Origin of the sequence: Arthrobacter sp. StoSoilA2 (assembly GCF_019977195.1) — a bacterium.
Taxonomy (GTDB): Bacteria; Actinomycetota; Actinomycetes; order Actinomycetales; family Micrococcaceae; genus Arthrobacter.
The window spans coordinates 453,601-511,271 of sequence record NZ_AP024643.1 but is presented as its reverse complement, the minus strand read 5'-3'; the positions used below and the strand labels follow the sequence as shown (position 1 = coordinate 511,271).

Sequence of the window (57,671 nt, the reverse complement as noted above, 5' to 3'; positions counted from 1 at the left end):
GTTCCACGCGGCCAATGTGATCGCCGCACCAATTCCGAGGACCAAACCACCCGCCAGGATCGCGCGGACTTTTGGAGCCTTGCCGGGACGCTGCCCTGATTCTGGTGACGCTTCTGTTGTTGCAACCACGTTTACCCCCGAGGTAGATGATGCGAATGATGCTCGATCGAAGACTCGTACCTGGCGTCGGAGGTTCCAGAATGGGTCCCCCAAAACCATTAGCCCCAACCCATCATCTGTGCAGGTCAAAGTCAACGACCCTGACCTGCACAGATGGGTTAATGTTCAAGCTCGACAACGCCCCGGAATCCGCCTCCCGTCGTCGAGACGTTCGCCACGCTGCCGGGCAACACGCCGCGTCTCATTTGGGGGCGCGCCGAAACGGGGTGCTCCCGCGCTCATAGTCCGGTAAGGTTAGTTAGCCCCCAACAGCACCCTTTGAGGTTCGGCAGCGGCATGCCCGCGGCCCCTTGGAAAGGTGCGCGCAGTAACACCTAGGAGACCAAACCCCTGATGCAAGACCTGGCGACTGAATCACCCGAAGAACTCCTCTGGAACCGCCGCTACGAACCCCACATCGCCGAGGTCAACGGTCTGTGCGATTCCCTGAAGGAACAGAAGCCAGGCAGCGAGGTCCTCTACATCGACCCCGCCCACAGCATGGATGACTGCCGCATCGTCAGCCTTTTCTCCAACCAGCGCACCAACACCGGCGAGGGTTTCATCACCCCCGGTGACGAAGAAGCAACCACCCGGATGCTCGGCATGCAGTGGCAGTTGGGTCTCCGCCCCGAACTCATGATGCCGTGGAACGCGTACCCCTGGATCGAGCCCAACGAGGAACCGGGCAAGCTGACGCCGGCCAACATCACCGAAGGCCTCAAGCCACTCCTTCGCTTGCTCGCCATCCTGCCGCGCACTTCAGCCCTTGTGGCACACGGCAATGAGGCACACCGCCTTGCCGACCAACTGATGAAGGCCGCCCCTGCCAGCATCGCCCGCCGCGGCTTCAAGACCTTCAAGGTCCGTTCCCTTGGTGGCCGCTCCTTCGCAGGCACACCCGCCCGCCAGCAGGAATACCTTGACGCCATCCATGGCGCCTACGCCGAGGCCATGGCGCGCACGGGCATCCCGCGCAAGGCTTAGTCTCCCCCTTCGTTGCGGGCCCGCTCTGCGCCTTGGGGACACGCCCAGGCACGCAAAGCAGGCCCCACTACGCACTAACGACGGCGGCCCCCACCTTTTGGTGAGGGCCGCCGTCGTCGTTGGGGTGCTTGTGTTGGGAAGGTGAAGTCGTTAGCCGACCAGCATGCTGCGCAGGTCCCCGTCACGCACACGCCGCTGGTGGTTCCTCTGGGCCGCCCGCGCTTCGCACCCAACTGAGTCGCATTTGTGCGCGTTTAGAGAGCTGTAAACGCGCACAAATGCGACTTACTTGGGTGGGGTAACGACGACGGCGACCCTCACCTTTTTGGTGAGGGCCGCCGTCGTCGTTTGCTTAAGTAGCGCAGGCGTTAGCTGGCCTCGATCGCTGCCTTGGCCTTCGGGTCTGAGTCGTTCAGGAACTTCTCGATCCGCTCCGGCTCTTCGGCCTCACCAATTGCAGCTGCGGCACGACCCAGTGCGTAGAGCGCCCGCAGGAAGCCCTGGTTGGGCTCGTGCTCCCACGGGATCGGTCCGACGCCGCGCCAACCGTTGCGGCGCAGCGAGTCCAGTCCCCGGTGATAGCCCACGCGGGCGTAAGCGTAGGAGTCGATGGTGCGGCCCTCAGCCCAGGCTTCCTCAGCGAGGATTGCCCACAGAAGAGACGACGTGGGGTTTTTCTCCACGAGGTCCAGCGCTTCCTTGCCGAGAGCCAGGTGCTGGTAAATCTCGGTTTCGGCGGGCAGGAGCGTGGGCTCCGGCCCCATCAGGTTCTTCCGGAATTCGTCGGACATTAGAAAGTCTTGCCGACCGATCCGAGCTGCTGGGCTGCTTCAACGATGCGCGCGGCCATGCCGGCTTCGGCGGAAGCGCCCCAGACGCGGGGGTCGTAGGTCTTCTTGTTGCCCATTTCGCCGTCGACCTTCAGGACGCCGTCGTAGTTGGAGAACATGTGGCCGGCAACCGGGCGGGTGAACGCGTACTGGGTGTCGGTGTCGATGTTCATCTTGATCACACCGTAGGAAACGGCGTCGGCAATTTCCTGCTCGGTGGAGCCCGAGCCGCCGTGGAACACGAGGTCGAACGGGTTGTCCTTGCCGATCTTGGCGCCAACTTCGGACTGGATCTGCTTGAGCAGCTCGGGGCGGAGCTTGACGTTGCCCGGCTTGTACACGCCGTGCACGTTGCCGAAGGTCAGGGCGGTCAGGTAACGGCCGTTTTCGCCGGCACCCAGGGCCTCGATGGTAGCGAGAGCGTCTTCGGTGGTGGTGTAGAGCTTCTCATTGATTTCGTTCTCAACGCCGTCTTCTTCGCCACCGACGGTGCCGATTTCGACCTCGAGGATGATCTTCGCGGCAGCTGCGCGCTCAAGCAGTTCGCGGCCGATGCGCAGGTTCTCGGAGAGGGTCTCGTGCGAGCCGTCCCACATGTGCGAGTTGAAGATGGGGTCCTTGCCGGCCTTGACGGCTTCCTCGGAAGCCGAGAGCAGCGGAAGAACGAAGTCTGCGAGCTTGTCCTGCGGGCAGTGGTCCGTGTGCAGGGCGATGTTGACGTTGTAGTTCTTGGCAACTTCGCGGGCGAACGCGGCGAAACCGAGGGAACCGGCAACCATGTCCTTGACCGAAGCGCCGGACCAGTAGGCTGCGCCACCGGTGGAAACCTGGATGATGCCGTCGGATTCGGCCTCGGCGAAACCGCGGATCGCAGCGTTCAGAGTCTGCGACGACGTCACGTTGACCGCGGGGAAAGCGAATCCGCCAGCCTTTGCGCGGTCGATCATCTCGGAGTAAATCTCTGGGGTTGCAATGGGCATGGTGACTCCTATGCTGAATTCGTCTGTGGGTTGGTAACCCTGGAGTAGACCGCTTACGGCTAGCTCCCATCCTAGCGATATCCGCCGGGACGCCGTGTTTCGGGTCACTGGGGCTCTTAACACTTCCGCCGAGTTGGCATTTATTGACAATCCTGCGCGCTGACATTGGCATTAAGTGTCATCTCGCGCGCCAGCCACGGCTCTCCAATGCACGGCGTACCTTATGCACGACGGCGGGTCTGTCGCCTTGGAGGTCGTGCTTGGAGATCCGGACCTCCAGCCAGCCATGCGCGAGGGACCTTTCCTGGCGCTCGATGTCCCTAAGGTGCTGGTCCGCGCCGCCATGATGTTGGCCGTCGTATTGAAGGGAGACCTTGAACTCGCGGTAGGCGGCATCCGGCCACAGCACTGGCCGGCCAAGGGCATCGCGGACAACGTGGTTGAGTGTGGGTTCCGGCAGGTTCGCATTGACCAAGCGCAGGCGCATCAGCGTCTCCGGGGCAGAATCCGCCCCCACCCGGATGAGTTCCAGTGCTGCGCGGGCCGTCCGTACGCCACGCATGCCTGGATGGCGGCGGACGATCTCCGTCAGATCCTCGATGCTGCACAACGCTTCCTTGGGCACCGGGAAATCGGGGCCATGCGAACACACAAGGTGGTCACCGGCCACAACCAGGTCCTCCAAGGGCAGCAGCGCGGCCAAGTCCAACCACGTCCGCGCCGGCGAGGTGAGCCTGACGCCGTCGTACTCGACCACTTCTTCCGGAAGAAGCGTGAGGAGGTGTCCGGCCACGTTGACCCGCCGCGGAAAACTGAACCCCCTCCGCCGGGCCAGATGAATGCGCCAATCCCCGCTGCGGTTGCCTGGCAGGGGGACACCCCAAATCCGGGCGGCGGACAAGGAAACCAGGATTGAGGAATCGTCCAGGTCCGTGTAAGCCCTCAAGGCGGATGACCCGGAAGCGGCGGACACGGCCGGCATACGGACTCCCCGGGAAACCACCAATAAGTCCTTGGCACGTGTCCGGGACCGCGTAACGCCGGCTTTGTCCGATGCACGCACAGAGAAGGAACCCGTGGTCAGATGTTCCGGAAGTGTCGCCCTGCGCATGCCCCATTTTGGCTCCCCGGCGCGGCCTCCGGGAGGTTATCCACAGGCTGGCCACCCACGCGCTCCGCGAGATGGCATTTGATGACAATCCGCGGCGCTTGGATTGTCATCAAATGCCATCTCGGCGGGAGGCTACGAGACCGGCTGCTGGAACACGTGCCGGCGAACCCACGCGTGCATCGCGATCGCCGCAGCCGATGCAGCATTCATGGAACGCGTGGAGCCGAACTGCTCAATGGACAACGTAGCAACAGCGGCCTCATGGACCTCGGGTGTGAGGCCCGGGCCTTCCTGGCCAAACACAAGGACGCACTTCTCCGGGAGGTCGTAGGTCTCCAGCGGCACGGAATCCGGGAAGATATCGATGCCGATCACGGCAAGCCCCTCCCCCTGCGCCCATTGGACAAAGTCCTCGACAGTGGGGTGGTGGCGGACGTGCTGGTAGCGGTCGGTGACCATGGCCCCGCGACGGTTCCACCGGCGTCGACCAATGATGTGGACCTCTTTGGCGAGGAACGCGTTGGCTGTGCGCACAACCGTTCCGATATTGAGGTCGTGCTGCCAGTTCTCGATCGCGATGTGGAATTCGTGCCGCTTGGAATCCAGGTCCGCGACGATCGCCTCGTGCTTCCAGTACCTGTATTGATCCACCACGTTGCGGCGGTCACCATCCCTCAACAGGTCCGGATCCCAGTGCTCGCCAACCGGCCACTCGCCTTCCCACGGCCCGACGCCGACCTCCGGTTTCGCTTCAGCCTCGCCGTCCGCTGCGGGAACCTCGGAAGTGGGCAGGGCCGTGTTGGGGGGATGGTCAGTCACCCCTCAACTTTAGCCCTGCCCGTTCGGTGCCTCTTTGCCCGGCGCCTCTTTGCCTCTTCGCCTCTTTGGCCCGGCGCCTAGACCATCTTCCACTTGTTGATGCGGTACGAGTTGGCCAGCTGCTCCATCAGACCAGGGTGGGCATCCCAGTAGGTCTTGTGCCCGCTAACGCCCAGCATCTGCGGAGTTCCCCACGGTGTTACCGAGAATAGGTTGACTGCCTGGATTTCTTCCCCACGCGCATTGGTGCAGGTGAAGCCTATGACCACGGCGGCGCCACGACGGAATTCGCGGATCTCGGGCATCGAGGTCTTGAAGTCCGAGGTGCACTTGTGGCCCACCAGGTTCTGGGGCAGCTCTGTGGCCGTCATGCCCTTGTAGCGGGCCTCAATATCTTCGATCGCAGCCTTGATCTCTTTCGGATCCTTGCCGAACTTGCCTTCGTCGGACTCGGCGAAGAACGCGTAAGCGAGGGCAATGCCGTCGCCGTCCGCCTCCACCGTGCCTTGGGCCTTCTTCTGGATCTCCTCACCGGTGGTGGGGTCCTTGGTGATCCCGAAGGATTCGTCGTGGGTCCACTCGGCCAGGTACTGGAAGGACGATTCGCCCGTGACCCACTTGCTGAACAGCGGGTCGCCGTCGGCGGGGACATTGGTTGGGCCGGCGAAGTCTTCCCACACGCTGGGCAGCGGGATGGCACCCTCCGGAATCTCCGAGGAGGCGGTTGCGTCGGCTGAAGGCTCGTTGGACGGCTCGGCCGCTGCGTCGGACGCTTCGTCCGAGGCGCTGGTGGAAGGCACGGGCGTCTCCACGGCCACAGGTTTGGTCACCGAAGGAATCAACCATGCGAACACGACCACCAGCGCAATAATCACGACGACGGCGATCCCGCCGAGGATCAGGAACAGAGCCTTCTTGTTGTGGTCGCCCGGGCCCTGGCTGGGTCCGCTGGGCTGACCAGGGTAGCCGGGCTGACCGGGGTAGCTGGGCTGACCGGGGTAGCCAGGCTGGCCGCTGGCTTGCTGGTCCGGGTATCCGGGCTGGCCAGGGTAGCCACTGCCCGGCGGCGGGAAACCGGTCTGACCCTGCTGCGTCTGTGGGTAGCGGTGCACCGTTTCGGCGAACTCGCCGTCAGGGTGGCCCTGCTCGGTTGGGAATTGCTGCGCGGGGAAAACCTGGGTCACTGCAGGTTGTGTGGGGAGAGCCTGGGTCTGGCCGTCCTGCCCAGGCGCCACGGACTGAGCCGAAGGCGGCTCCTGTGCTTCCGGCCGATACATCGGCTGGGTCTGGCCCGGCTGATACTGCCGATACTGCTCCTGGCCGGTTTCGTAGCGCGGCTGCGGCACGCCGTCGGGATTGTACGGAGGCTGCGGCACTCCATTGTTGTTGCTCATGACAGGCCCTTTCAAACGTGTTGAGTACCGGCGTATCCGGGGATATCCGGTTGTCGATCCAATGCTGGGGACCTGCTGACGTGCGGCGACACAAAAAATCCACCATGTCGATCCCCCGACCCACGGTGGTGGCACGCCTGTACCGGAACAAGCGTAGTTCAGTCCGTCGAGTAGCAGGCGAGTCACGGCGGTTTTCCCCATGGGTAGAACTACCCACATAGAGGAATGCCTGGGATGTTTAGCTGCTCGAATAATGAAAGACTGGGAGGCAGTGCATGACCAACCCCAGCCGGAGGCAAATATGGCAGAAGAATCCACGCCCCACCAGTCCGCATCGGTGTACCGGAACGGCCACGAAATCGAATGCTGGCTCACGGACATGGACGGCGTGCTGGTTCACGAAAACCAGGCAATTCCCGGTGCAGCCGAGCTCATCCAGCGATGGGTGGATACGTCCAAGCGCTTCCTTGTCCTGACCAACAATTCCATCTTCACCCCGCGCGACCTCGCAGCCCGCCTCCGCGCCTCCGGGCTGGAAGTTCCGGAGGAGAACATCTGGACGTCGGCGCTGGCCACGGCCCAGTTCCTCAAGGACCAGGTCCAGTCTTCTGATTCCGGCAACCGCGCCTACACCATCGGCGAGGCAGGCCTCACTACCGCCCTGCACGAAGCCGGGTTCATCCTCACGGACACGGAACCTGACTTCGTGGTGCTCGGCGAAACCCGCACCTACTCCTTCGAAGCGATCACCATGGCTGTCCGCCACATCCTGGCCGGCGCGCGTTTCATCGCAACCAACCCCGATGCCACGGGCCCTTCCAAGGACGGCCCCATGCCGGCAACGGGCGCAATCGCTGCAATGATCACCAAGGCAACGGGCCGCGAACCGTACATCGTGGGCAAGCCGAATCCCATGATGTTCCGTTCGGCCATGAACCAGATCGACGCCCACTCGGAGACCACGGCCATGATCGGCGACCGCATGGACACCGATATCGTGGCAGGAATGGAAGCCGGGCTTCACACCGTCCTGGTGCTCAGTGGCATTACCCAACGCGAAGAAATCGTGTCCTTCCCGTTCCGGCCCAACCAGATCCTGAGCTCCGTGGCCGACCTCAAGAGCCAGATCTAAAGCCAAAGGAGTCCCGTCATGGCTGTGCTCAACCTCCGTCCTCTGGCCGGTGGCCGGATACTGAGGGGGAGCCAGCCGTTTGGCCTGGATGCTGCCGCGACATCGGGGTTCCTGGCGGAGCACGGCATCCAGGCCATCATGGACCTGCGCAGCGAGCTTGAGCGTTCCTTGGTTCCGTGGTTGGTTCCGAACGGATCCTCTCCTTCGAACGCGACCAAGCCCGACGGCGGTGGCGGGTGGACTGACGACGGTCGCCGCAAGGAAACTGTCCTGAAAGTCGAGCTCATCCATAATCCGCTGGACCCGAACGCCGTGGCGGGATCTCTGCAGGCAGTGGAGACTCCCGAGGATCTGGGGAATCTGTATCTGGGCTGGATCCGCGTCCGGCCGGAGTGGGTTGCCGATGCCCTGCGTCCTGTCGCGGAAGGCAAGCGCACGCTGGTTCATTGTTCGCTGGGCAAGGACCGGACCGGAGTGGTGTCGGCGATCGCGCTCATGGCCGCGGGCGAATCGGACGAGGCTGTGGTGAAGGATTACACGGCCACCACGCGCAACCTTCCCAACCTGCTGCAGGTCATGGCCGAGACGTGGCGGCTCCACGTCCCCTCCACACCCGCGCAATATTTCAGCCCTGACCTCATGATCCTGCAGAGCCCGGAGGCGGCAATCCGGCATTTCCTGGTCGGCTTCGCACGGGAGTTCGGGGACGCCCGCGGCTTCCTGCGCGAGGCGGGCCTCACTGCCGTCGAGGTTGAAGCGCTGCGGGGTTGAATGAGAGCCGGGTTGAATGAGAGCCGGAGGCCAGCAGGAAAATTCCGAGCAAAAACCTAGACCGGCCGGATAACCCGTCCGTTGGGCTCCTGGTACGACGGCTCGTCAGGTGCAGGCGGCAGCGGCTCCAGCTCATTCTGGACACGCTCCAACAGGGGCCGGTAAACGTCGGCGCTCCATTGAGGGCTGGCGTGCGCTGGCCGGGCCCCCTCCGTGCTGAGCACCGGGAGCTTCATGTTCGCCGCGAAGACCTTGCTCCACCCCGCCCGCGCGGACTCGTAATTGACCGTGTTGTCCTTGGCGTTGCCGAGGAATGCCATTTTGGCCGGGCCGATTTTGCCGGCTAAACGCAAGCCATCGAAGTGGTAGATATACGCGGACTCCGTCTGGATCAGCACGCTGGACGGGGCGATCGGCGAAAGCTGCTCCAGGCTTTGGTCCAGGATCTGCCGCCAGGTGCGTTCGTCCTTGTGCGCCACCCGCTCCCCCAGTTCATAGCCGCCGCGCAGGACTGAAGGGATGCGGAAGCCATTCTCATAAAGGAACACCACGCCGTCGAACCAGCTCTTATCCAGCACGTCAGCGCGGCTGAAGGGACTGGAATCGAGGACTATCAGCTGGGTCTGGACACCATGCAGCTCCAGCAGACGGGCGGCAACTTGCGTGGCGAGCATCCCACCGAAGCTGTGGCCATAGAAATACAGCTTCTCCAGCCCCAGCTCGCGCACGTGGAGAATGAGTTCGCGGACGATCTCATCAACGTCCAGGCCAAGGTTGGAATACCCGACGGCGGCAAGGCGGCCGCGCTGGTGAAGGGCAGGGCGCAGTGAGTTCAGGATCCACTGTGCCTCTTCCCAGCTGGTTTTGTATCCGGGAAAAAGGATCCAACTGGCCTTGGGAAAGTAGAGATCCGAGTAGGAATCCGGGACGCGGAGGATCTTTGTGGCCCGCCGCTCGGCCTGCACGCGACGGGTAAACAGCATGTCTCCCGCCAACGCCAGCGAAACCCCTGCAGTGATGAGGAAGTTACGGCGCGATGTTCGCTTTATCCGGGAAACGTGGGGCAGGATCCGGGCCCAGGCAGCGGGATCGGCAGCGTCTTCTGGCCCGGATCCGGGCATGGCAGGGCCCCGGCCCGGGAGGTTTTCGTTCACCTCCGGCGGAGCCTGGAGCTTCCCTACTTGAACGTCCACGCAGCTAGCATAGGCTTCGCGGGCACTGCCTTACAGCCCCGTAGTTCGTGCACGGTTGTTGCCCCTAAAATACGCTTTTAGGGGCATCCCCCGTACACAAACTCCCTAGTTGAGGCCCAGTTCGTCCTTGCCGAAGGCAAAGAGGTAAGGCACGCCGGTTTCGGCTTCGATCTTCTCTTTGGCGCCGGTGTCACGGTCCACGATGACGGCGACGGCAACCACATTGCCGCCGGCCTTACGGACGCCCTCGACGGCGGTCAGTGCGGAGCCGCCGGTGGTGGACGTGTCCTCGAGGACAACCACGTTGCGGCCCTCAACCGAGGGACCTTCCACCTGGCGACCCATGCCATACGACTTCTGGGCCTTGCGGACAACGAAAGCGTCCACGGCACGGCCGGCGTCTGCAGCGGCGTGCATGACAGCGGTACCTACGGGGTCGGCACCCATGGTGAGTCCGCCAGCGCACTCAACCGGGATCCCGGCGTCGTCGATCATCGCCAACATGACCTGGCCCACCAGCTTGGAGGCCTCGTGGTGCAGGGTGATGCGGCGGAGGTCGATGTAGTAGTCAGCTTCCTTGCCGCTGGAGAGGATCACTTTTCCGCGGACCACCGCCAATTCTTTGATGAGTTCAAGAAGGCGGGCACGGGCAGTTGCAGTGTCTGCAGCGGGGGTACTGGTGGAAGTCATGGCTTCTATTCTACGTAAGGCACCGGGCCCGGCATTTCAGGCGGGAATCCGGCATTTCAGGCGGGAATCCGGTCCGTCTGGCTGGAAGGCGCCGGGACCAGGGCGGGGCTACCGTCGACGTTGCCTGCGTACAGCCAGTCGTTGTACTGGAAGTCGTTGTCCTTGCGGCTCTTGAACAGCAGGTTCCGCAGTACGCGGGCCACTCCGGACACGTGCCAGGATTCTCCCCAGATCCGTGCCGTGCGCTGGACCCGGGCGGTTCGGGCGGCCCGGACCGAGTTGAAGGAGCGAATGGCCTCGTCCCACGCATCCGGGTTGACGCCGTCGGCGGTGAAGACCGTACCGTTGCTGACGTCCTGCAGCACCGCCGCATCTTCGAGGGCTTGGCAGGCGCCCTGGGCGAGGTACTGGAGCATGGGGTGCGCTGCGTCGCCCATCAGGACCATGCGTCCGGCAACCCAGTTTTCTATCGGTTCGCGATCGTACATGGGCCAGCGGATGCCCGTGCCGAGGTTGGCGAGCGCTGCTTGCACGGCGGGGACGCAGTCCTTGTAGGCGGCCTGGAGTTCGTCCACTCCCCCGTACTGTTCTTCACCGCGCTCAAACGACGGCGACTTGAAGACGGCCACGGTATTGAGCAGTTCGCCCTTGCGCAGGGGGTACTGCACCAGGTGGCAGTCCGGGCCGAGGTAGACAACCACGTCCTCCAGGTCCGTGGCGGGGGTTTCCGCGGTGATGGGCACCGTGCCGCGGTAGGCAACGTAGGCGGAGGAAACGGGCTGGTCTGCTGCTACGAGCGGCCGCAGCGTTGACTTGAGCCCATCGGCCCCGATCACCACGTCTGCTTCATAGTCCACACCAGCCGCGGTGTGGACAACACCGCGTCCGTTTACGGTTTCAACGCTGTCCACCATGACATCGTTGACCAGCTTCACGCCCGCCGCTTCACATCCTTCGAGGAGCACGCGGTGAAGGTCGCTTCGGTGGATCACCACGTATGGGGCGCCGTAGCGCTCCTCAAACCCGCCCCTCAGGCTCTGGCGCGTTAGTTCCTCGCCCGTGACTGCGTCGCGGAACACCAGGTGCTTGGGCTGGACTCCGATCTCCAGCGCCTTCTCCAGCAAACCCCAGCGTTTCAGGACGCGGGAGGCATTGGGGGCCATCTGCAAGCCCGCGCCTACCTCACCGAACTCCGGCGCCCGTTCCACGAGCGTGACGTTGGCACCGTTTTCACGCAGGGCCAGTGCTCCGGCCAGCCCGGCCATACCCCCTCCCACAACCAGGACATCGGTGGACGTGGTGTATTCAGACATTGCTTGCTCCTTGGGAGATTTTGGTTTTGATGGTGAATCTGACGGCGGCCAACAGGACCGCTGCAATGGCGGCGGCACCGGCGAACGCGAGGAAGTTGGAGTTGACGCCAAGACCGGCGGCCAACAGGAGGCCACCCACCTGCGGCGCAACGACTGCGCCAATGCGCCCGGTGCCGAGGGCCCAGCCAAGTGCTGTCCCCCGCAAGTGGTCCGGATAGTGGCTCGCCACCGCAGCGATAATGAGGCACTGCGTGCCATGGGTTCCGACGCCGGCAAGCACCAAAGCGAGGTACACCACCGTGACCGGCGGGCCGGCCAGTAGTACCGAAAGCCCGACGGCGGCTACTGCGGCTGCCGCTATCGCCGTCGGAATTGGACCGAAGCGTGTGCCCGCCCAGGCGGTGATGACCGAGCCGGCGACTGCGCCGAGGTTCAGCGCTAGGGCGAAGGTCAGCGCCGACCCCAGGTTGTAGCCAGCCAACTGCATGAGGTTGGGCAACCACGTACCCAACCCGTACCAGGCGAACAACGTGGCGATGGTAGCCAAGGCGAAGAGCATGCTGACACCCAGATAGGGTGCGCGGAGCAGGGAGCCGAAGCCGGCGGGCTCTTGAGAGTCCTTGCTGCCAGTTCCGGTGGATACGAGCGTCTCCGGAAGGTACCTCAGCCCGAGCGGCACCACGATCACCAAGGCCACCACAGCCACGAGGAACATGGACTGCCACCCGAAGGCAGGAATCATGGGAATGCCCACCAACGCAGCGATGGATCCACCGATCGGGACGCCGGACATCATCAGTGTGGCAATGGTGGAGCGCCATTTGGCCGGGACCAGTTCAGCCACCAACGCGTTGGCGGACGGGACCAGCCCGCCGAGACCGATGCCGGCGAGGAGTCGCAATGTTCCGAAGACAGCCGCGTTGGGTGCCAAGGCGCAGAGGACGGTGAACACCGAGAAGGCGATCGCACAGCCGAGGATGGTCTTGCGCCTGCCCCACGAATCGGCCATGCGGCCCGCGAAGATGGCGCCGATCATCATGCCAAGGAACGCCATGGAACCGATGGTCCCTGCTGTTGCCTTGGTGAGGCCCCAGCCGGTTTCGGAAATCAGGGAGGACTGCACGGTGCCGTAGACGATGAGGTCGTAGCCGTCGAAGACCACCAGCAGCCAGCAGACCAGCACGGCGAGTGCCGGGCCTCTGGAGAAGCGCGGGGCCATGCGGCCAAGGTCGGCAGTAGGCCGTTGCGACGCTGCAGCGGGAAGTGTGTGATTCATCCCACCACTGTCAGGTGAACAGCAACCGAAGCACCATAGAATTCTGTTGTGCAGAACAAGCCCCCCACCCAGTCCAGCCGGAAGCCCGTGCAGAAGCGGCCCACGTATTCCATTGAGGCGGTAGACAACGCCCTGCAACTCCTCCAGCTTCTCCGCGACGGCGGCGCGCTCCGCCTCAAGGACGCAGCAGCAGAGCTCGGGGTGGCTCCCTCAACTGCCCACCGGCTCCTTGCAATGCTCGTTTACCGGGGCTTCGCGGTGCAGGACGAGAACCGGCGCTATGTCCCGGGACCAGCCATGGGCGTCGGCCCCGCCGGCCTCAGCTGGACCAGGCTGCTGAGGGATTTGGCCCTGCCCCATATGGAACTGCTGTCCGCACGGCTCGATGAGACGGTCAACCTGATGGTCCGTGTTGGCACCAAGGTCCGCTTCCTCGCAACGGTGGAGGGCAGCAACGTCCTGCGTATCGGAGACCGTCAGGGGACGGTCATGCCGGCGGACAAGACCTCCGGCGGGAAAGCGATGCTCGCCGAACTGGAACCCCCGATGATCGAACAACTCTTCCGCAGCCAGAATGCCGAAATAGGCGGCGACACCATCCCGGACGCAGAGTATGCCGCCTTTATCCGCGAACTGGACAGCATCCGGAACAACGGTTTCGCGGCCAATTTCGAGGGCACGGAGGAAGGAGTCAGCGCCCTCGGCATGGCACTCCACAACCGGCGCGGGCAGGTAGTCGGGGCACTAACCGTCGCCACGCCTGCCACCCGGTTCCGCAAAGTGTTCGACGCCGGTTTGGTCGCCGCCCTGCGGGAAACCTGCCGACAGCTGGAGATCGACATCGCAGCCAACCCGGCAGAACCAGGATAACGAATTCTGCAGAACAGAATATCCTCGGGATCACTGGCGGTAATCCGTAGGGTCGAACTACGCCAAAACTGTTCGACCCTATCGAGGAGGCCTACGTGTCCATCAGCGCCGAGAACACGACTCATGAATCTGTGGCCGCCAGCCACGCCCTGCCGGAGCCGACCCCCGAGGAACAGGCGCAGCTGGAGCAGCTGTACAAGGACTTCGAGTCGGAGAACCTGATCCCGTTGTGGACGGAGATCGGTGACCTGATGCCGATGGTCCCAACCCCGAAGGCCGTCCCGCATGTGTGGCGTTGGAATGATCTGTACCCCCTCGCTGCGCGTGCCGGGGACCTGGTGCCCGTTGGCCGCGGCGGGGAACGCCGCGCCATTGCCCTGGCCAACCCGGGCCTGGCCGGCACGCCGTACGCGACGCCGACACTGTGGGCCGCGATCCAGTACCTGGGCGGCGGCGAGACCGCCCCGGAGCACCGGCATTCGCAGAACGCCTTCCGGTTCGTCGTCGAAGGTGAAGGCGTCTGGACGGTCGTAAATGGCGATCCTGTGGCGATGCGCCGCGGCGACTTCCTGCTGACCCCGGGCTGGAACTTCCACGGCCACCACAACGACACCGACCAGCCGATGGCATGGATCGATGGGCTGGACATCCCCTTCGTCCATTACGCGGACGCCGGGTTCTTCGAGTTCGGCACCGAACGCGTCACGGACGAAGCCACGCCGGACATCTCGCGCTCTGAACGTCTCTGGGCCCACCCAGGCCTCCGTCCGCTCTCCGGTCTGCAGGACACCACCAACTCCCCCATCGCCGCGTACCGCTGGGAACACACCGACGCAGCCCTCCGTGAGCAGTTGTTGTTGGAGGACGAGGGCCACCCGGCCACCGTCTCCCAGGGCCACGCCGCCATCCGGTACTCAAACCCCACCACCGGCGGGGATGTCATGCCCACCATCCGCGCCGAATTCCACCGCCTCCGCGCCGGCGCCACCACCGAGCCGCTTCGTGAGGTTGGTTCCAGTGTGTGGCAGGTCTTTGAGGGCACCGGCACCGTTGTCCTGAATGGCGAGACCAAGCAGCTGGCCAAGGGTGACCTGTTCGTGGTCCCGTCCTGGCAGGAATGGTCGCTGCAGGCCGACGCTGTTTCACAAACTTCGTTTGATCTTTTCCGGTTCAGTGACGCCCCCATCTTCGAACGACTGAACTTCAACCGCAGCTACACTGAAGGACGCAAGTAATGAGACTCCTCACCCTCCGCACCGCTGAAGGCACCAAAGCTGTCCGCCAGGACGGCGACACCCTCACCGAGATTCCCGGCTTCGCCGACGTCGGCGCGTTGCTGGCCGACCCCGCATGGGAAACCATTGCGAAGGCGGCCAACGGCGCAACGCACGCGCTCGACGGCGCCGACCTCGCCGCCGTCGTGCCTGCACCGGGGAAGATCATCTGTGTGGGCCACAACTACCGGAACCACATCAAGGAAATGGGCCGGGAAATCCCCGAGTACCCCACCCTGTTCGCGAAGTACCAGGAATCCTTGATCGGCCCGAACGATGACCTGGCGTTGCCGCAGGAATCGGACACCGTGGACTGGGAAGCCGAGCTCGCGGTGATCATCGGCAAGAAGGGCCGGCGCATCACCGAGGCGGACGCAGCCGACCACATTGCCGGGTACGCGGTCCTGAACGACATCAGCATGCGCGATTACCAGTTCCGCACCATCCAGTGGCTCCAGGGCAAGACGTGGGAGGACTCCACTCCGTTCGGCCCTGCCCTCGTCACCAAGGACGAATTCACCGCCGGCCCGCTCATGACTTCCGCCGTGGATGGCGAGATCCAGCAAAGCACTCCCACCGGCGACCTCGTGTTCACCCCCGAATTCCTGGTTTCCTACATCTCTACGATCATCACGCTGAACCCGGGCGACGTGATCGCCACCGGGACCCCCGGCGGCGTCGGGCACGCCCAGAACCCCAAGCGGTACCTGCAGGAAGGCCAGCTGCTGGTCACCACCATCGAGGGCCTCGGCCAGCTAAGCAACCGCGTGGTCAAGGAAGCCTGATGGTCGCCCGCCACGATCTCGCCACCGATCCGCGCCTGCAGGAAGAACTCCTGCAGGCGCGGCGGGGAACCGCCTTCTTTGCCCGGAAACTCAACGAACTTACCGACTCAGAGCTCGACGGCGCGTCACTGCTGGCCGGCTGGTCCCGCCGCCACGTTGTAGCACATGTGGGCTACAACGCCCGTGCGATCGCCCGGCTCGTGGAATGGGCAGCCATCAGTGTGGAAACACCGATGTATGCCTCGCCCGAGGCCCGCAACCAGGAAATAAACTTCGGCGCCACGCTTTCCCCGATCGCGTTGCGGAACCTCTTCGACCACTCCGCAGTGCACTTGTCCGTCGAATGGCGCGACCTCCCGGACGCGAACTGGGCCCACGAAGTCCGCACCGCCCAAGGCCGCACCGTGCCAGCATCCGAAACAGCGTGGATGCGCACCCGCGAAGTATGGGTCCACGCCGTGGACCTGGACAACGGCGCCACCTTCAACGACATCCCCACTTCGGTCCTCGAACGTCTACTCGGCGACATCACCGGTGCGTGGAAAATCCGCGGCACCGACACCGGACTTCTCATCAAGGTCAACGACACTGCCGGGAACGGCACGGGCCTTACGTTCGGCGACACCACCGCTGAAGACCCGACGATCATCACCGGCCCGCTTCCCGCCGTCGTCGCGTGGGCTGCAGGCCGCGGCAACAGCGGCATCACAGCCGCCGGACCTGGCGCCCCAACGCGGGAAGTGCCGGCCGCGCCGGCATGGATCTAGCTACGACGCAGCAGGTGGAGTTGGCGGCGCCGTAGTCGAGCGGATCACCAGGCGGGGATTCACGATCTGGTCCTCGTTGCCTGCTTCACTTTCCAACTGCTGGAGCAGCGCGGACATGCAACGGCGGCCGAGTTCTTCAAAGTCCTGCTTGATGGTGGTCAGCGGAGGCAGGAAGAACGCAGCTTCAGGTTGATCGTCATAACCCACCACACTGATGTCTTCAGGGACCCGCAACCCGGCTTCCTGGAGGGCGCGAAGGACTCCCACAGCCATTTGGTCGTTCGCGATAAAGACAGCAGTGACAGTTGGCTGATCCTCGAGCTTGCGCTGTTCGATGAGCGCCAGGCCTGCTTCATATCCCGAGGCGGCATCCCATCCCCCTTGGAGAAGAACGTGGGCCTCCAAGCCGGCGTTGCCGAGTGCCTCCTGCCATCCCTTGATGCGCTCAGCCGCGTCAATCCAGTGCGTCGGACCGGAAATGTGTCCGATGTGGCGGTGTCCGAGCCCGATGAGATGTTCCACCGCCAACCGCGCTCCCAAACGCTGGTTCAGTGAAGCACCCATCAGTTCGTTCCCTGTTCCGGCGCCCACGGCCACCATGGGAAACGGGACGATGACGTCACGGAGGGCGGCCAGGACATCCGGATGGGGTACGAGGATGACCACGCCCTCCACTGACTCGTTGCGAAAATGGGCGATGGCGTCGTTGATGCTGTCGCCTGTTACTTCGCGGAGGTTGGCGATACTGACGAAGTAGCCCGCTTCCCGGCCCGCCTGTTCAACTCCCAGCAAAGTATTGGCAGGTCCGTACTGGCCGGTTTCGCAGGCGAGCACGCCTATGGTCCGGGACCGCCGCGTCACCAAGCTGCGTGCGGCCGTGTTGCGCCTGTATCCAAGGCTGGCGATAGCCGATTCCACGCGTTCCTTGGTCTTGCTGCTGACATTGGGGTGGTTGTTCAGGACGCGGGAAACAGTCTGGTGCGAGACCCCGGCCAACTTGGCTACATCCCCCATGACGGGTGGCCTGCTCGGTGTTGCCCCGGGAGACATCCGCACCTCACTTTATGGATTCGTATGGGGGGCTTGGACAGGATTGGCCCGCATCCGGCTCTTCACTCTGAGCAGGACAGCTCAGCTCGGAGCAGGATGCAGGCCAATCCCAGGGATTCTTGCTACTTGGCGTCTACCCGCACAGGTTCAGTCTTGGCAGGTTTGGTAGCTTCGGTTGCCGGAGGCGTGGTCTTCCACTTGAAGCGGCGGCTGATTGAGGATCCTCCACCAGCACCTGTCCGGTTCTTGTTGAAGATGTCGAAGCCGACCGCAAGGAGGAGAACCAGGCCCTTGATGAGCTGCTGGTAATCGGTTCCCAGACCAAGGATGGACATACCGTTGTTCAGGACGCCCATGATGAGGCCACCGATCATTGCTCCCGCAACGGTACCGATGCCGCCTTGGACGGCCGCGCCACCGATGAAGGCGGCAGCAATGGAGTCCAGTTCAAAGCCGGTACCGCCAGCAGGCTGGGCAGAGTTCAGTCGGGCTGTGAACACCAAACCAGCCAACGCGGCGAGGACGCCCATGTTGACGAACAACCGGAAGGTTACCTTCTTGGTCTTGATGCCGGAGAGCTCTGCTGCATGCAGGTTGCCACCAATGGCGTAGGTGTGGCGCCCGAAGATGCTGTTGTTCATCAATGCCGAGTACAGGATCACCAGGACTGCCAGCACGATCAGCACAATCGGCGTTCCACGGTAGCTGGCCAGCAGGAAGGTGATGATGAGCATCAGCACGGCAATGAAGCCGTTCTTGACGGCAAACCATGCCATCGGCTCGTTCTCAAGGTTGAACTTGCGCCGGACCCGGCGCTCCTTGATGGCTTGGAAGAGAATGGCTGCGGTGCCGCCAACGCCCAGGATGACGGTCAGCCATTCCAGTACGGAGGTGCCTCCGGAGATATCGGGGAGGAAGCCTCCACCGAGCGCCCGCAACTCGTTGGGGAACGGGGTGATCTGCTGGTTCTTCAGGGTGATGAGCGTCAGGCCGCGGAAGATGAGCATGCCGGCCAGGGTGACGATGAAGGCTGGAATGCCCACATAGGCAATCCAGTAGCCCTGCCATGCACCCACCAAGGCACCTACCAGGAGGCAAGCCGGGATGGCCAGCCACCACGCCCAGCCCCAGTGCACGATCATCACGCCGGCAACGGCACCGATGAACCCGGCGATGGATCCGACAGAGAGGTCGATGTGCCCGGCGATGATGACCATCACCATGCCAATGGCGAGGATCAGGATGTAGCTGTTCTGGACCACCAGGTTGCTGACGTTCTGCGGTTCAAGCAGGATGCCGTTGGTCAGGACCTGGAAGAGGATAACGATCAGGATCAGGGCGACGAAGATGCCAACCTGGCGGAGGCGGCTTGTGAGGAAGCCAAGGGATTCTCGTAGGGCGGACATGTTGGCTATTCCTTCTCTTGAGTCATGAAGTGCATGAGGGTTTCCTGGGTGGCCTCGGCGATGGGGACCTCGCCGGTGATGTGCCCTGCGGACAGCGTGTAGATCCTGTCGCAAATGCCCAGGAGCTCAGGCAGCTCCGAGGAGATCACGATCACGGCTTTCCCGGCGGCTGCGAGCTCATTGATGATCGTGTAGATCTCGAACTTGGCGCCGACGTCGATGCCCCGGGTTGGTTCGTCCAGGATCAGCACGTCCGGATCCGAGAACATCCACTTGCTCAGCACCACTTTCTGCTGGTTACCGCCGGAGAGCTTGCCGGTGATGGCTGCCACGGACGGCGCCTTGATGTTCATGCTCTTGCGGTAATGGTTGGCGACGGTGGTCTCTTTGTTGCCATCAACCCAGCCACGTTTAGCCAGCTTGTTCAGCGCCGCCATGGAGATATTCCGCTTGATGTCCTCGATCAGGTTCAGGCCATAATGCTTGCGGTCCTCGGTGGCGTAGGCAATGCCATGATCGATCGCGTCGGAAACCGTGGAAGTGTTGATCTCTTCGCCGTACTTGTAGACCTTGCCCGAAACGGCGCGTCCGTACGTCCGGCCGAAAACGCTCATGGCCAACTCGGTGCGGCCCGCGCCCATAAGGCCTGCCAAGCCCACCACTTCGCCCTTGCGGACATTCAGGTTGGCGTTGTGCACCACGATGCGGCTGTGGTCCTGGGGATGCTGAACCGTCCAGTCTTCAATGCGGAGGACTTCCTCGCCGATATTCGGAGTCCGGTCCGGATAGAGGCTTTCAAGGTCACGTCCCACCATGCCGCGGATGATGCGTTCCTGGGTGATCTGGCCCTGGTCCAGGCGCAGCGTCTCAATGGACTTGCCGTCACGGATGATAGTGACGGCGTCAGCCACCTTGCGGATCTCGTTGAGTTTGTGGCTGATGATGATGCTGGTGACGCCCTGGCCCTTGAGGTGCAGGATGAGGTCCAGCAGGTGGTCCGAGTCTTCATCGTTCAGTGCAGCCGTGGGCTCATCCAGGATGAGCAGCTTCACCTCTTTGGAGAGCGCCTTGGCAATCTCCACGAGCTGCTGCTTGCCAACACTGATGTGCTGGATGGGTGTGACGGGGTTTTCGCTCAGACCTACACGGGCAAGCAGCTTGGCGGCTTCGAGGTTGGTTTTCCGCCAATCCACCCAGCCGTTGTTTGCCAACTCGTTGCCGAGGTAAATGTTCTCAGCGATGGAAAGGTACGGGCTAAGAGCCAGCTCCTGGTGGATGATCACGATCCCGCGCTTCTCACTGTCCGAGATACTGTTGAATTCGCAGGGTTCGTTCTCAAAAAGGATGTCGCCGTCAAAGGAGTTGTGCGGGTAGACCCCGGACAACACCTTCATCAGGGTGGATTTCCCGGCGCCGTTCTCTCCACAGATGGCGTGGACTTCGCCGCGGTTTACATCCAGGGTGACATCCTGAAGGGCCTTGACCCCGGGGAAGGTCTTGGTTATTCCTCGCATTTGAAGAATGGGTACGTTCATCGTCAATTCCCACTGACTGGTTGGAACTTGGCCTGGCCGGGGATTCGGCCGGCTCATGGTGGGTTGTGGCCCCGCCCCGCTTGGCAGCGCTCTGGTGGCGCTTTAGCAGCGCTTGGCAGCGCTCTGGCAGCGGGACCACAACCCGAAGGAAGTGCTTACTTGACGTCGGATTCCTTGTAGTAGCCCGAGTCGATGAGTTCCTTCTTGTAGTTGTCCTTGGTGATGATGACGGACTTCAGGAGGAAGGCCGGAACAACCTTGACCTTGTTGTTGTAGGTCTTGGTGTCGTTCGTTTCCGGCTCGTTGCCCTTGAGCACGGCGTCAACCATCTTCACGGCCTGAGCTCCGAGCTGGCGGGTGTCCTTGAAGATCGTGGAGTACTGCTCGCCGGCGATGATGGACTTCACGGAGCCCTTTTCGGCATCCTGGCCGGTAACTACCGGCAGCTTTCCAGTGGAGTAGCCACCCGTGCTGGTCAGGGCCGAGATGATGCCGATGGACAGGCCGTCATACGGGGAGAGCACACCGTCCAGCTTGGTGCCGGAGCTGTAAGCCGAGGTCAGGATGTCTTCCATGCGCTTCTGGGCAACGGGTGCCTGCCAGCGCAGGATGGCTGCCTGCTCGAACTTGGTCTGGCCGCTGGGAACCTTCAAGGTGCCTGCATCCAGGTACGGCTTGAGGGTGTCCATGGCGCCAGTCCAGAAGAAGTTGGCGTTGTTGTCATCCGGGCTTCCGGCGAAGAGCTCCACGTTGAACGGGCCCTTGCCTTCAACCTTCTTGCCACTTGCGTCCACCAGGCCAAGGCCGGTGAGCAGTGACGTAGCCTGCTGGACACCTACGGTGTAGTTGTCGAAGGTGGTGTAGTAGTCAACGTTCGGTGTTCCGTTGATGAGGCGGTCGTAGGCGATGACCTTAACGTTCTGTTCCTTGGCCTTGGCCAGGACGTCGGTCAGCGTGGTGCCGTCAATTGCTGCGATGATCAGTGCCTTGGCGCCCTTGGTCAGCATGTTCTCGATCTGGGAGACCTGCGTAGGGATGTCATCGTTGGCGAACTGCAGGTCAGTCTTGTAACCAAGGTCCTTCAAGGATTTCTCAACGTTGGCGCCATCGGCAATCCAACGCTCGGACGTCTGGGTCGGCATCGAAATGCCTACCAGCGAATCGCTGGGCTTGGCGGTGCTGCTGGATTCTGCAGCTCCTCCGCGGCTCCCGCAGCCCGTGGCTCCCACGGTCAAGGTAAGGACAACCGCTACGGCGCCCAGGAGTTTCTTTAATCTCACGATGCTCTCCTTCCGCGGCAGCTTTGCCGCGAACTCTGATGCAGCCGGAGCATCTGCGCGTCCGGCACGGTGAAGCTGGGTTGGCCTGTGTGCTGGGGGCGGCACATGCCACTTCAAGGTGATACGACTGCCATTGTGAACGCTAACAATACCGTCGGTCAAGTGGATTGGATCACAATTTGGTTATAACGCTACTCGGCAGTAATCCGTGCGGGAAATTCTTGACTGAATCGTTGTTAGCGTTCACAATTGGCGCGCGTTCGCGTTCCCTGGGAAAGGAAGAGCCCGGCACCGCCTTGTGGGCAGTGCCGGGCTTCCAGGCTCCACCGTGATGGCGTGGAGGAGCACGACCCCGCCGAAAGTGGGGAGCTAGAGCCGGGTGTCGAACGAATCGCAGAAGACGTTCTCGTTGAACGTCCCCTGGAACTCGGACTTACCTTGGATTTTCAGGATGGTGGCACGGATGGCCTCGCGCGTTCCTGCGTGAGCGTGAATGGCGGTCTTGACCATGGGTACATCGATCAGATGGTTCGGCTGGTTCAGGGAAACAAAGACAGTGGGAACTTCCGTGGCGTACCAAGGAATTTCAGCAGCCATGGGCGAGGACCACTTGATCCGTATTGCGGCCTCCTGCGCGAAGCCCTTGACGTTGGCAAACACGAATGCGGCGTCGTACTTCTCCGCGTAGTCGCCCGTTGCTTCCTCGGCGAGCACCCTCATGAAGTTCATGCCGGGCTCCCCCGCAGCTTCACGCTGCTCCGCTGTTTTGAAGATATGCACTTCAAAACCCGCGGATTCCAGTTCCTCCTTGACCGTGTCCAAATATGCCAGCGGATCTGCGCGGGTAAAGTCGGCCCCGCCCGAAATGCCATAGAGCCGGATGCGTTTGTGCGTCTCAGGCGTGATGGGCAGGTTCCGGGCTGTGTCCTTGACAAGCGTGACGGTCTTGTCCGCAACGTCTGCGGCAATTGCACGGTGCGCGTCGCTGCCGATGACGGCCAATGCTTCTGCGGACGGCACCAGATCGTCACGCTCAATCCGGTGCAATCCCAGCGTTGCCTTCAACCCCAGGATCCTGCGCAACGCATCGTGGAGACGGGCCTCCGTGATGACGCCGGATTTGTAGCCGTCCACCATGTATTGGAAGTCCTCGTCGGGATCGCGGAAGAAGAGGAACATGTCGCAGCCGGCCGCGATGGTGGCAGGCACCAAATCGCGCCGCTTCATTGCCTGCGTCAAACCGACCATGAGCGAAGCGTCCGTGAGCACCAGCCCGTTGAAGCCGAGCTCGCCTCGCAGCAGGTCCTGCAACAGTTCAGGAGCGAGTGTCGCCGGCAACACCTCGGAGTCCGACAGCCCGGGACGGAAGTGCCTGGACACCTCGGGTGCACCGATGTGCCCTACCATGATCGACTGCACGCCGTGCCCGATCATTTCGCGGTACACGTGCCCGTACGTCTCGTTCCACTGGTCATAGTCGAGCGTGTTGTAGGACGTGACTACATGCTGGTCGCGTTCATCAATACCGTCGCCCGGGAAATGCTTCACGGCGCAAACAGTTGGTGACTCGCTGATTCCGTCGAAGTACTCCTTGGCACGCTCCACCACAATCTCCGGCGTATTGCCGAACGCCCGGGTGGAGATGACCGTGTTCCGCCAGTTGTAGTGGATGTCCACGATCGGCGCGAACGCCCAGTTACAGCCCAGCGCAGCCGTTTCGACGCCGGCAACCTGGCCCATTTGCCGGGCGATTGCCTTGTCCGGGTGTGAACCAGCCTGCAGGTGCGTGGCCACGAACGTGCCGTCGTCGCAACTGCCCGCGCCACCCATCTCCGGGTTGGAAGCGATGAGCAGCGGGATGCGGGTTTTGGACTGCGCGTAACGGATGTGTTCCTGGACAGCCGTCGAGGGACCCGGCCGGTAGCGCATGCCGCCCACATGGAATTTCTCCAGCACGCCGTCGAGGTACTCCGGGGAGTAATCGTTGTTGTGGTTGATGAACAGCTGCCCGACCTTCTCCTCGAGGGTCATTGAGCCGATCGTGTTCTCCACCCATGCGACAGCTGCGTCGTCAAGATGGAAGGGAGCAGCTTTGAGGTCCACCAGGAATGGCCTGGACGGCGCTTCAGCATGTCCACTCAAAGCCAGGGTCACTTCATCGACGATCTCCTCCACGGATAAGGCGATATCCAGGACTATTCCCGCTTCGTCGTCCTGCAAGGGCTCCAAAGTAGCTAATTGTGAATCAAGGAGCGAGGCTGGCATGAAGTGGCCGGGTCGGGCGTTCATGCGCTCATTCAGCAACTCACGCGTGCCATACAGGTGCACGAACACCACGGATGGATCGCCGCTGCGGATGATGTCCCGGTAGGAGCGCTTGAGGGCGCTGCAGGCAATAACAAGAGCAGAGTTCGACGCCGTGAAGCGCCTGCCGATTTCGGCCAACCAGGGTGCCCGGTCGTCGTCGTTCAGCGGAGTACCCGAGGCCATCTTGTCGATGTTTGATTGCGGGTGCAGCGAATCGCCGTCGAGGAATTCAGCTCCGAGGCGTTCAGCGAGGGCGGCGCCCACGGTGCTCTTGCCGCAGCCGGCCACGCCCATCACCACGATGTGGTGCCGGGCGTCGCCTGCCGAAGGAACCGGCCTACCAGTCATGGACCGTGCCGTCCACGAGGCGGTTGTACGGCAGGTATGCCTGCTGGTACGGGAACGCAGCGGCCGCTTCCTCGTTGAACTCGACGCCGATGCCGGGCTCGTCCCCGGGGTGCAGGTAACCGTCCTTGAAGGTCATGGACTGCTGGAAGACTTCGTTGGTCTTGTCCGAGTGCTGCATGTATTCCTGGATGCCGTAGTTGTGGATGGCCAGGCCAACGTGCAACTGGGCGGCGAAGCCCACCGGGGAGATGTCCGTGGGGCCGTGGAAGCCGGACTTGATCTGGTACTGGGCGGCGAAGTCCATGACCTTCTTCAGCGGGGAGATACCGCCAAAGTGTGTGGAGGCCGCGCGGACGTAGTCGATCAGTTGTTCCTTGATGAGGGTCTGGTAGTCCCACACGGTATTGAAGATTTCGCCGATGGCCAGCGGCGTTGTGGTGTGCTGGCGGACCAGGCGCAGGCCTTCCTGGTTCTCGGCCGGTGTGCAGTCCTCCAACCAGAACAGGTCGTACGGTTCCAGTGCCTTGCCAAGCTTGGCCGCCTGGATGGGCGTCATGCGGTGGTGGCCATCGTGGAGCAACGGAATTTCCGGGCCGAACTCATTCCGGACGGCTTCGAAAACCGTGGGCAAGTGGCGCAGGTACGCGCGGGTGTCCCAATCCTCCTCCAACGGGAAGTTCCCGCGGCCTGCGGGCTCGTAGTCGTACCGCTCGCCAGACGCCTGGGCCTGGGCGGCAACCCCGTACACAGCCTTGATGCCCGGGACCGCGGTCTGGATTCGGATGGACTTGTAGCCGAGTTCCAGATGCTCACGGACCGAGTCAAAAAGCGAGGGAATGTCCGAACCCGAGGCATGCCCGTAGGCGCGCAGCCCGTTCCGGGATGCGCCACCCAGCAACTGGTAGACGGGCATGCCGGCCACCTTGCCCTTGATGTCCCACAACGCCATGTCCACGGCAGCGATCGCGGCCATGGTCACCGGGCCCCGGCGCCAGTACGAGCTGCGGTACAGGAACTGCCACGTGTCCTCGATCCGGTGCGGATCCTTCCCGATCAACAGCTGCGCAACATGCTCCTTGAGATAGGCGGCGACGGCGAGTTCCCGGCCGTTCAGCGTCGCGTCACCAATGCCCGTCACCCCGTCTTCGGTGGTGATGCGCAGAGTGACGAAGTTCCGGGAGGGGCTGGTCACGAAGACTTCAGCGGCAATGATTTTCACAGCTTTTCCTTTCGGGATTGGGCTGGGTTGAAGGGTTCCTTCTCGCCTCAATGCGATATTCACCACAAATACTGAATACGAGTCTAGAATTGTTTGCCATTTTTGGCAATCGGTTGCCAGTGCGACAACCGCGCGAGCCTCGGAAAAGGGAAGCCTAGGCTGCAGTTCCTGTCCCGGCACGGTGAGTGGCCCAAACCGGGGTCAGCTCCTGGATCAGCTCCACGACTCCTGGCTCACCGGCAAGGTCTGGATCCAAAAGCCGCAGCAACGCCGCAACCCGGGCACCTTCGGAGAGTTCATTCGCAGCCGCAATGCCTGAAGCCCTGGGATCCTGAAGCTCAGGATTCACCGCGATGTAGGCAGACCACACCGCGATCATTCTCGCCGCAGCAGTGCCGCTTCGCCCGGCGGCGCGCTCCGCACGGAGAACCGGCAGTGCACGCATCCGGAGCTTGGTGCTGCCGTCCATGGCAATCTGGGCCAGATGATGTGCGATCCGGGAGTTTCCAAAACGTTCAAGCAATGCAGCCCGGTATTCAGGGATATGGAGTTCCCCGCCGGAAAGGTGCCTGGCGGCTTCGTCCCAGAATTCCTCTACCACCTCACGGCATACCGCATCGCCCAGGGCCTGGGCCACTGTGGTGTGGCCGCGCAACTGCCCTGCGTAAGCCAGGATGGAATGCGCGCCATTGAGGAGCCAAAGTTTGCGGTTTTCGTAGGGTTCGATGTCATCCACGAAGACCGCTCCAGCGTCTTCCCAACGTGGACGCCCGAGGGGGAAATGGCCGCTCAGCACCCAGTTGCGGAAAGGTTCAGTGACCACCGGGGCTTCGTCCCGGTACCCGCACTGCTCACCGACCAGCGCTACATCGTCAGCCGTAGTGCGGGGCGTGATGCGGTCCACCGATGTGCTGACAAAGCTGACGTTGTTGTCGATCCAGGCGGCGAGTCCGGGGTCCAAGCCCAGGGCGATTTCCGCTACGCCCGCACGGGCCACGTTTCCATTGTCAGAGAGGTTGTCGCAGGAAACCACAGCGAGGGGTCCGGCGTCGGCCTCCCTGCGGGCGGCGAGGCCAAGGACCAAGCGGCCCAACGGCGTCGTGGGTTGCTCCCCCGCGACCAACCGCGGCAGGTCATCCGCGCCGTGTGCGTAGGCTGCTTCCGTGATGGTCAGTGTTATCACCGCTGTTTGCGGTGCCGAGACCAGTTCAACCAATCGTTCAATGTTGGCGCCGTCGATGGCTTCTACAACGCTGCCTATAACCTCAAAGGAATCCCCTGCATCGGATCGTTCCACCAACGTAAAGAGGCCGTCCTGTTCCGCAAGGACCTTGGCGGCATCCGGACGACGCCCTGTGAACGAGGCGATGCCCCAGTCCCCTGCGTCACCGGCATGCTGCGTGTACCAGGCCTGGTGCGAACGGTGAAAGGCCCCGAGTCCCAGGTGCACAATGCGCACGGGAGCCTTTTCAACCGCCTTGACCGCACGGTTCAATCGCCTGAGCCCATCGACGCTCATAGTTTGAACACCCTGCGTGGCGAGGAATCGACGACGTCGAGAATCAGCTCGTGGGCGCGGGCTTCAGTCACGCGGTGCTCGGCTACAAGGCGCGCGAGGAAGGAAGCTTCAATCCTGCGGGAGGCGTCGTGCCGTGCGGGAATTGAGCAGAACGCGCGGGTGTCATCGATGAAGCCCGAGGACCGCGAGAAACCGGCGGTTTCCGTAACTGCGGAACGGAAGCGCAACATGGCATCCGGAGCATCGAGGAACCACCACGGCGCACCGATGAAAACAGACGGATAGAAACCGGCCAACGGCGCGAGTTCACGGGAAAAAACGGTCTCATCGAGTGTGAAGAGCACCAAGTGGAAATCCTTGGCCGTGCCAAAGTCCTGCAGCAACGGACGGATGGCCTCGGTGTAGTTAACCGCGAACGGAATATCGTGGCCGGTGTCCGCACCAAAGGACTCGAACGTGGGGCCATGGTGATTCCGGTACGAGCCAGGGTGGATGGTCATGACCAATCCGTCGGCCACTGACATGCGTGCCATCTGGTACATCATGTGGGCCTCGAACGCGTCACGATCCTGGGCTGTAGCCTTGCCGGCACGGGCACGTTCAAAGAGTGCTTCAGCTTCTGCGCTTTGCAGTTTGAGCGTGGCAGGCGTGCGCACGCCGTGATCCGCCGAAACTGCGCCATGCTCTACAAAGTAGCGACGCCGGTTTTCCAGGGCCGCGATGTAGCCTGCATAGCCCGTTGCGCCGTCGGCGGCAGTTTCGATCAGACGATCAACGTTGGCGTTCCAGCTGGGATGCGCCACGTTCAGATAAGCATCCGGGCGGAACGTTGGAAGCACCCGGCCGTTGAAGCTGGGGTCATTGGTGAGGGCCTTGTGGCTGGCAAGGTTGTCCAGAGGATCATCCGTGGTGGCCAGGACCTCAATGTTGAAGTCCTTGAAGAGCTGGCGAGGACGGAAGTCCGGCTCTACCAGCTTCGCCGCGATCGCTTCATAGCTGGCGTCAGCCGGCATCTCACTGAGATCTGCGCCGAGTTTGAACACTTCGTGGAATTGGGTGCGCAGCCAGTACCCGGAGGCAGTGCCCTCAAACAGCGGCCAGGCCTGGACGAACTGCCTCCAAATCTCCCGCGAATCAGGCGCGGACGCTGTACCTGTGAGCAACTGATCCATCGGAACACCGTTGGCGTGGATCAGGCGGGTGACGTAGTGGTCCGGGCTGACCAGGAGCGCTGCAGGGTCAGGGAAGGGCGTGTTCTGTTCAAGGACAGCGGCGTCAACGTGGCCGTGCGGAGAAATGATGGGCAGGTCCTGGACGCGCTCCAGCAAGGAGCGCGCGATGCTGCGCGTGCCGGGATCTGCGGGCAGGAGCCTGTCAGGGTGTGCTGCGATGGACTGTGACATAGGTCAATCTTGCGGTTCACCTTGCCATCTTGTCAACCGGTTGCCAAAAATTGCCAACTCGTTGCAACAATCATTTGCCTAAACACTGCGGACTAGCTCAGCAGCCTTCCACTGGAGCCCCGCACAACGAGCTCGGTCTCCACGCTCACAGCTTCGCTGGGGGCATCGTGGCCTTGCAGCATGTCCAACAGGATGGTCACGGCACGCGTGCCGCATTCCCCCAAGGGTGAACGCACGGTCGTCAGTGCGGGAGTGGTGAAGTCTGCGCCGAAAATGTCATCGAAGCCAACGATGCTGATTTGGTCCGGAACGCGCATGCCGCCGGCCTGCAATTCCTGCATCAAGCCGATGGCCAAAAGGTCGTTGTAGGTGATGACGGCAGTAGCTCCGCTTTCCAGGACGTCGCGCGCAACTTGCCTGCCGCCGTCGACGGTTGGTTTGGACGATTCCAAACGGAGGGCGCCCAGCTTGGACCACTCGCAGGCAGCTTTGACGCCCTCCCACCGGCGGCCCGTCATCCAGGACTGGGCAGGCCCGGCGACGTAGGCAAGATTGGTGTGCCCATTGGCTGCCAAGCTGCGCACGGCCTCGCTGATGCCCTTGTTCACATCCGGAACGACGCACGGGACGCCGTCGATCTTGCGGTTAATGACCACCACAGGCTTGTCCGCTGAAAGGTCCCGGATGTGGTCGTCGTCCATGCGGGGACTCGCCAGGATCAGTCCGTCGACCGTGCTCAACAGGCGGCGCGCCGCGGTGACTTCAGTCTCTGGCGACTCAGCGGATTCCGCCAGGACCAGCGTGTAATCGCGGGCCGATCCGGTGGTTTCGGCACCGCGGATGATGTCGAAAAAGGTGGGATTGGTAATGTCCGCGACAATCAAACCGATGGTCTGCGTGCGGCCAGTGGGGAGCGCGCGGGCGAACGGGTTCACCTGGTAGTTCAGCTGCGCAGCCGCGTCCTCGATAATTTTCTGCGTCTTGGCACTGACCCTACCCGGCTTGCTGAGGGCACGCGACACCGTCGACGGGTTCACGCCCGCGAGCTTGGCGATGTCGTAGATCGTGGCGGAGGACTTTTCCCCCCGGCCACGCTTAGTGGGTGCAGTTGCTGCTCCGGTGCTCGTCACGTCAGTCACCGCTTCATCCTAGACCGCTTGGCAACAAAAACGGCCGGTTGCCATCGAGGAATGCCAAAAACCCGGTGGGATGTGAGAGAGGAACGCTAAAAAGCCGGTGGGATGTGAGAGAGGAACGCTAAAAAGCCAGTGGGATGTGAGAGAGGAACGCTAAGAACCCAGTGGGATGTGAGAGAGGAACGCCAAAAAGCCGTCGGGATGTGAGAGAGAAACGGTCTGTCCGGATACTCCCTCACATCCCGGCGAGCCTCTAGCGGCGCTCGGGGAACTTGCCCTCTTCCGCGATGCGCTTGTTGAGCTCCTGCAGGAATTCATCCTCGTCGAAGTCCAGCGAAACTTCCTTGCCGGTCCAGCTGGAGAGGTGGATGGCGTTGGCCAGGCGGACGCCGTTGATACCGTCCGAGCCCGGAGCAAGCAGAGGAGTCCCGTCAAGGATGTTGGCCGCAAAGTTCTCCAAGACACCGGCGTGCTGGCCGCCCCACGCAGACTCGAACTCGATGACCTCGCTGCTGTACAACTCGTCGCGGTTCAACTGGCCCATAAAGAGCTTGCGGACGCCCTCCGTATCCATCGAATCACTGATTTCCCGCTCCGGCTTGACCAGCCGGGTGACTGTGGCCACCTTGCTGTCCTCCACCACGATCTTGCCCTGGTCACCGAGGATTTCGAATCTGTCGGTTCCCACGATGTCGTGGGTGGCCGTCACGAAAACGCCCGTGGCGCCGTCGCCATAGTCCACAACAGCGGTGACTTCATCCTCGACCGCGATATCGCGGCGGAAGCCATACGCCACCTTGGAGTAGACAGACTGGGGGACGCCACAGATCCACTGCCAGAGGTCCAGCTGGTGCGGTGCCTGGTTAACCAGAACGCCACCACCTTCGCCGCCCCAGGTGGCCCGCCATTCGCTGGAGTTGTAATAGCCCTGCGGCCGCCACCAGTTGGTGATGATCCAGTTGGTGCGGCGGATCTTGCCGATCTCGCCGCCGTCGACGATTTCCTTCAGCTTCTTGTAGAGCGGGTTGTTGCGCTGGTTGAACATGATGCCGAAGGTCAGTTCGGGCTTGGAAGCGGCGAACTCGTTCAGCTCCTTGACCTGCTTGGTGTAGACCCCGGCTGGCTTCTCCACCAGCGCATGAATGTCGCGCTTGAGTGATTCGATGCCCATCTCGGGGTGCAGGAAGTGCGGCACGCAGGTGATGACAGCATCAACGGCACCGCTTTCCAGCAGCGCAATGTAGTCGTCATAGAACGGGACGTCCGGGTATTGGGAGGCAGCAAGCTCCTTCTTGGCAGGATCGACATCGCAAATGGCGCCGATCTCCATGTTCGGGACCAAGCCGTCCGTGATGAACTTGGCGTAGGCGCCGCCTTGCTGGCCCAGGCCGATGATGCCGAGGCGTACTTTCTTGCTCATAAATGCAATCTCCTGTGTTGAAATCTAGAAAAGGTCGGCGTGGCCCATGGCCACCAGGTTGTCGTGCGAGGTCTGGAGTGCGTCCCAGACGGTCCGGCCGTACAGTTCGTCCTGCTCCACAAGCAGATATTGGGCACCAGCGGCCAGGGCGGCAGGAATGATGGATGGGAAGTCCAGGTTGCCTTCGCCCACTTCAGCGAACTGCACCACATTCCGGAATTCCGCCATGAATCCGGGAAAGTCGCCCTTCTCCAGGAGCCCGAAGGACGATTCCGGCATCTGACCGATCCTGTAGTCCTTGAGGTGCACCATGGCAGTCTTGCCGGCGTACTTTTGGAGGGTGCGGACCGGGTCCAGGCCGCCGCGCTGCACCCAGTGGACGTCAATCTCCATACCCATGGCAGGGGAGTTCCCGGCGATGATGTCCAGCATGTACCTGCCATCAAACTTGGCGAATTCGATGTGGTGGTTGTGGTAGTACAGGCCGATGCCGTGCTCCTGCAGCCGCTCTGCGTAGCCATTGGCTTGCTTGGCGAATTCCACCACCGAATCCAGGGACTTCATCGCCCCGAACGGAAGCATGCCGATGCGCAGCAGCGAGGTATCCAGACGCTTGGCATCGTCCACGATCTTGTCGAAGTTCTCTGCCAGTGACTCCACCGGCATGCCCTTGCGGCCTTCAATATTGACTGAAAGCGCGGCGATATCCATACCCAGCTCCGTGCGGGACCGGTCCAGCTCGCCCACATTCTCCGGAGTCATCGGGATCTGGGAAATCTCGACGGCGTTATAGCCGATCGCACTGACCTTGCGGAGCGTTTCGAATGCTCCCACGTCAGCAAAACTGTCCTTCAGCATCATGGCTTGGACGCCTATTGTGGCCACTTTTTCCTCCGGGGTTTCCGGGCCCTTCCGGACCCTGGATGTGTCATGGGATGCCGGGCTGTTCAGGCCACGGCACCTTGCTGTTCGATTTGGCTAAGTTGGTTTGCGAGCAGCCGGTGGCGGTCTGCCCGGCGCTGTTCCTGGCGGTCAGGATCCGGCACGGGCGAGGCGAGCAACAGTCGCTGGGTGTAGGGGTGTTCAGGATCGCGGGTGACCACCTCGGCGGGGCCTTGCTCCACGATTTCACCGTGGTACATGACGGCCACGCGGTGGCTGATGTGCCGCACGACGTCGAGGTCGTGGGACACGAACAGGTACGAAACCCCGGTGTCCCTTTGGATCTGCAGGAAGAGGTCCAGCACCCGGGCCTGGGTGGAGAGGTCCAATGCGCTGACCGGTTCGTCGCAGACAATGAGTTTGGGTGACAGTGCCAACGCCCGCGCAATTGCAACACGCTGGCGCTGACCGCCGCTGAACTCACGCGGTAGCCGGTGGATCGCGTCCGAGGGCAGGCCCACCTGGTCCAGCAGTTCCTTTACGCGCTTCTTGGCCGCTGCAGGTTCCATGCCCTGCACGCCCAGCGGTTCAGCCAGGATGTCTCCAATTTCCAGCGCCGGGTTCAGCGAAGTGTAGGGGTCCTGGAACACCACCTGAAGGTCCCGGCTCAGCGTCCGGCGTTCCTTGCGCGAGGCGTTGCTGATGTCATTGCCTTCGAAAATCACCTTTCCGGACGTGACGGGTGCCAGGCCCAGAACAGCCCTGCCCAAGGTGGTCTTGCCCGATCCGGACTCCCCCACCAGGCCAAGGGTCTCGCCTTGGCCAATGCTGATGTTTATGTCCGTAAGGGCCCGGAAGGGCTTGGCCCTGAACCGCTTGCTGGGGTACTCCACCACGAGGTTGTCCACGGATAGTAGCGGGGAGCTTTGTGCGGGGCTCATGCGACGGGCTCCTTGTCCTGTGATACAAGCATCGTCATGGGGGTCTTTCCTTCGAGCATGGATCCAAGAAGGGTCTGGGTGTATGGCTCTTTCGGGTTTCGGAGGATATCCCGGACGGTTCCCTCTTCAACAAGCCGCCCGTTCTGCATGACAACAACACGGTCGCAGAGGTCGGCGACGACGCCGAAGTTGTGGGTCACAAGGATCACACCGATGTTCAGACGCTGCTGCAATTCGCGAAGCAGGTCCAGCACATCGGCCTGGACGGTGACGTCCAGCGCCGTAGTGGGTTCGTCAGCGATGACCAGGTCCGGTTCGCAGCTGATGGCACCGGCGATGAGCACGCGCTGGGCCATGCCACCGGAAACCTCGTGCGGGTAGGCGTTGAAGGTCAGTTCCGGGTTGGCAATGCCGACGTCTGTGAGCAGTTTGAGGGCACGCTGGCGGGCTTCTGACTTCGAGATTCCCAAGACACGGACCATGGGGGTGACCAGCTGGTAGCCAATGGTGAAGGCCGGGTCCAGGTTGCTCATCGGTTCCTGCGGAATGTAGGAAATCCTCCTGCCGCGCAGCTTGGACAACCGCTCCTGGCTGACGCGGTCCTCGCCCGGCGCCACGGTGTAGCTGCCGTCGAACTGAATGGAGCCGCCCACAATCCTGGCGTTGTCCGGGAGCAGGCCCAGGATGGAGAACGCGGTCTGGGACTTGCCCGAACCCGATTCGCCCACAATGCCCAGGATCTCGCCGCGGTCCACGTGGAACGAGACGTCGTCCACCACCTTCTTGATGGAACCATCAGCCTGCGGATATCCGACGCCGAGGTTGGTCACCTTGACCAGGTGATGCTCGGTTCCAAGCTCGACGGCGGCCACGGATTTGCGTGACTGGCGCGCCTTGGCGGGTTCCGCCGTCGTGCGTTCTGCAGCGTTGCGTTCGGCTTTGGCGACCTTCTTCTTGCGGTGCTTGATCTTTTCGCCGTCTTCCAGGGCATCGCGGATAGCGTTGCCAAGCAGGACGAGTCCACCAATGGTGAGTGCCATGGCAAGTGCCGGCCAGAGAAGCAGGGTTGGCGTGAGATAGACGTTCTTGAAGCCCTCCGAGAGCATGACGCCCCACGTTGCTTTGGTGGGATCACCAAGGCCCAGGAATTCAAGGCCGGACTGGATGGCGATGGCCACGCCCGCGATTGCTGCGGTCTGGATGATGATCGGTGCGCGGACCACGGAGAAGATATGGCGCGCGATGATGCTCAGGTCCGAAAGGCCGGAGACACGTGCGGCATCCACGTAGAGCTCGTTGCGGACCGACTGGACCGCGGTGCGTGTCAACCGGAAGTAGGACGGGCTGATGAGGACACCGAAGGCGATCATGGAAATCCACACCGATGGACCGAACGCCGCGCGGATGGTGAGCAGAACGATCAGGCCGGGCAGGCTCATGAGGATGCTGACCACCCAGTTGGAGACCGCTTCGAACTTGCCCGCGTAGTAGCCGGCGATCAGGCCTGCGGGAAGTCCGATGGCGATCGCCACGCCTGCGCACAGCAGGGCGGACAAGAGGGTGAGCTGGGCGCCGAAGAGCAGGCGGCTCCAGGTATCGCGGCCTGCACTGTCAGTCCCCAGGATGTTCACGGAGTCCGCCGGTGCCAAGGTCTTGGTGATGTTCGCGAAGTTCTCCTCAAACGGAGCCAAAACCGGGGCGAAAATAGCCAGCAACGCGATGCTTCCCAGGATCACCAGCGAGGCGATACCCAGGGGGTTCCTGAGGAGGCGGCGCATCATTCCGGAACGCACCACGGTACCGCTTTGTCCATCGGGGGCCTTCGCTGCCACACCCATGGAGTCGGGACTTGCGGAAATTGCCGCTGAATCTACGGAATCGCTCATGACACACGTACTTTCGGGTTGAGCCAACCATTGAGAATGTCCACCAGGAGGTTCACCACGATGACCACCACCACGGTGTACATCACCACTCCCATGACAACAGGAAGATCGGACTGGCCTGTTGCGGTAACTGCGAGGGGACCCATTCCTGGAAGGGCGAAGATCTGCTCGATGATCACCACGCCTCCCAGCATGCCGATGAGTTGCAGGCTCAATACTGTGAGGCCTGCCGGAGCGGCGCTACGGAGCACGTGCTTGAACAGGATTTCACGTTCTCCAATGCCCCGGCTGCGCAAAGTCCGCACGTAGTCACGCTCGAGCTGCTTGATCACGGCACTGCGGATTTGCTGTGCCCCGCCGGTCACTCCATTGATGAGCAGGGCGATGACCGGAAGGGTCATCGAGTACACCCAGGCCTCGGGTCCCACCTCGGGAGAGATAGTGCTGGTAGCCGGGAAGAGGCCCAGCTGGATGGCAAGGATGGTCACAAGGAACACGCCGATCACGTATCCGGGGATGGAGTCGCCGATGATGGCGCCAACCTGGACTGCCCTGTCCACCCAGCCGCGCTTCACCGCTGCAGCAACGCCGATCAGGGCTGCGCAGATGGCGATCAGGATCATTGCGGCGAAAACCATGGTCATGGTTACCGGGATCCGGGTGGCCAGGGAGTTGGCCACCGGCTCCGAGGTGAACCAGGAGGCTCCAAGGTTTCCGCTCAAGGCATCGCCCAACCAGGCGAAATAGCGCGTTGCAAGTGGCTGGTCGAGACCGAGCTCCTGTTCCTTCATGGCCACCTGTTCAGGTGTGGCTTGGTCACCCAGGATATTTTGGGCGATGCTTCCGCTGGAGGTGTACAGCAGGATGAAGGTGAGCGCCGAGACTACGAACAACACCACCAGACCGCTGCCCAGCCTTTTCGCAATGAACTTGATCATGGGTTCCTACTTGGCGGGCGAGTAGTTATAGATGGACGGAACGGCCTGCTGTACTTGCGGGGTGACGTTCACTTTGTCGTTGTGGTAGTACATCTGGTTCACGCGGAAGAGCGGGGCGAACCATGCCTGTTCCACAACGTACTTGTTGACTTCCTGGGCCAGCTTGCCGGCCTCTTCGCCACCGGTGCGCACAGCCTGGATCTTCGCCTCGAGTTCAGGTGTGGTGGTCTTGAAGGGGTTGTACAACGCCTTGGTGGAGACGATCTGGTCGATCGCAACGGTAGGTTCACCCTGGAAGAGGTTGAAGAAGAGCGCCTGGTACTTCTGTGCCGCGACATCAGCGGTGAACGTGTTGGTGATGGCAGCGCCCGGTTTCAGGGTGATTCCAACGTCCGCGAGCTGTTGCTGCATGACAGAGATAAGGGTTTCAGCTCCGGGCAGAGTGGGAACGTCAAGGGTTACCTTGCCCTCGAAGCCGGAGTCCTTCAACAGTTGCTTGGCCTTGGCGGGATCGTAGCTGTAGTAGTTCTCCAGCTCCTCCGTCCAGGCGCCGCTTTCCTTGCCGAACGGCTGCGAAGTAGGCGTGCCTTGGCCCAGCATTACCTGTTCCAGAATGGTCTTGCGGTCGAATGCATAGTTGATGGCCTGGCGGACCTTGACGTTGGCAAGTGCGGGGTTCTTTGTGCCGTCCCGGTCCAGAAGAAGCAAACCGGACCAGTCAACCTGGTTGGTTTCGAGTTTCATCTTGGCACCCTCTGCCTGCTTGCCGTTCTTGGGATCCAGGAGCGTGGCATCGATCTGGCCGGAAACCAGGGCGTTGGTGCGGGCCGTGGGATCGGTGAGGATCTTCAGGGTCAGCTTCTTGTACTTCTGCAGGTCCTTGTTCCAGTATCCCTCGCGGGCGGTGAAGACCGTCTGGGAATCTTTCACCGAGGCCGCTTTGTCCATCACGTACGGTCCTGAACCAACCGGTACGGTCTTGATCGCATCAGTGCCGAGCGCTGCGGGGCTGCCCATCAGGCCGGCGGCTTGGCTCAGGAAGTACTCCAATGCCGGCTCTGGAGCGCTGAGGTTGATGTCGATGGTGTCCTCGTCCACCACGGCGATGTCCGATACCGATCCGAGCTGGGCCATCTGCGGGCCGTTGGCCTTCTTGAAGTGGTCCAGGTTGGCCTTGGCTGCTGTGGCGTCGAACTTGGCGCCATCGCTGAACGTGACGTCCTTCCGGAGGTCCACGGTGAGCTTGGTATTGGTGTCGTTGTACTTCCAGGCGGTGGCCAGCATGGGGCTGAGCTTGCCGTCCGGTTCGCGCAGGATCAGGGAGTCATAGGCTGCCTGGTACGGCTGTAGTGCGTGGCCGACGTGAGCCTGGGCAGGATCCCACGAAGTGATGTCACGGAGCGTGCCCAGCGTCAAGGCCGTGATGGATTTTCCGCCACCGGCGTTTGAACCAGCTCCGGCTCCTCCGCCACCACATGCGGTGAGCGCCAGGGAGGCGCTGAGTACGAGGGCGGCTGCTGCCGCCTTTGGACCTAACTTCATTGTCGGCTCCTAATGAGTCTTTGGCCTGACGCGAATCAGAACGAAGGTTGTGGCGTGGACCACATTTTTATCGGTGTGGGACTTACATTACGGAAGGAATCCCGGCTTGGCAACCGATTGTCAAAAGTTTCTGAAAATGTTGCCAAGTTGCCAGGATGTTGGACTCGGTTCCCTGAATTGGAGGCGAAAATGGCCGGAAACTTCGGGCCGGAATCGTCGGCAGACCCGGCTGCGGTTCAGCTCACCAGCTCCAACTGGTCCGGATAGCTCTGCGCATAGATGTCCTTGACGATCCGGAGCGACTTGGCCGCCTCTGCCGGACTTATCCAGAAAGGCCCCTCATCCTCGAGCCCGGTGTAAAAGTCCTTGATCAGCAACTCATGCGAGACGCCCCAATAGGACCTGCCGCCCGTTTCCGCCACCCGCTCCGGGATGACATCCACGGTGCCGTCGTCGTAAGTCACCGTGAGGTCGCCGCGCAGGCTGAGCGTCGCCTTTTCGGTCACGATGTCCAACGAGACCGGCGCATTGACCGCATTGGCCAAAGTTGCATAGAAGACACTCCGCGCGCCGTTTACGTGCTCGGCAACAAACTCCGCGGTGTCTTCCACCTCAATCACGCCAGCCAGGGAGCGCGTCGACGCCCGGCCTTCCACCTTGGCAACATCACCAACCAGCCATTGAAGCAAATCGACAGTATGGATTGCCTGGTTCATCATCAGGCCACCCCCACCCTCCAGCCAGGTGCCGCGCCAAGGCCGGTCGCGGTAGTAGTCGCCGTTCCGGTGCCACATGACAGTGGCCGATGCGCCGATTACCCTACCCAGCCCACCGCCGTCGAGCATTTTCCGCATTGCCTGGGACGTCGCGTTGTAGCGGTTCTGGAAGCAAACGGCGATCTTGGCCTGGCTCCGTTCAGCCGCAAGAATGAGCCGCTTCCCCTCTTCAAGCGTGTGCGCGAGAGGCTTCTCGACGATCACATTGACGCCGCGCTCCAGGCAATCGGCTGCCAGCGAGGCATGGAGGTGGTGCGGGGTACAAAGATGCACGACGTCGGGACGCGCCTTCTCCAGCATGTCCAGATAGTCCGTGTACCCCGGCACGTTGTGGGCGCCTGCTGCCCCTTGCAACCGCCCGGGATCGGTATCGCAGACACCGACCAACTGGACATCGTCCATGGTTGAGATCGCCGAAAAGTGGATCGTTGAGATGTCACCGCAACCGATGACTGCCGCTGTAGGCATTTCCTGCTCCTTTGAAGGATGGTGCTGGTGCGTTGCGGCCGAGCCGGCTGTCAGGCCAGTTCGACGCCATTCCTGGCCGCCAGGCTCGCGAAAGCCCTCGCAGCAATGCCGAAGGCTACGGGTCCGGAGTACCCACCCAGCTCGTGGGCGTTGGCGAGGTGCGGCTCCAAGGAGGCGAAGCCTGTGAAGCCGTCGGCCTTGAGTGCGGCAATGGTGGCATCCAGTTCGCCGTCACCCTGCCCGGCAGGAACCACCTCACCCGTATCGGCCAAGGCATCCTTTACCTGCAAGTACTCAAGGTACGGACGCAGCATCGCATAGCCCTCGGTGTAAGGCTTGACGCCTACCTGTACGAAATTGGCGTTATCCCACGCCACCCGGAGCGCCGGGGACGCCACAGTCTCCATGATGTCCAGCACCCTCTCGGGCGTATCGCCGTAGATGCCCTTTTCGTTTTCGTGGAGCAGGACGATTCCACTGGCTTCGGCCTCGGCAGCCAATGCCCTCATGTGTTCCATGACGGCATCCCGGATTTCTTCCTGGCTCTGGCCTTCGGCGCGGTAGAAGGAGAAGATCCGGACGTACTTGGTGTCAAGGCCCTTGGCCGCTGAGATGATCTGGCGGAGCCGATTGACCTCATGCTCCACGGGAAGGCTGACATCCACCTTGCCTATGGGGCTGGCAACGGCAGAGACTTTGAGGCCTCTTTCGTCAAAAATCCCCTTGAGCCGCTCCACTGCTTCCTTTTCCAGCTCGGACACGTTCACGTCCCAGGCGCTGCGGACTTCGATATGGCTGGCGCCGAGGGCCAGGAGTGCAGCGGCCTGGATTGCGGGATCGGGGTCTATCTCATCGCCGAAACCGGACAGGCTCCACACGGCATTGGGTTGAGTCACGAAATCTCCTAGATAGTGCCTGTGGCGGCTGGTTCCTCGCGGCGCCGCAAGGGTGCGGTGACACAGTTCACAGGCGGTGCTGTTCCCTGAGTTTAGCCAACTTGGCATCCTCATGACAACCGATTGCCACAATCTGCCATGCTGTGGCATTCTTGATAAACGGTGTGGCAGCAATCACAGCCGGATGACCCGTTGTTCAGAGAGGAACACCCATGGCGACACAACCCGTGGCATCAGACCGGCCCGCCACCATCCATGACATTGCCGCCCTGTGCGGAGTCGCGGCATCTACTGTGTCCCGGGCGCTCACCAACCCGGACCGCGTCAATATCCGCACCCGACAGCGGATCCAAGCTGCCGCCGTCGAACTTAACTACACCCCGAACTCCCAAGCAAAGGCACTGAGCTCCGGCCGGACCGGAGCAGTTGGGGTGCTGGTGCCGGATATCACCAACCCGTTCTACTTCGACCTCATCCGCGGAACGCAGCTGCAACTCAAGGCTGCAGGGTACACACAGTTACTCGTGGACACCGAGGAATCCGATGAAGTTGAGGCCAGCACCCTGGAGCAGCTGCGCAAGAGCGCTGACGGCGTGATCGTTGCAGCCTCCCGCTTGAATGACGAGTCCCTCGCCGCTGCTGCCGCCAAGATGCCCATGGTCACAGTGAACCGGGACGTCGTCGGCGTTCCTGCAGTCATCATCGATACTCCATCCGCCATGCCGCAGGCGCTGGACCACCTTATTTCCCTGGGGCACACATCCGTGGCCTACGTAGCCGGGCCGGTAGTCTCGCAGTCGAGCGCCCGGCGCTGGGCCTCGCTGTCCGCAGCAGCCGAGGACCGTGGGGTGGACGTTCGTAGCCTCGGCCCTTTTGCTCCAAAGACGCAGTCCGGCGCTGCCGCTGCCGATGCCGCTGTCCACAGTGGAGTGACTGCCTGCATTGTCTTCAACGACCTCATAGCCATCGGCATGTTGCAGCGGCTTCGCGAACGCGGCCTGCGCGTGCCCGAAGATATGAGCATCGTGGGTTGCGACGACATCTTTGGTGCCGGCTTCTGCAACCCACCTCTGACGACCATGAGCTCACCCATCGAGCAAGCCGGCCGGGTGGCCGTGTCCATGCTGCTGGCCCAACTGAACCCCTTGGCTGGAGGTGGCAACCGCAGCCGCTCCGTCATGCCCACCCATCTCACCGTCCGCGGCTCCACAGGTCCGGTCTCTTCCGGCTAGGTCGGAGGTTTTAGGGAACGTTCTCTCACATCCTGCCGCCCCACAGGCAACGTTCTCTCACATCCTGCCGCCCCACAGGCAACGTTCTCTCACATCCTGCCGCCCCACAGGCAACGTTCTCTCACATCCTGCCGCCCCACAGGCAACGTTCTCTCACATCCTGCCGCCCCACAGGCAACGTTCTCTCACATCCTGCCGCCCCACAGGCAACGTTCTCTCACATCCTGCCGCCCCACAGGCAACGTTCTCTCACATCCTGCACGTCGGGACTCAACGCGTTTGTCCCACGTCGGGCGGTGCGGCCGTAAAGTTTTCCTGGGACTACGTGATGGGAGCTCCGCGTCGAAGCCCGGTGCTATGTGCGAGCGCATCGGCCAAAAGCACGTTTGATGTGAGAGAACGACCGCCAAAAACCTATTGGATATGCGAGAGGAAATGCGGGGCTATTTCCACCACGTGTCGAAGATGGTGACCGGCACTGTGCGCTTGTGGCGTGTGCGGAGGTACTTCTGCTCAATGATTTCCGCAACGCCGTCGGGAACTTCGCGGCCTTCAAGGTAGTCGTCGATTTGGTCGTACGTGACTCCGAGCTCGTCTTCATCGGTACGGCCCGGCTTGTCGTCCAGCAGGTCAGCCGTGGGCACCTTCTGCCAAAGTCGCGCGGAAGCGCCCAACTCGGCCAGGAGTTCGCGGTTCTGGCGTTTGTTCAGACCGAACAGCGGCAGGATGTCCGCACCGCCGTCGCCATATTTAGTGAAGAAGCCCGTGACGGACTCGGCGCCGTGGTCTGTGCCGATCACCAGGTAGTTGTGTTCGCCGGCGATTGCGTACTGGGCAACCATGCGTGCGCGGGCCTTGGTGTTGCCTTTGTGAAAGTCGGAGATTTCAGCGCCAGTGGTTTTCTCGAACTCTTCCTCGAATCCGTCCACGGCGCGGGAGATGTTGAAGGTCCGTTCGGTTTTGGCCTTGATGAAGTCCAACGCGGCTTGGGCATCGTCTTCGTCGTGCTGAATACCGTAGGGGAGCCTGACCGCGACAAAGTTCGCGTTAACGCCTTCAGCTTCCAATTCCTCGACTGCCAGCTGTGCCAAGCGACCGGCAAGAGTGGAATCAAGCCCCCCGGAGATGCCCAGCACAAAGCCGTTTGTGCCCGTGGCTTTCACGTATTCCTTCAGGAACGTGACCCGTTTGCGGACCTCCTCTTGGGGGTTGATCCGGGGCTGGACGCCCATTTCCTCGATGATCTTGGCCTGGAGTTCGCGCATGTGTCCAACACTAGTCAGCCGCATGACAAAGGCTCAACCATATTGCGACGCGATTCGACGTCCTTTGATTCGACCTGGGCGGCCTCGGATGTGAGAGAACGTCCAGTGAAAAGTCGCACGATGTGAGAGAACGATCACTGAAAAGCCGCACGACGTGAGAGAACGACCGCCAAAAAGCCGCAGGACGTGAGAGAACGACCGCCAAAAAGCCGCAGGATGTGAGCGAGGATCAGGCGAGGAAGCCGCGCAGCAGTGAAGCCGTTCCTTCCAGGTGTTCGATGGTGGCCCGCTCGGCGGCGGGGGCATCGCCGCGCAGGATCGCTTCGGCGATCTCGGTGTGTTGTTCGTTGGCATGCTCCAGGTTGGTGCTGAGCAAGGGGATCCGGTCCAGGAGTTCGTTGAGCCGGGACCGTGTTTCGGCCACGGCGCCTACCAGGCTTGCGGAGCCGGACAATTCGGCAATCGCGATGTGAAACCGGGCGTCGCGCGGACGGTAGCCCACGGCAGGGGAAGCGCTGACTTCAGAGAGGCAGACCTGTAGGTGCCGGCGGGCAGCTGCGGAGAGGTCCGCTTTGGCGGCCAAACCAGCGGCGGCAGGCTCGATGATGGACCTGAAGAGCAGGACGTCCTCCACTTCGGCGGGGTCGAGCGGCCCTTGGTCCGGCTGGCGCTGGACTGCCGTTGTGGAAACGTATGTTCCGCCGTACCGGCCGCGCTGGACTTCCAGATAGCCGGCGCTTTGCAACTCCCCCAAGGCGTCGCGAAGGGTGGCGCGGGAGACTCCCAATTGTTCGGCCAGTTCGCGTTCGGGCGGCAGTTTCTCGGCCGGAGCGAAGATCCCCAGCTTGATGGTCTGCAGGATGTGTTCGATGGTCTCTTCGAACGCGTTGCCGCCCCTGACTGGGCGCAGCATCGAGAACGACGGGCCAAACGGTGAGTCCGGCACGGCATCTCCTTCCACGGAATGCGGGCTGCGCCAACCAATGAGGCCATTCATAGGGCGCTGCTGCCTCCATGCTACCCACGCCGAGCAATAAAGGTCATCAAAGAAACCATTGAACACGCCTCGAATTGTGATCCAAGTCATCAGGTTTTTCAGAAAAGTCTTGACTCGTGGCGAATCACGCTCCAGACTTTGAAGCACACTTTGGACTGAAAACAGTCCTTTAGGATCTGATTGATCCCCCCGCTCGACTTTTCCCAGAAGCATTCCTCAGACGATAGGAACACGCATGGAAACAGTGCACCAGCCGCCCGGCGGCGAGGATGAGTATTTGAAGCACCGGCGCCTCAAACGGGGTGCCGCCGGATGGGTTCTCCTCGCGGGACTTGGAGTGGCCTACGTGATCTCCGGCGATTTCGCCGGCTGGAACCTGGGCCTGGCACAAGGAGGCTGGGGCGGCCTGCTGATCGCTTTCCTTCTCATGGCCGTGATGTACACCTGCATGGTTTTCGGGCTCGCTGAGCTCTCATCAACGCTCCCGACGGCGGGGGCCGGCTATGCGTTCGCCCGCCGGGCCCTGGGACCACTGGGTGGATTCGCCACCGGCATGGCGGTCCTGATCGAATACGCGGTGGCACCGGCAGCTATTGCCACCTTCATCGGCGGCTATGTGGAGGCGCTCGGCCTGTTCGGCCTCACCAACTCGTGGCCGGTCTACCTGGTCACGTACGTCATCTTCATCGGCATCCACATCCGCGGAGTCGGCGAAGCCCTCAAGATCATGTTCGCCATCACCGCGGTGGCCACCATCGCCCTGGCCGCCGCCGTCGTCGGCCTGCTTCCAAAGTTCGATTCGGCCCGGCTGTTCGATATTGTTCCCGATGGATCCGCAGGCTCCAGCGCGTTCCTGCCCATGGGTATCAGCGGCATCCTGGCTGCGCTGGTCTACGGAATCTGGTTCTTCCTTGCGGTGGAGGGCGTTCCCCTCGCGGCTGAGGAAACGTCGAATCCAAAGCGGGACATGCCCCGGGGAATCATTGTGGCCGTCATCATCCTGGTCATTTTCGGCGCGCTAATGCTGGTTTTGGTACCCGGTGCAGCTGGCTCCCAGGCCATGAGCGAATCCGACAACCCGCTGCCTGAAGCCCTACGCATCGCCTACGGTGGCAACACTTTCCTGGCTGAGTTCATTAATTACGCCGGACTGGCTGGTCTGGTGGCGAGCTTCTTCTCCATCATTTATGCCTATTCACGCCAGCTGTTTGCCCTCTCGCGGGCAGGCTACCTCCCCCGCTGGCTCTCCCTCACCGGCAAACGGCGCACCCCGTACTGGGCATTGATTGTTCCGGGCACCATTGGATTCCTCCTCGCGGCCATCACCCAGGATGGTGCCTTGCTCATCAACATCGCAGTCTTCGGCGCGACGGTTTCCTACGTCCTGCTGAACCTCTCGCACATCGTCCTTCGCAAGAAGGAACCCAACCTGGAACGCGGTTACAGAACGCCGGGTGGAATCGTCACGACGTCGATTGCCCTGGTCCTGTCCGCGGTGGCAGTCGTGGCGACGTTCGTCGTCGACGTCTTTGCCGCTTCCATTACGGCAGCGATTTTTGCCGCTGCCCTCCTTTACTACTGGCTCTACAGCCGGCACCGGATCGTGGCTGGCGCACCCGAAGAAGAGTTCGCCCAACTCGCCATGGCCGAGGCCGAGCTGAAGTAGCAGCCAGCAGAACCTGACATCCACTCACAGAACCACACTGCGGAGACATCATGAATTCCCACATCCAAGAGTCCAGCCGGAACCGGCAGCTCACCGTCGACGAACTGCGCGAAGCCGTGGCAATCGGCGAGATCGATACTGTCATTGTCGCCATCACCGATGCGCTGGGTCGCCTCCAAGGCAAGCGCTGCGGCGCACGTTCCTTCCTTGAAGACGTTCTGGATCACGGCGCGGAGGGCTGTAACTACCTGCTCGCCGTGGATGTTGAAATGCAAACCGTGGACGGCTACGCGATGTCGTCTTGGGAGACCGGCTACGGGGACATGGTGATGCTGCCGGACGTTTCAACACTCCGGAAGGTTCCTTGGCTCGAAGGCACAGCCATCGTGCAATGCGATGTCCTGTGGACGGACCGGACGCCCGTGGCAGCATCACCACGGCAGATCCTGAAAGCGCAGATCGAACGGCTCGAAAAGCTGGGCTACCGGGCCCACGTTGGCACCGAGCTTGAGTTCCTGATGTTCGATGACTCATACAACCAGGCCTGGCAGAAGAACTACACGGGCCTTGCGCCGTCGACGCAATACAACGTGGACTACTCGCTCCTTGCCACAGCCCGGTTGGAACCAGTGATCCGCTCCATCCGCAACAACATGGAAGCCGCGGGCCTGGTGGTCGAGTCGTCCAAGGGCGAATGCAACCTGGGCCAGCAGGAAATCACGTTCCGCTTCGACGAAGCCCTCGCCGCCTGCGATAAGCACACGTTCTACAAGAACGGCGCCAAGGAAATCGCCGACCAGCACGGCAAGAGCATCACGTTCATGTCCAAGTTCAACGAGCGTGAAGGCAACTCCTGCCACATCCACTTCAGCCTCACCGACCTGGACGGCAACCCGGTACTGGCGGGCGACGGCGAACACGGCTTCAGCCCGCTGATGGAACGCTTCGTTGCGGGTCAACTCGCGGCGCTGCGGGAACTCGCCTACTTCCTGGCACCCAACATCAATTCCTACAAGAGATTCGTGGAAGGCAGCTTCGCCCCGACGGCGATCGCCTGGGGCCTGGACAACCGCAGCTGCGCTCTCCGCGTGGTGGGTCACGGCCGCGGCCTCCGCACCGAGAACCGCGTGGGCGGCGGCGACGTGAACCCCTACCTCGCCGTGGCTGCAATGATCGCCGCAGTCGTCCATGGCATCGAGAACGATCTCCAGTTGCCGGCAATCACCAAGGGCAACGCTTACGAATCCGATGCGGAACGGCTGCCCACTACATTGCGGGACGCGCGGGACCTCCTGGCCGAGAGCAGCATTGCCCGCAAGGCTTTCGGCGACGACGTGGTGGACCACTACGTCCACGCCGCCAACGTTGAGCTCACCGCTTACGACAGCGCCATCACAGATTGGGAGCGGGTCCGTGGCTTCGAACGTCTCTGAAACTTACGGGCAACCGTACAAGCCCAGGATCGCGCTCACCAGTTACCTTCAGGAGGCCTCCTGGGGAGTGTGGAATACGACGGCGGCAATCCTCCCGGGAACGTACGTGGAGGCAGTGGTCGCAGCCGGAGCAACACCAATCCTGCTCCCTCCGCTGGGCACCGACGAATCCGTGCTGGACCTGGTGGACGGCTTGATCGTGGTGGGAGGTCCCGACGTCGATCCTTCCCTCTACGGCGAGCCGCCGCACCCAGCCACCAAGCCACAGCCGCTGCGGGACGCGCACGATTCCGCCCTGATCCGTGCCGCACTTGAGCGCGAACTCCCGCTGTTCGCGATCTGCCGCGGAGCGCAGCTCCTCAACGTCGTACTGGGCGGGACCTTGATCCAGCACATCCCCGACGTCATTCCAGACAGCAAGAGCCAGCCGGCACCTGGGGTTTACGGAGAAGCATCCTTCACCACCACCCCGGGCAGCCTCATCCACCACCTGCTGGGCGGCTCCGCCACCTCCCCGTGTTACCACCACCAGGCCCTGGACTCGGTGCCGGACACCCTGCGTGTGACTGCCCGCTCCGCCGATGGGCTGGTCCAGGCAGTTGAAACAACCGAAGGTGGCTGGGTTCTGGGTGTTCAGTTCCATCCGGAACAGAACCCCAACGATCTCCGGCTGTTCCGCGGGTTCGTGGAAGCTGCCGCCGGCTACCGCTCAGACCAGACCGCAACAATGAAAGCGATGTCCCCCGCATGACAGCAACAGTGTTTGATGTGATCAATCCGGCCACCGAGGAGGTCATCCAGACTGTTTCCTTGGCTGGCCCGGCAGAAACGGACGCAGCCATTGCCAAGGCAGCCGCCGCCTACGAGACGTGGCGGGCAGTTACCCCCGCGGACCGGGCGCTGCTGCTGCGACGGTTCGCTGCCGCCGTCGACAATGACCTGGAGAACCTCGCGCAACTTGAGGTGCGCAACGCGGGCCACACCATTGGCAACGCGCGATGGGAAGCGGGCAACGTCCGCGACGTCCTCAATTACTACTCGGCTGCTCCGGAACGTCATTTCGGACGGCAAATTCCCGTGGCCGGTGGAGTCAACATGACATTCCACGAGCCCTTGGGGGTAGTTGGCATCATCGTGCCGTGGAACTTCCCGATGCCCATTGCAGGGTGGGGATTTGCCCCCGCACTGGCCGCAGGCAACACAGTGGTCCTCAAGCCGGCGGAGGTCACGCCGTTGACCGCCATCCGCCTCGGTGAACTGGCGCTGGAAGCGGGGCTTCCTGAGGGCGTCTTCCAGGTGATTCCCGGCAAGGGTTCCGTGGTGGGCCAGCGGTTCGTCACCCATCCGGCGGTCCGCAAGGTGGTGTTCACTGGCTCCACAGGCGTTGGAAAGCAGATCATGGCCGGCTGCGCGGACCAGGTGAAGCGCGTGACGCTTGAGCTGGGCGGCAAGAGTGCCAACATCATCTTCGACGACGCCGACCTTGAGATGGCTGCGGCCGCCGCTCCCGGTGGCGCTTTCGACAACGCCGGGCAGGACTGCTGCGCACGTTCCAGGATCCTTGTGCAGCGCAGCGTCTATGAGCGCTTCCTCGAGCTGCTGGAACCAGAGGTCCTGGGCATGCGTGTCGGAGACCCCGCAGATCCGGCCACCACAATGGGGCCGCTGATCTCCGCCCAGCAGTTGGAGACGGTTTCCGGTTTCGTGCCCGACGGCGCACCGGTCGCCTTCCAGGGGAAGGCGCCGGAAGGGCCGGGCTTCTGGTTCCCGCCGACTGTACTGACTCCGGATGTAAAAGCCCCGTCATTCACCGACGAGATCTTCGGGCCGGTTGTTGCCGTGGTGCCGTTCGACGACGAAGCAGACGCCATCCGGATCGCCAACAACACGGAGTACGGCCTGTCCGGCTCGATCTGGACGTCCAAGGTGGACCGCGCATTGCGCGTAGCCCGGGGCGTCGAGTCCGGCAATCTTTCCGTGAATTCGCACTCGTCCGTCCGATACTCCACGCCTTTTGGCGGCTTCAAGCAGTCCGGCCTTGGCCGCGAGCTTGGCCCCGACGCGCTGGATGCCTTCAGCGAAGTCAAGAACGTCTTTATTTCCACCCAGTCCGCCTGAACTTTTTCCACTTTTCCAAGGAGAGCACCAATGCAATCAGTAGTTTCGAACCGTCTCGCAGGCCGCAGCGCAGTCATCACCGGCGGTGCCAGTGGCATCGGTCTGGCCACAGCACGCCGGATGGCCGCTGAGGGCGCCAACGTCGTCATCGCCGACATCGAACCGACGTCCGGAATCGCCGCTGCCAATGAAGTGGGCGGCCTGTTCGTCAAGGTGGACGTCACCAGCGAAGAAGAGGTTCGCAACCTCTACGCCCAGACCAAAGAGAGCTACGGCAGCGTGGATATCGCCTTCAACAACGCCGGTATCTCCCCCGCCGACGACGCTTCCATCCTCGACACCGGAATCGACGCCTGGCGCAGGGTGCAGGAGGTCAACCTGACCTCCGTCTACTACTGCTGCAAGTACGCCATCCCGTACATGCAGGAGCAGGGCAAGGGCTCCATCATCAACACGGCGTCGTTCGTGGCTGTCATGGGAGCGGCAACGTCCCAGATTTCGTACAGCGCCTCCAAGGGTGGCGTGCTGTCCATGAGCCGCGAACTCGGCGTCGAATTCGCCCGTCAGGGCATCCGCATCAATGCCCTCTGCCCCGGCCCGGTGAACACTCCCCTGCTGAAGGAACTCTTCGCCAAGGACCCCGAGAAGGCAGCCCGGCGGTTGGTGCACGTGCCCCTGGGTCGCTTTGCGGAGCCGGAGGAGCTAGCCGCGGCTGTCGCATTCCTCGCCAGTGACGACGCTTCCTTCATCACGGCATCCACGTTCCTGGTGGACGGCGGGATCTCGGGCGCTTACGTCACTCCCCTTTCGTAGGCTTTCCCAAGAACCCCGACGCCTAAAGAACCCCGACGGCGGGTGCGGACTTCACGTGAAGTCCGCACCCGCCGTCGGACTTTAACGTTCTCTCACATCCCAACCATCCCCACCCGATGCTCGCTCACATCCCAACCGTCCTAACCCGATGCTCGCTCACATCCCAACCGTCCCCACCCGATGCTCGCTCACATCCCAACCGTCCCCACCCGATGCTCGCTCACATCCCAACCGTCCCCACCCGATGCTCGCTCACATCCCAACCGTCCTAACCGAATGCCCGATCCCCAAAAAGACTATTGACGTTCCGATAGTTACCGATATATCGTTAACTATCGCCGATATTCCTTCGACGAACCACTAACCGAAAGGATGATGCTGTTATGAAAGGCATCCACAATCACGACGAAAGCTCGTTCCCGGAACACGGTTCCGGACTTCCCGAACATGGCCATGGACGCGGCCGCTTCAATCGCGGCAAAGGGCGCCGGGGTCCCCAAGGACACGGCGGACCCGGCCGCGGGCCAGGCTTCGGCCCGGGATTCGGGCCTGGCGGATTTGGTCCCGGCGGGTTTGGACCTGGCGGGTTCGGCCCCGGCGGATTCGGTCCCCGCGGGTTCGGGCCGGGCGGTCCCCGTCGTAACCGAGGCGACGTCCGCGCTGCAATTCTTTCCCTGCTCGCCGAGGCTCCTTCCAACGGCTATGGACTGATCAAGACCATCGCCGAGAAGACCTCCGGAGCCTGGCGTCCCAGCCCCGGGTCCGTCTACCCCACGCTGCAGCAGCTGGTTGATGAAGAGCTCATCACAGCCGTGGGCGAGGGGCGCAGGACGGAATTCACTTTGACGGACGATGGCCGGGCCTACGTTGCAGAGCATGAAGAAGAACTCGCCAACGCCTGGAACACCGAGGCTGACGGAAACATGCAGGAGTTCCACCAAAGCATCGGGAAACTGATGGGCGTCGTCCACCAGTTCCGCGCCGCGGCAACCGACGAACAGCGCAGGGCGGCGATCGAAAAGCTCGATGAAACCCGCCGCGCGCTCTACCTGATCCTGGCCGACTGATTCCTCCAATCCACCCCCTTGACCTTGACGTAACGTCAACCATTACTGTCAAAGGACAAGCCAGGAACGCGAAGGTCGGACGGAGGACACATGGACTGGTCGATCCAGGAAATTGCCAAAATGGCAGGGACCACCAGCCGCACGCTGCGTCATTACGACGATATTGGGCTGCTCAAGCCAAGCCGGACCGGTCATAACGGCTACCGCTATTACGACGGTCCGGCCTTGGTGCAGCTCCAGCGGATCCTCCTGCTCCGGGAACTTGGACTGGGCTTGCCTGCGATTGCCGACGTGCTGGCCCGGGAGACCGACACCGTCAAGGCGTTGAGCGGCCATCTGGAATGGCTTGGGCAAGAGCAGGACCGCCTGTCGCGGCAAATCGCGTCGGTGCGGCAAACCATTGACACATTGAAAGGGGATGGAAAGTACATGGCACAGGACATGTTTGACGGCTTCGACCACACTCAATACAAGGACGAGGTGGAGGAACGCTGGGGCAAGGACGCTTACGCCACCAGTGACGCTTGGTGGCGCGGCATGAGCGCCGAAGAAAAGCAGCAATGGAAGGACCGCTCCCGCCAACTGGGTAGCGACTGGATCTCCGCTGCCACATCCGGCATCGCGCCGGATAGCGCTGAAGCACAAGAACTGGCAAGGCGCCACGTGGAATGGCTCCGCGGAATCCCAGGCACACCGTCCGCCACACCCGGTGGAGACGTGAAAGGCTACGTCACCGGCCTCGGTGAAATGTACGTTGCTGATCCTCGATTTGCCGCGAACTATGGCGGCGAGCCGGGAGCCACGTTCGTTCGCGATGCCCTGCGGGTTTACGCGGAGGAAAACCTGTAGGCAGCCGGGATGCGCCAATTCGGGTTTGGCAATAGTCTGGCCGAATGGGTACAAGCACCGTAAAGTCCAGCGAACAGGTTGACAGGCAGACACGCATCCTCGAAGCGGCCCTGGAACTCCTGTCCCGCCACGGCATTTCGGGCATCAATATGCGAGCCGTGGCGCGTGAAGCAGGCGTGGCGCTTGGGCTCGTGAACTACTACTACGAGGACAAGTCGAGCCTGATCCGCGCGGTTCTGCACCGGATCGAAGAGCACGACCTCATGCTCGTGGAGCCGGAGCCGGCATCAACCCCTGAGGAGCAACTCCGGGAGTCACTTCGGCGCGTTGCGGACCCTGATCTCCTGACTACGCCGTACCTGTCCCTCCGCCTCCACCTCTGGGCCCTCGCCCAGGCTGACGAGGACTTTGCACGGATCAACGCGGCGGCTTTTGACCGGTATCTGGTCGGGCTTGCCACACTCATAGGGAATGCCAGACCCGGGCTTTCTGCTGATGAGTGCAGGGAGCGCGCGGCAGACATCGTCGTCGTGCAAAACGGCATGTGGCTCACCACGCTCCTGGGCATAGACAAGGCTGCTATCGAGCGAGGTATTGCCCGCACGGAGCAGATCGCTTTCGCCCCTTCGCGGGGTAACGATGGTTGAACACAGGTAGAGGGGATTCTGCGGCGACGGTCGCGGGCCCCTAGGCAAGCGTCCATATAATGGGACGTTTTTGCTCGAATAATGGACGCGTCCTTTAGCCTGCACTGTATGGACGATAGCCGGACAACCCAAGAGGACCTTCCGCCCTTTGTTGATGCCGCATGGCTCAAGGCACACCGAACCAACGTTGTCACCGCTGATGTTCGGTGGTACCTCGACGGCGCGTCGGGTCGTGCAGCGTACGACGGCGGGCACCTTCCAGGCGCGCTGTTCGTGGACCTGGATTCATGGCTGTCGGGCAGTTCGGGACCACGCGGCCTGAACCCTCTTCCCGACCCTGAAGTGTTCGCGCAGGGAATGTCTTCCCTGGGAATCGGCGACTCCACCACCGTCGTCGCCTATGACGATGCGGGAGGAGTCATCGCAGCACGGCTCGTATGGATGCTACGCGCCCTCGGGCATCGGGCGGCGCTGCTCGACGGCGGGATTGCCGCGTGGACAGAAGCGCTGGAGACGACGCCCGCCAAGCCGACGCCCGCGACTTTCACGCCGTCTCCGTGGCCGAAGGAGCATCTCGCCCAGCTTGAGGACATTAAGGCAGGGGCTGCCGGGATCATCGTCGACGCTCGAAACGCCGACCGCTTCGACGGAAGCCTCCAACTGCCCACCGATCCCCAAGCCGGACACATCCCCGGCGCCGTGAACGTCCCATGCCGTGGGAACCTAGACCCTGACGGACGCCTGCGCCCGATCACCGAGGTCCGACGAGCGTTTGCGAAGGTTGGGATCGAAGATGCGACTGCCGTCATCTCCTACTGCGGATCAGGCGTCACGGCATGCCACAACCTTCTCGCTCTCGAGTATGCAGGATTTGGTCGCGGCCGCCTCTACCCAGGCGGGTGGTCAGAGTACGGAGCCGAGGCTCGCCGAGCCGAGCTTGGCTGACAGACGCCGTACGAGTACCACTGGTGCACGGAAATCGCTCGTGGTTTGCGTAGCATGGGGGCTCAACGACTATTGGGGGTAGCAATGAATTTAAGTCCAGCCTTCGGAATTATGGGCATCCTGTACGCGGTCTTCATGATCGCGGTGGCCGCCCTGGCCGTGTACGCCCTGGTCTTGGCCGTCATCTTCCTACGGCTGAGGATCGCTGAGTTGAAGAGGGCGGCACGGGCCGGGGACAGCTGATTCCGCTGCGCGCTTTCGGCTTAACGTGTGCCGGAGAGCCAAGAATCGAATACTGCGAATAGCTTCCGGACCACGACGGCACTCCTCCCGGCAACGGTAGGGGCGCCGTCGTTGTCCCCCGGAATAGCAACCACACCACCCCCTCACCACGCGAACGCGCAGCCCGAAATCTTGAACATTTGTTCATATCTACTCTTGAACAGATGTTCAAGATGAACTAATCTGCATCGTATGACCCAAGCCACATTCTCCGATTCCGCATCCACTCTTTTCATCAACGGCGCGTGGGAGCCGGCCGCGTCCGGCGCCGTGCGCCAGATCCACAACCCGGCCGACGGCGAACTGGTCGCCACGGTCTCCGAGGCGGGCCGCGAAGATGCTGAGCGCGCCATCTCGGCAGCCCGTGCAGCCTTTGACTCCGGCGTCTGGTCCTCTGTTCCGGCGCCCGATCGCGGTGCATTTCTGCTGAAGGTCGCGGCGGAACTGCGCGAACGCCGGGAGAAGTTCGCCCGCGCTGAATCGCTGGACACGGGCAAGCGGATCATCGAAAGCCGTATCGACATCGATGACATCGCTGCCTGCTTCGAATATTTCGGAAGGCTCGCCGGGCAGTCGGCAGGCCGCATAGTCGATGCTGGGGACAACGCCGTCGTCAGCAAAATCGTCTACGAGCCCGTTGGTGTCTGCGGCTTGATCACGCCGTGGAACTACCCGCTGCTGCAGGCTGCATGGAAGATCGCTCCCGCGTTGGCCGCTGGCTGCACCTTCGTCCTCAAGCCCGCCGAGCTGACTCCTTCCACGGCAATCCTTGCCATGCAGTTGCTTAAGGACCTTGGCCTGCCCGACGGCGTCGCCAACCTCCTGACAGGCCCCGGAGCCAAAGCGGGCGCACCCCTTTCAGAACACCCCGACATTGACCTGGTCTCCTTTACCGGCGGCCTGGAAACCGGCAAACGTATCGCAGCTGCGGCCGCCGGAACCGTCAAGAAGGTCGCCCTGGAACTTGGCGGCAAGAACCCCAACGTCGTGTTTGCCGACGCGGACTTCGACGCCGCCGTCGACAATGCGTTGAATGGCGCGTTTGTGCACTCAGGCCAGGTCTGCTCTGCGGGGGCGCGGTTGGTTGTGGAGGAATCCATCGCCGAGCGCTTCGTCGACGAGCTGGTCCGCAGGGCAAAGGACATCCGCCTCGGCGGCCCCTTCGACGATGACGCCGAAACCGGACCACTCATCTCTGCAGAGCACCGCGACAAGGTCCACGAGTACGTCCAGCGCGGCATTGAAGAAGGCGCGCGGTTGCGTTGTGGCGGTGCGGCGCCTGAAGGGGAGAAGTACGACGCCGGTTTCTACTACCAGCCGACCATCCTGGACCGCGTCCAACGGGGAATGTCGGTTGTTGTTGACGAAGCGTTCGGCCCGGTTGTGACCGTGGAGACCTTCCGCACCGAAGACGAAGCCGTAGCCACCGCGAACGACACCATTTACGGACTGGCCGGCGCCGTCTGGACCCAGGACGCCGGCAAGGCGCAGCGGGTAGCAGGCCGTCTGCGGCACGGCACCGTTTGGATCAACGACTACCACCCTTACCTTCCGCAGGCCGAATGGGGCGGCTTCGGCCAGTCCGGCGTCGGCCGCGAGCTCGGTCCCACCGGCCTCGCTGAATACCAGGAAGCAAAGCACATCTACCAGAACACCAACCCGCAGGTAACCGGCTGGTTCGCTGACCGCAGCAAGGAGAAATAGATGCACACCGAGAACATCGAGAACCTCAAGGACCAGGGGTTCGACTACGTCGTCATTGGCGGCGGCTCGGCCGGGGCCGCTGTAGCCGCACGCCTGAGCGAGGATCCTTCCGTTTCCGTGGCACTTGTTGAAGCCGGTCCGGATGACCGCGGCCTCCCCGAGATTCTGCAGCTTGACCGCTGGATGGAACTGCTGGAGTCGGGATATGACTGGGACTACCCGGTGGAACCGCAGGAGAACGGCAACTCCTTCATGCGCCACGCCCGCGCCAAGGTCATGGGCGGCTGCTCCAGCCACAACTCCTGCATCGCTTTCTGGGCCCCGCGCGAAGACCTGGACGAGTGGGAGTCAAAGTACGGGGCCACCGGCTGGAACGCTGCGGCCGCCTGGCCGTTGTACCAGCGGCTGGAAACCAATGAGGATGCGGGCCCGGACGCTCCCCACCATGGCGACTCGGGGCCCGTGCACCTGATGAACGTTCCCCCGGCGGATCCCACCGGCGTCGCGCTCCTTGATGCCTGCGAGCAGGCCGGCATCCCCCGCGCTAAGTTCAATGACGGCAGCACTGTGATCAACGGGGCAAATTTCTTCCAGATCAACCGCCGTGCGGACGGGACGCGTTCCTCCAGCTCCGTCTCCTACATCCACCCCATCATCGAACGTGAAAACTTCACGCTGCTGACCGGCCTGCGGGCGCGCCAACTGGTGTTCGACGCGGACAAGCGCTGCACCGGCGTCGACGTCGTTGACTCGGCTTTCGGCCGGACCCACCGGCTCACAGCGCATCGCGAGGTGATCCTCTCAACCGGAGCCATCGACTCGCCCAAGCTCCTCATGCTGTCCGGCATCGGCCCGGCCGCGCATCTGGCCGCACACGGCATCGACGTGGTGGTCGATTCCCCCGGCGTCGGCGAGCACCTCCAGGACCACCCGGAAGGCGTGGTGCAGTTCGAGGCCAAGCAGCCCATGGTGCAGACCTCCACCCAGTGGTGGGAGATTGGCATCTTCACCCCCACTGAAGAGGGCTTGGATCGTCCGGACCTGATGATGCATTACGGCTCTGTTCCGTTCGACATGAACACCCTTCGGCACGGCTACCCCACCACGGAAAATGGCTTCAGCCTCACCCCGAACGTCACCCACGCCCGTTCCCGCGGAACCGTCCGGCTGCGCAGCCGGGACTTCCGCGACAAGCCGATGGTCGACCCCCGTTACTTCACGGATCCGGAGGGCCACGACATGCGGGTCATGGTTGCCGGCATCCGCAAGGCACGGGAAATCGCTGCGCAGCCTGCCATGGCTGAATGGGCCGGCCGGGAGCTCTCCCCTGGCATCGAGGCACAGACGGACGAGGAACTGCAGGACTACATCCGCAAAACGCACAACACGGTGTACCACCCGGTCGGTACTGTCCGGATGGGTCCCGTGGACGATGACATGTCACCGCTGGACCCCGAGTTGCGGGTCAAGGGCGTTACAGGCCTGCGGGTTGCCGACGCCTCCGTCATGCCGGAACACGTCACCGTCAACCCCAACATCACCGTCATGATGATCGGGGAGCGCTGCGCGGACCTCATCAAAGCCAGCCGGACGGTTGAATCTACGACGGCGGAGGCGGACTTCAGCTTGACCCCCGCCTGAGACGCGATTGCCAGTGAAAGCACCGGTGGAGGGTGCGTTCAGCGCTCCCACCGGCGTTTTCCATGCCCACGTTTCGGCGCCGCGAGCACTTACGCCTTGAATGGGCGCCCGCATTATCTTGAACATTTGTTCATAGACAAGTCTTGAACGCCTGTTCAATCTGAACTAACCTCTTTTTATGACCCACGCCACACCTATACGGTTGCGGCTTGGCGGGCAGGCCTGGACTTCGACCACATCGAAGGCCCAACCAGCCCCGTTACAACCATGGGGGAACAGCCGGAGGCACATAGTGGTGCCCGGCCTATTGATTTCGACTGCGACCAATGGCGGCCGCAGGTCATCACCATTCGGTGCACGTCTGAGTTAGGAGTTCGAATGTCAGAACCCAGCAAATTAGGACCCTGCAAGAGCGATGCAAGCGGCATGGACGAGTTTGGCTACGCGCAAACCCTTGACCGCAGCATCGGTAAGTTCGCCAGCTTCGCCGCCGGCGTCAGCTACATCTCCATCCTCACCGGCGTTTTTCAACTCTTTTACTTCGGCTTTTCCACGGCCGGGCCTGCCTATGCGTGGTCATGGCCCATCGTCTTCGTCGGCCAGCTGATGGTGGCACTGTGCTTTGCGGAACTGGCCGGCCGCTACCCGGTGGCTGGATCTGTCTACAACTGGGCCAAACGGCTCTCAAGCGGAACATGGGCCTGGCTGGCGGGCTGGTTGCTCCTGCTTTCCTCGATCATGGCGCTGGGATCAGTTGCCTTGGCCCTTCAAATTACCCTGCCGCAGATCTGGAGCGGCTTCCAGCTTGTGGGCGATGGAACCGGGCCTTACGACTTCGCCGTCAACGGGGTCATCCTTGCCAGCATCATGATCGGCATTTCCACACTCATCAACGCTTTCGGCGTGAAACTCATGACCATGATCAACAGCGTGGGCGTATTCGTAGAGCTGGTTGCGGCCGTCCTGCTGATCGCGGCGCTGATTTGGCACTCAGTACGGGGACCGGAAGTCCTCCTGGATACTGCCGGATTCGGCGAAGAACATCCCCTGGGCTTCTTCGGGGTGTTCATGATTGCCGCCATGGCCTCCGGCTACGTCATGTACGGGTTCGACACCGCAAGCTCCCTGGGCGAGGAAACCAAGGACCCCAAGCGCACGGCTCCCAAGGCTATCCTGCGTGCCGTTACGGCGTCCTTCCTCTTGGGAGGCCTGCTCCTCCTTGGCGGAATCCTGGCTGCGCCGGATCTGTCCGATCCCAAGCTGGGAGCTGCAGATGGCGGACTCCAGTACATCGTTCTTTCGGTGCTGGGAGGCCCCTTCGGCAAGGCCTTCCTGGTTTGCATCGTGGTGGCCGTAGTGGTCTGCACACTGGCCGTGCATGCAGCAGCTATCCGCATGATGTTCGCCATGGCCAGGGACAACAACCTTCCCTTCAGCCGCCAGCTCAGCAAAGTGCACCCCACGCGGAAAACCCCCACAGTGGCCGCCATCGTCATCGGTGCAGTGGCAGTGATCCCGCTGATCGTCAACATCTCCCAGCCGGCCATCTTCACCATTCTTTCCAGCATCAGCATCGTCCTGATCTACCTCTCCTACCTGCTGGTCACCGTTCCGATGCTGCGGCGCCGGTTCCTTAAGAAGTGGCCCCTGAAGGACGACGGATCAGAACCGGGATTCAGCCTAGGCAAATGGGGCCTGCCCGTGAACAT

Annotated in this window: 50 protein-coding genes (2 of these 50 only partly in view); 21 read left to right on the top strand and 29 right to left on the bottom strand. The window is 62.3% G+C overall.

Annotation, left to right across the window (positions count from 1 at the left end):
* Window positions 1-129, bottom strand: partial view of a SipW-dependent-type signal peptide-containing protein gene (locus LDN82_RS02475; protein WP_224094029.1) — the 5' end (the start) only. It extends 489 nt beyond the left edge of the window; the window shows 129 of its 618 coding nt (coding positions 1-129); its start codon is at window positions 127-129; its stop codon lies beyond the left edge, outside the window.
* A gap of 384 nt (window positions 130-513) precedes the next feature.
* Here LDN82_RS02475 and LDN82_RS02470 point away from each other — a divergent pair, with 384 nt between their 5' ends.
* Entirely contained in the window at window positions 514-1,146 is a 633-nt protein-coding gene (locus LDN82_RS02470; RefSeq protein WP_224094028.1) for a uracil-DNA glycosylase, read from the top strand.
* Between the two features lie 368 nt (window positions 1,147-1,514).
* On the opposite strand, the gene LDN82_RS02465 is transcribed toward LDN82_RS02470, so the two are convergent.
* The 5 genes from LDN82_RS02465 to LDN82_RS02445 all read right to left on the bottom strand — a co-directional run bounded on the left by LDN82_RS02465 (window position 1,515) and on the right by LDN82_RS02445 (window position 6,280).
* Window positions 1,515-1,937, bottom strand: a complete 423-nt coding sequence (locus LDN82_RS02465; protein ID WP_224094027.1) for a DUF3151 domain-containing protein — start codon at window positions 1,935-1,937, stop codon at window positions 1,515-1,517.
* Complete coding sequence (gene fbaA / locus LDN82_RS02460) at window positions 1,937-2,956, bottom strand: class II fructose-bisphosphate aldolase (protein ID WP_224166240.1); 1,020 nt, start codon at window positions 2,954-2,956, stop codon at window positions 1,937-1,939. The genes LDN82_RS02465 and fbaA overlap by 1 nt, the downstream gene beginning before the upstream one ends.
* Before the next feature lie 178 nt (window positions 2,957-3,134).
* Window positions 3,135-4,067, bottom strand: a complete 933-nt coding sequence (locus LDN82_RS02455; RefSeq protein WP_224166239.1) for a hypothetical protein — start codon at window positions 4,065-4,067, stop codon at window positions 3,135-3,137.
* A 132-nt stretch (window positions 4,068-4,199) separates the two neighbouring features.
* Window positions 4,200-4,886, bottom strand: a complete 687-nt coding sequence (locus LDN82_RS02450; protein ID WP_224166238.1) for a TrmH family RNA methyltransferase — start codon at window positions 4,884-4,886, stop codon at window positions 4,200-4,202.
* A gap of 77 nt (window positions 4,887-4,963) precedes the next feature.
* Entirely contained in the window at window positions 4,964-6,280 is a 1,317-nt protein-coding gene (locus tag LDN82_RS02445) for a hypothetical protein (RefSeq protein WP_224166237.1), read from the bottom strand.
* Window positions 6,281-6,581: 301 nt separating this feature from the next.
* Here LDN82_RS02445 and LDN82_RS02440 point away from each other — a divergent pair, with 301 nt between their 5' ends.
* Both LDN82_RS02440 and LDN82_RS02435 read left to right on the top strand, forming a co-directional pair.
* Window positions 6,582-7,412: an HAD-IIA family hydrolase gene (locus tag LDN82_RS02440; RefSeq protein ID WP_224166236.1), complete on the top strand. Its 831-nt coding sequence runs from the start codon at window positions 6,582-6,584 to the stop codon at window positions 7,410-7,412.
* An 18-nt stretch (window positions 7,413-7,430) separates the two neighbouring features.
* Window positions 7,431-8,183 (top strand): tyrosine-protein phosphatase, encoded by a 753-nt coding sequence (locus LDN82_RS02435; RefSeq protein ID WP_224166235.1) that lies wholly within the window; start codon window positions 7,431-7,433, stop codon window positions 8,181-8,183.
* 56 nt (window positions 8,184-8,239) lie between these two features.
* On the opposite strand, the gene LDN82_RS02430 is transcribed toward LDN82_RS02435, so the two are convergent.
* The 4 genes from LDN82_RS02430 to LDN82_RS02415 form a co-directional block, all read right to left on the bottom strand.
* A complete protein-coding gene (locus LDN82_RS02430) occupies window positions 8,240-9,376 on the bottom strand; it encodes an alpha/beta hydrolase (RefSeq protein WP_224166234.1) in 1,137 nt (378 codons plus the stop codon).
* Between the two features lie 105 nt (window positions 9,377-9,481).
* On the bottom strand, window positions 9,482-10,066 hold the full coding sequence (pyrE, locus tag LDN82_RS02425) for an orotate phosphoribosyltransferase (RefSeq protein WP_216922127.1): 585 nt from the start codon (window positions 10,064-10,066) through the stop codon (window positions 9,482-9,484).
* Between the two features lie 56 nt (window positions 10,067-10,122).
* Window positions 10,123-11,379 (bottom strand): FAD-dependent oxidoreductase, encoded by a 1,257-nt coding sequence (locus LDN82_RS02420; RefSeq protein WP_224166233.1) that lies wholly within the window; start codon window positions 11,377-11,379, stop codon window positions 10,123-10,125.
* Window positions 11,372-12,655, bottom strand: a complete 1,284-nt coding sequence (locus tag LDN82_RS02415; protein WP_224166232.1) for an aromatic acid/H+ symport family MFS transporter — start codon at window positions 12,653-12,655, stop codon at window positions 11,372-11,374. Before LDN82_RS02415 ends, LDN82_RS02420 begins: the two co-directional genes overlap by 8 nt.
* Before the next feature lie 48 nt (window positions 12,656-12,703).
* Here LDN82_RS02415 and LDN82_RS02410 point away from each other — a divergent pair, with 48 nt between their 5' ends.
* The 4 genes from LDN82_RS02410 to LDN82_RS02395 all read left to right on the top strand — a co-directional run bounded on the left by LDN82_RS02410 (window position 12,704) and on the right by LDN82_RS02395 (window position 16,351).
* On the top strand, window positions 12,704-13,525 hold the full coding sequence (locus tag LDN82_RS02410; protein ID WP_224166231.1) for an IclR family transcriptional regulator: 822 nt from the start codon (window positions 12,704-12,706) through the stop codon (window positions 13,523-13,525).
* Window positions 13,526-13,620: 95 nt separating this feature from the next.
* The gene (locus LDN82_RS02405) at window positions 13,621-14,760 is read left to right on the top strand and encodes a cupin domain-containing protein (protein ID WP_224166230.1); all 1,140 of its coding nucleotides are present in this window, start codon (window positions 13,621-13,623) and stop codon (window positions 14,758-14,760) included.
* Window positions 14,760-15,584, top strand: a complete 825-nt coding sequence (locus tag LDN82_RS02400; RefSeq protein ID WP_224166229.1) for a fumarylacetoacetate hydrolase family protein — start codon at window positions 14,760-14,762, stop codon at window positions 15,582-15,584. The genes LDN82_RS02405 and LDN82_RS02400 overlap by 1 nt, the downstream gene beginning before the upstream one ends.
* Window positions 15,584-16,351 (top strand): maleylpyruvate isomerase family mycothiol-dependent enzyme, encoded by a 768-nt coding sequence (locus LDN82_RS02395; RefSeq protein ID WP_224166228.1) that lies wholly within the window; start codon window positions 15,584-15,586, stop codon window positions 16,349-16,351. Before LDN82_RS02400 ends, LDN82_RS02395 begins: the two co-directional genes overlap by 1 nt.
* Here LDN82_RS02395 and LDN82_RS02390 read toward each other — a convergent pair whose 3' ends face one another.
* The 17 genes from LDN82_RS02390 to LDN82_RS02310 all read right to left on the bottom strand — a co-directional run bounded on the left by LDN82_RS02390 (window position 16,352) and on the right by LDN82_RS02310 (window position 39,303).
* Window positions 16,352-17,365 carry a LacI family DNA-binding transcriptional regulator gene (locus LDN82_RS02390; protein ID WP_224166227.1) on the bottom strand — a complete coding sequence of 338 codons (1,014 nt, stop codon included), beginning with the start codon at window positions 17,363-17,365 and terminating at the stop codon, window positions 16,352-16,354.
* 158 nt (window positions 17,366-17,523) lie between these two features.
* Window positions 17,524-18,807, bottom strand: coding sequence for a multiple monosaccharide ABC transporter permease (gene mmsB / locus LDN82_RS02385; protein WP_224166226.1), 1,284 nt, complete (start codon window positions 18,805-18,807; stop codon window positions 17,524-17,526).
* A gap of 5 nt (window positions 18,808-18,812) precedes the next feature.
* Window positions 18,813-20,342, bottom strand: coding sequence for a multiple monosaccharide ABC transporter ATP-binding protein (gene mmsA / locus LDN82_RS02380; RefSeq protein ID WP_223935636.1), 1,530 nt, complete (start codon window positions 20,340-20,342; stop codon window positions 18,813-18,815).
* 155 nt (window positions 20,343-20,497) lie between these two features.
* Window positions 20,498-21,622, bottom strand: a complete 1,125-nt coding sequence (chvE, locus tag LDN82_RS02375; RefSeq protein WP_224166225.1) for a multiple monosaccharide ABC transporter substrate-binding protein — start codon at window positions 21,620-21,622, stop codon at window positions 20,498-20,500.
* A gap of 369 nt (window positions 21,623-21,991) precedes the next feature.
* The gene (locus tag LDN82_RS02370) at window positions 21,992-24,277 is read right to left on the bottom strand and encodes a gluconokinase, GntK/IdnK-type (protein ID WP_224166224.1); all 2,286 of its coding nucleotides are present in this window, start codon (window positions 24,275-24,277) and stop codon (window positions 21,992-21,994) included.
* Window positions 24,267-25,496 carry a D-mannonate dehydratase ManD gene (manD, locus tag LDN82_RS02365; protein WP_224093992.1) on the bottom strand — a complete coding sequence of 410 codons (1,230 nt, stop codon included), beginning with the start codon at window positions 25,494-25,496 and terminating at the stop codon, window positions 24,267-24,269. The genes LDN82_RS02370 and manD overlap by 11 nt, the downstream gene beginning before the upstream one ends.
* A 154-nt stretch (window positions 25,497-25,650) precedes the next feature.
* Window positions 25,651-27,015 (bottom strand): mannitol dehydrogenase family protein, encoded by a 1,365-nt coding sequence (locus LDN82_RS02360; RefSeq protein ID WP_224166223.1) that lies wholly within the window; start codon window positions 27,013-27,015, stop codon window positions 25,651-25,653.
* Window positions 27,012-28,418 (bottom strand): glucuronate isomerase, encoded by a 1,407-nt coding sequence (gene uxaC / locus LDN82_RS02355; protein WP_224166222.1) that lies wholly within the window; start codon window positions 28,416-28,418, stop codon window positions 27,012-27,014. The genes LDN82_RS02360 and uxaC overlap by 4 nt, the downstream gene beginning before the upstream one ends.
* 92 nt (window positions 28,419-28,510) lie before the next feature.
* Window positions 28,511-29,557, bottom strand: coding sequence for a LacI family DNA-binding transcriptional regulator (locus tag LDN82_RS02350; protein ID WP_224166221.1), 1,047 nt, complete (start codon window positions 29,555-29,557; stop codon window positions 28,511-28,513).
* Between the two features lie 250 nt (window positions 29,558-29,807).
* The gene (locus LDN82_RS02345; RefSeq protein ID WP_224166220.1) at window positions 29,808-30,974 is read right to left on the bottom strand and encodes a Gfo/Idh/MocA family oxidoreductase; all 1,167 of its coding nucleotides are present in this window, start codon (window positions 30,972-30,974) and stop codon (window positions 29,808-29,810) included.
* A 24-nt stretch (window positions 30,975-30,998) separates the two neighbouring features.
* Complete coding sequence (locus LDN82_RS02340) at window positions 30,999-31,859, bottom strand: sugar phosphate isomerase/epimerase (protein ID WP_224166219.1); 861 nt, start codon at window positions 31,857-31,859, stop codon at window positions 30,999-31,001.
* A gap of 62 nt (window positions 31,860-31,921) precedes the next feature.
* Entirely contained in the window at window positions 31,922-32,797 is an 876-nt protein-coding gene (locus tag LDN82_RS02335) for an ATP-binding cassette domain-containing protein (protein WP_224166218.1), read from the bottom strand.
* Complete coding sequence (locus LDN82_RS02330; protein ID WP_224166217.1) at window positions 32,794-34,683, bottom strand: dipeptide/oligopeptide/nickel ABC transporter permease/ATP-binding protein; 1,890 nt, start codon at window positions 34,681-34,683, stop codon at window positions 32,794-32,796. Before LDN82_RS02330 ends, LDN82_RS02335 begins: the two co-directional genes overlap by 4 nt.
* A complete protein-coding gene (locus LDN82_RS02325) occupies window positions 34,680-35,621 on the bottom strand; it encodes an ABC transporter permease (protein ID WP_224093987.1) in 942 nt (313 codons plus the stop codon). The genes LDN82_RS02330 and LDN82_RS02325 overlap by 4 nt, the downstream gene beginning before the upstream one ends.
* Before the next feature lie 6 nt (window positions 35,622-35,627).
* Window positions 35,628-37,163 carry an ABC transporter substrate-binding protein gene (locus LDN82_RS02320; protein WP_224093979.1) on the bottom strand — a complete coding sequence of 512 codons (1,536 nt, stop codon included), beginning with the start codon at window positions 37,161-37,163 and terminating at the stop codon, window positions 35,628-35,630.
* A 236-nt stretch (window positions 37,164-37,399) separates the two neighbouring features.
* The gene (locus LDN82_RS02315; protein ID WP_224166216.1) at window positions 37,400-38,407 is read right to left on the bottom strand and encodes a Gfo/Idh/MocA family oxidoreductase; all 1,008 of its coding nucleotides are present in this window, start codon (window positions 38,405-38,407) and stop codon (window positions 37,400-37,402) included.
* Window positions 38,408-38,457: 50 nt separating this feature from the next.
* The gene (locus tag LDN82_RS02310; protein WP_224166215.1) at window positions 38,458-39,303 is read right to left on the bottom strand and encodes a sugar phosphate isomerase/epimerase family protein; all 846 of its coding nucleotides are present in this window, start codon (window positions 39,301-39,303) and stop codon (window positions 38,458-38,460) included.
* A 212-nt stretch (window positions 39,304-39,515) separates the two neighbouring features.
* Between LDN82_RS02310 and LDN82_RS02305 the strand changes: the two genes are divergently transcribed.
* Window positions 39,516-40,535, top strand: coding sequence for a LacI family DNA-binding transcriptional regulator (locus LDN82_RS02305; protein ID WP_224166214.1), 1,020 nt, complete (start codon window positions 39,516-39,518; stop codon window positions 40,533-40,535).
* A 443-nt stretch (window positions 40,536-40,978) separates the two neighbouring features.
* On the opposite strand, the gene nadE is transcribed toward LDN82_RS02305, so the two are convergent.
* A complete protein-coding gene (nadE, locus tag LDN82_RS02300) occupies window positions 40,979-41,800 on the bottom strand; it encodes an ammonia-dependent NAD(+) synthetase (RefSeq protein ID WP_224166213.1) in 822 nt (273 codons plus the stop codon).
* A 229-nt stretch (window positions 41,801-42,029) separates the two neighbouring features.
* A complete protein-coding gene (locus LDN82_RS02295; RefSeq protein ID WP_224166212.1) occupies window positions 42,030-42,746 on the bottom strand; it encodes a GntR family transcriptional regulator in 717 nt (238 codons plus the stop codon).
* Between the two features lie 286 nt (window positions 42,747-43,032).
* Between LDN82_RS02295 and eat the strand changes: the two genes are divergently transcribed.
* The 13 genes from eat to LDN82_RS02230 form a co-directional block, all read left to right on the top strand.
* The gene (gene eat, locus LDN82_RS02290; protein WP_224166211.1) at window positions 43,033-44,463 is read left to right on the top strand and encodes an ethanolamine permease; all 1,431 of its coding nucleotides are present in this window, start codon (window positions 43,033-43,035) and stop codon (window positions 44,461-44,463) included.
* Window positions 44,464-44,513: 50 nt separating this feature from the next.
* The gene (locus tag LDN82_RS02285) at window positions 44,514-45,896 is read left to right on the top strand and encodes a glutamine synthetase family protein (protein WP_224166210.1); all 1,383 of its coding nucleotides are present in this window, start codon (window positions 44,514-44,516) and stop codon (window positions 45,894-45,896) included.
* The gene (locus LDN82_RS02280; protein ID WP_224166209.1) at window positions 45,877-46,647 is read left to right on the top strand and encodes a gamma-glutamyl-gamma-aminobutyrate hydrolase family protein; all 771 of its coding nucleotides are present in this window, start codon (window positions 45,877-45,879) and stop codon (window positions 46,645-46,647) included. Before LDN82_RS02285 ends, LDN82_RS02280 begins: the two co-directional genes overlap by 20 nt.
* Window positions 46,644-48,014 carry an aldehyde dehydrogenase family protein gene (locus tag LDN82_RS02275; protein ID WP_224166208.1) on the top strand — a complete coding sequence of 457 codons (1,371 nt, stop codon included), beginning with the start codon at window positions 46,644-46,646 and terminating at the stop codon, window positions 48,012-48,014. The genes LDN82_RS02280 and LDN82_RS02275 overlap by 4 nt, the downstream gene beginning before the upstream one ends.
* A gap of 30 nt (window positions 48,015-48,044) precedes the next feature.
* Window positions 48,045-48,827, top strand: a complete 783-nt coding sequence (locus tag LDN82_RS02270; RefSeq protein WP_224166207.1) for a 3-oxoacyl-ACP reductase — start codon at window positions 48,045-48,047, stop codon at window positions 48,825-48,827.
* 383 nt (window positions 48,828-49,210) lie between these two features.
* Window positions 49,211-49,894: a PadR family transcriptional regulator gene (locus tag LDN82_RS02265; protein WP_224095085.1), complete on the top strand. Its 684-nt coding sequence runs from the start codon at window positions 49,211-49,213 to the stop codon at window positions 49,892-49,894.
* Between the two features lie 90 nt (window positions 49,895-49,984).
* Window positions 49,985-50,743 carry a MerR family transcriptional regulator gene (locus tag LDN82_RS02260; RefSeq protein WP_224095084.1) on the top strand — a complete coding sequence of 253 codons (759 nt, stop codon included), beginning with the start codon at window positions 49,985-49,987 and terminating at the stop codon, window positions 50,741-50,743.
* A 44-nt stretch (window positions 50,744-50,787) separates the two neighbouring features.
* The gene (locus LDN82_RS02255) at window positions 50,788-51,390 is read left to right on the top strand and encodes a TetR/AcrR family transcriptional regulator (protein ID WP_224095083.1); all 603 of its coding nucleotides are present in this window, start codon (window positions 50,788-50,790) and stop codon (window positions 51,388-51,390) included.
* Between the two features lie 108 nt (window positions 51,391-51,498).
* A complete protein-coding gene (locus LDN82_RS02250) occupies window positions 51,499-52,335 on the top strand; it encodes a sulfurtransferase (protein WP_224095082.1) in 837 nt (278 codons plus the stop codon).
* An 84-nt stretch (window positions 52,336-52,419) separates the two neighbouring features.
* Window positions 52,420-52,578, top strand: a complete 159-nt coding sequence (locus tag LDN82_RS02245; protein WP_224095081.1) for a hypothetical protein — start codon at window positions 52,420-52,422, stop codon at window positions 52,576-52,578.
* A 231-nt stretch (window positions 52,579-52,809) separates the two neighbouring features.
* Entirely contained in the window at window positions 52,810-54,321 is a 1,512-nt protein-coding gene (locus LDN82_RS02240) for an aldehyde dehydrogenase family protein (protein ID WP_224166206.1), read from the top strand.
* On the top strand, window positions 54,322-55,962 hold the full coding sequence (locus tag LDN82_RS02235; RefSeq protein WP_224166205.1) for a GMC oxidoreductase: 1,641 nt from the start codon (window positions 54,322-54,324) through the stop codon (window positions 55,960-55,962).
* 378 nt (window positions 55,963-56,340) lie between these two features.
* Window positions 56,341-57,671 carry the 5' portion of an APC family permease gene (locus tag LDN82_RS02230; RefSeq protein ID WP_224166204.1) on the top strand. Its footprint extends 304 nt past the window's final position, so the window shows 1,331 of its 1,635 coding nt (coding positions 1-1,331); it begins with the start codon at window positions 56,341-56,343; its stop codon lies off the right edge, out of view.

Bases quoted from the DNA above. Each gene is read 5' to 3' on its own strand.
- LDN82_RS02330 (WP_224166217.1), bottom strand. From the start codon at position 34,683: ATGAGCGATTCCGTAGATTCAGCGGCAATTTCCGCAAGTCCCGACTCC.
- LDN82_RS02445 (WP_224166237.1), bottom strand. From the start codon at position 6,280: ATGAGCAACAACAATGGAGTGCCGCAGCCTCCGTACAATCCCGACGGC.
- LDN82_RS02315 (WP_224166216.1), bottom strand. From the start codon at position 38,407: ATGCCTACAGCGGCAGTCATCGGTTGCGGTGACATCTCAACGATCCAC.
- LDN82_RS02240 (WP_224166206.1), top strand. From the start codon at position 52,810: ATGACCCAAGCCACATTCTCCGATTCCGCATCCACTCTTTTCATCAAC.
- LDN82_RS02270 (WP_224166207.1), top strand. From the start codon at position 48,045: ATGCAATCAGTAGTTTCGAACCGTCTCGCAGGCCGCAGCGCAGTCATC.
- pyrE (WP_216922127.1), bottom strand. From the start codon at position 10,066: ATGACTTCCACCAGTACCCCCGCTGCAGACACTGCAACTGCCCGTGCC.
- LDN82_RS02255 (WP_224095083.1), top strand. From the start codon at position 50,788: ATGGGTACAAGCACCGTAAAGTCCAGCGAACAGGTTGACAGGCAGACA.
- LDN82_RS02465 (WP_224094027.1), bottom strand. From the start codon at position 1,937: ATGTCCGACGAATTCCGGAAGAACCTGATGGGGCCGGAGCCCACGCTC.
- LDN82_RS02265 (WP_224095085.1), top strand. From the start codon at position 49,211: ATGAAAGGCATCCACAATCACGACGAAAGCTCGTTCCCGGAACACGGT.
- LDN82_RS02370 (WP_224166224.1), bottom strand. From the start codon at position 24,277: ATGACTGGTAGGCCGGTTCCTTCGGCAGGCGACGCCCGGCACCACATC.
- LDN82_RS02400 (WP_224166229.1), top strand. From the start codon at position 14,760: ATGAGACTCCTCACCCTCCGCACCGCTGAAGGCACCAAAGCTGTCCGC.
- LDN82_RS02455 (WP_224166239.1), bottom strand. From the start codon at position 4,067: ATGCGCAGGGCGACACTTCCGGAACATCTGACCACGGGTTCCTTCTCT.
- LDN82_RS02245 (WP_224095081.1), top strand. From the start codon at position 52,420: ATGAATTTAAGTCCAGCCTTCGGAATTATGGGCATCCTGTACGCGGTC.
- LDN82_RS02305 (WP_224166214.1), top strand. From the start codon at position 39,516: ATGGCGACACAACCCGTGGCATCAGACCGGCCCGCCACCATCCATGAC.
- fbaA (WP_224166240.1), bottom strand. From the start codon at position 2,956: ATGCCCATTGCAACCCCAGAGATTTACTCCGAGATGATCGACCGCGCA.
- LDN82_RS02345 (WP_224166220.1), bottom strand. From the start codon at position 30,974: ATGAGCAAGAAAGTACGCCTCGGCATCATCGGCCTGGGCCAGCAAGGC.
- LDN82_RS02390 (WP_224166227.1), bottom strand. From the start codon at position 17,365: ATGGGGGATGTAGCCAAGTTGGCCGGGGTCTCGCACCAGACTGTTTCC.
- LDN82_RS02360 (WP_224166223.1), bottom strand. From the start codon at position 27,015: ATGAGCGTCGATGGGCTCAGGCGATTGAACCGTGCGGTCAAGGCGGTT.
- mmsB (WP_224166226.1), bottom strand. From the start codon at position 18,807: ATGTCCGCCCTACGAGAATCCCTTGGCTTCCTCACAAGCCGCCTCCGC.
- LDN82_RS02440 (WP_224166236.1), top strand. From the start codon at position 6,582: ATGGCAGAAGAATCCACGCCCCACCAGTCCGCATCGGTGTACCGGAAC.
- LDN82_RS02320 (WP_224093979.1), bottom strand. From the start codon at position 37,163: ATGAAGTTAGGTCCAAAGGCGGCAGCAGCCGCCCTCGTACTCAGCGCC.
- LDN82_RS02260 (WP_224095084.1), top strand. From the start codon at position 49,985: ATGGACTGGTCGATCCAGGAAATTGCCAAAATGGCAGGGACCACCAGC.
- nadE (WP_224166213.1), bottom strand. From the start codon at position 41,800: ATGCGCGAACTCCAGGCCAAGATCATCGAGGAAATGGGCGTCCAGCCC.
- eat (WP_224166211.1), top strand. From the start codon at position 43,033: ATGGAAACAGTGCACCAGCCGCCCGGCGGCGAGGATGAGTATTTGAAG.
- uxaC (WP_224166222.1), bottom strand. From the start codon at position 28,418: ATGTCACAGTCCATCGCAGCACACCCTGACAGGCTCCTGCCCGCAGAT.
- LDN82_RS02420 (WP_224166233.1), bottom strand. From the start codon at position 11,379: ATGTCTGAATACACCACGTCCACCGATGTCCTGGTTGTGGGAGGGGGT.
- LDN82_RS02235 (WP_224166205.1), top strand. From the start codon at position 54,322: ATGCACACCGAGAACATCGAGAACCTCAAGGACCAGGGGTTCGACTAC.
- LDN82_RS02395 (WP_224166228.1), top strand. From the start codon at position 15,584: ATGGTCGCCCGCCACGATCTCGCCACCGATCCGCGCCTGCAGGAAGAA.
- LDN82_RS02470 (WP_224094028.1), top strand. From the start codon at position 514: ATGCAAGACCTGGCGACTGAATCACCCGAAGAACTCCTCTGGAACCGC.
- LDN82_RS02415 (WP_224166232.1), bottom strand. From the start codon at position 12,655: ATGAATCACACACTTCCCGCTGCAGCGTCGCAACGGCCTACTGCCGAC.
- mmsA (WP_223935636.1), bottom strand. From the start codon at position 20,342: ATGAACGTACCCATTCTTCAAATGCGAGGAATAACCAAGACCTTCCCC.
- LDN82_RS02325 (WP_224093987.1), bottom strand. From the start codon at position 35,621: ATGATCAAGTTCATTGCGAAAAGGCTGGGCAGCGGTCTGGTGGTGTTG.
- LDN82_RS02275 (WP_224166208.1), top strand. From the start codon at position 46,644: ATGACAGCAACAGTGTTTGATGTGATCAATCCGGCCACCGAGGAGGTC.
- LDN82_RS02285 (WP_224166210.1), top strand. From the start codon at position 44,514: ATGAATTCCCACATCCAAGAGTCCAGCCGGAACCGGCAGCTCACCGTC.
- LDN82_RS02435 (WP_224166235.1), top strand. From the start codon at position 7,431: ATGGCTGTGCTCAACCTCCGTCCTCTGGCCGGTGGCCGGATACTGAGG.
- LDN82_RS02250 (WP_224095082.1), top strand. From the start codon at position 51,499: ATGGACGATAGCCGGACAACCCAAGAGGACCTTCCGCCCTTTGTTGAT.
- LDN82_RS02335 (WP_224166218.1), bottom strand. From the start codon at position 32,797: ATGAGCCCCGCACAAAGCTCCCCGCTACTATCCGTGGACAACCTCGTG.